54 protein-coding genes (1 of these 54 running past the window's edge) are annotated in these 57671 nt (G+C 45.8%); 32 read left to right on the top strand and 22 right to left on the bottom strand.

Translation table 11 applies throughout. The features are described from left to right. Positions 1 to 1080 carry the 5' portion of a bifunctional aspartate kinase/homoserine dehydrogenase II gene (locus ACQEXR_RS11150; protein ID WP_427020354.1) on the bottom strand. 1332 nt of this gene lie to the left of the window's left edge, so the window shows 1080 of its 2412 coding nt (coding positions 1–1080); it begins with the start codon at positions 1078 to 1080; its stop codon lies off the left edge, out of view. Then, on the bottom strand, positions 1080 to 2246 hold the full coding sequence (locus tag ACQEXR_RS11145) for an O-succinylhomoserine (thiol)-lyase (RefSeq protein ID WP_138973556.1): 1167 nt from the start codon (positions 2244 to 2246) through the stop codon (positions 1080 to 1082). The genes ACQEXR_RS11150 and ACQEXR_RS11145 overlap by 1 nt, the downstream gene beginning before the upstream one ends. Positions 2247 to 2467: 221 nt before the next feature. On the opposite strand from ACQEXR_RS11145, the gene metJ reads away from it, so the two are divergent. Continuing rightward, a complete protein-coding gene (metJ, locus tag ACQEXR_RS11140) occupies positions 2468 to 2788 on the top strand; it encodes a met regulon transcriptional regulator MetJ (protein WP_138973555.1) in 321 nt (106 codons plus the stop codon). 114 nt (positions 2789 to 2902) lie between these two features. On the opposite strand, the gene ACQEXR_RS11135 is transcribed toward metJ, so the two are convergent. Together ACQEXR_RS11135 and rpmE are read right to left on the bottom strand one after the other, a co-directional pair. Continuing rightward, positions 2903 to 4180 (bottom strand): malic enzyme-like NAD(P)-binding protein, encoded by a 1278-nt coding sequence (locus tag ACQEXR_RS11135; RefSeq protein ID WP_138973554.1) that lies wholly within the window; start codon positions 4178 to 4180, stop codon positions 2903 to 2905. A gap of 259 nt (positions 4181 to 4439) precedes the next feature. Continuing rightward, positions 4440 to 4658, bottom strand: a complete 219-nt coding sequence (gene rpmE / locus ACQEXR_RS11130; protein ID WP_138973553.1) for a 50S ribosomal protein L31 — start codon at positions 4656 to 4658, stop codon at positions 4440 to 4442. Between the two features lie 280 nt (positions 4659 to 4938). Between rpmE and priA the strand changes: the two genes are divergently transcribed. From priA to hslU, 5 genes are all read left to right on the top strand, one after another. Continuing rightward, a complete protein-coding gene (gene priA, locus ACQEXR_RS11125; protein ID WP_427020353.1) occupies positions 4939 to 7140 on the top strand; it encodes a primosomal protein N' in 2202 nt (733 codons plus the stop codon). Between the two features lie 368 nt (positions 7141 to 7508). After that, a complete protein-coding gene (gene cytR / locus ACQEXR_RS11120) occupies positions 7509 to 8516 on the top strand; it encodes a DNA-binding transcriptional regulator CytR (protein WP_269378380.1) in 1008 nt (335 codons plus the stop codon). Between the two features lie 114 nt (positions 8517 to 8630). Beyond that, positions 8631 to 9179, top strand: coding sequence for a cell division protein FtsN (gene ftsN, locus ACQEXR_RS11115; RefSeq protein ID WP_426952927.1), 549 nt, complete (start codon positions 8631 to 8633; stop codon positions 9177 to 9179). Between the two features lie 257 nt (positions 9180 to 9436). After that, entirely contained in the window at positions 9437 to 9982 is a 546-nt protein-coding gene (gene hslV / locus ACQEXR_RS11110; protein ID WP_269378378.1) for an ATP-dependent protease subunit HslV, read from the top strand. 36 nt (positions 9983 to 10018) lie between these two features. Continuing rightward, on the top strand, positions 10019 to 11353 hold the full coding sequence (gene hslU, locus ACQEXR_RS11105) for an HslU--HslV peptidase ATPase subunit (RefSeq protein WP_427020352.1): 1335 nt from the start codon (positions 10019 to 10021) through the stop codon (positions 11351 to 11353). 54 nt (positions 11354 to 11407) lie between these two features. Here hslU and frdD read toward each other — a convergent pair whose 3' ends face one another. From frdD to frdA, 4 genes are read right to left on the bottom strand one after another with little or no spacing between them, the layout of a single operon-like run. After that, complete coding sequence (gene frdD, locus ACQEXR_RS11100; RefSeq protein WP_138973547.1) at positions 11408 to 11785, bottom strand: fumarate reductase subunit FrdD; 378 nt, start codon at positions 11783 to 11785, stop codon at positions 11408 to 11410. A gap of 12 nt (positions 11786 to 11797) precedes the next feature. Continuing rightward, a complete protein-coding gene (gene frdC, locus ACQEXR_RS11095; RefSeq protein ID WP_331418545.1) occupies positions 11798 to 12181 on the bottom strand; it encodes a fumarate reductase subunit FrdC in 384 nt (127 codons plus the stop codon). A gap of 2 nt (positions 12182 to 12183) precedes the next feature. Further along, positions 12184 to 12948, bottom strand: coding sequence for a succinate dehydrogenase/fumarate reductase iron-sulfur subunit (locus ACQEXR_RS11090; RefSeq protein WP_138973545.1), 765 nt, complete (start codon positions 12946 to 12948; stop codon positions 12184 to 12186). Beyond that, positions 12948 to 14765 carry a fumarate reductase (quinol) flavoprotein subunit gene (frdA, locus tag ACQEXR_RS11085; protein WP_331427479.1) on the bottom strand — a complete coding sequence of 606 codons (1818 nt, stop codon included), beginning with the start codon at positions 14763 to 14765 and terminating at the stop codon, positions 12948 to 12950. Before frdA ends, ACQEXR_RS11090 begins: the two co-directional genes overlap by 1 nt. Before the next feature lie 422 nt (positions 14766 to 15187). Between frdA and epmA the strand changes: the two genes are divergently transcribed. The 5 genes from epmA to cysE all read left to right on the top strand — a co-directional run bounded on the left by epmA (position 15188) and on the right by cysE (position 19457). Then, positions 15188 to 16159 (top strand): elongation factor P--(R)-beta-lysine ligase, encoded by a 972-nt coding sequence (gene epmA / locus ACQEXR_RS11080; protein WP_427020351.1) that lies wholly within the window; start codon positions 15188 to 15190, stop codon positions 16157 to 16159. Between the two features lie 146 nt (positions 16160 to 16305). After that, entirely contained in the window at positions 16306 to 16740 is a 435-nt protein-coding gene (locus tag ACQEXR_RS11075) for a rhodanese-like domain-containing protein (RefSeq protein WP_138971082.1), read from the top strand. A gap of 158 nt (positions 16741 to 16898) precedes the next feature. Beyond that, positions 16899 to 17366, top strand: a complete 468-nt coding sequence (secB, locus tag ACQEXR_RS11070) for a protein-export chaperone SecB (protein ID WP_138971081.1) — start codon at positions 16899 to 16901, stop codon at positions 17364 to 17366. Between the two features lie 176 nt (positions 17367 to 17542). Then, a complete protein-coding gene (gpsA, locus tag ACQEXR_RS11065) occupies positions 17543 to 18574 on the top strand; it encodes an NAD(P)H-dependent glycerol-3-phosphate dehydrogenase (RefSeq protein WP_138971080.1) in 1032 nt (343 codons plus the stop codon). 61 nt (positions 18575 to 18635) lie between these two features. Then, complete coding sequence (cysE, locus tag ACQEXR_RS11060; RefSeq protein WP_138971079.1) at positions 18636 to 19457, top strand: serine O-acetyltransferase; 822 nt, start codon at positions 18636 to 18638, stop codon at positions 19455 to 19457. A gap of 100 nt (positions 19458 to 19557) precedes the next feature. Here cysE and ACQEXR_RS11055 read toward each other — a convergent pair whose 3' ends face one another. The 3 genes from ACQEXR_RS11055 to argE all read right to left on the bottom strand — a co-directional run bounded on the left by ACQEXR_RS11055 (position 19558) and on the right by argE (position 24514). Further along, on the bottom strand, positions 19558 to 20097 hold the full coding sequence (locus ACQEXR_RS11055) for a PadR family transcriptional regulator (RefSeq protein ID WP_138971078.1): 540 nt from the start codon (positions 20095 to 20097) through the stop codon (positions 19558 to 19560). A gap of 395 nt (positions 20098 to 20492) precedes the next feature. Further along, entirely contained in the window at positions 20493 to 23126 is a 2634-nt protein-coding gene (ppc, locus tag ACQEXR_RS11050; RefSeq protein ID WP_269378369.1) for a phosphoenolpyruvate carboxylase, read from the bottom strand. A 251-nt stretch (positions 23127 to 23377) separates the two neighbouring features. Beyond that, the gene (gene argE / locus ACQEXR_RS11045) at positions 23378 to 24514 is read right to left on the bottom strand and encodes an acetylornithine deacetylase (RefSeq protein ID WP_427020350.1); all 1137 of its coding nucleotides are present in this window, start codon (positions 24512 to 24514) and stop codon (positions 23378 to 23380) included. Positions 24515 to 24667: 153 nt separating this feature from the next. Between argE and argC the strand changes: the two genes are divergently transcribed. The 4 genes from argC to argH all read left to right on the top strand — a co-directional run bounded on the left by argC (position 24668) and on the right by argH (position 29951). Continuing rightward, positions 24668 to 25672: an N-acetyl-gamma-glutamyl-phosphate reductase gene (gene argC / locus ACQEXR_RS11040; protein ID WP_331417691.1), complete on the top strand. Its 1005-nt coding sequence runs from the start codon at positions 24668 to 24670 to the stop codon at positions 25670 to 25672. Between the two features lie 37 nt (positions 25673 to 25709). Next, entirely contained in the window at positions 25710 to 26504 is a 795-nt protein-coding gene (gene argB, locus ACQEXR_RS11035; RefSeq protein WP_426952923.1) for an acetylglutamate kinase, read from the top strand. Positions 26505 to 26616: 112 nt separating this feature from the next. Then, positions 26617 to 27831 carry an argininosuccinate synthase gene (locus ACQEXR_RS11030; protein ID WP_138971075.1) on the top strand — a complete coding sequence of 405 codons (1215 nt, stop codon included), beginning with the start codon at positions 26617 to 26619 and terminating at the stop codon, positions 27829 to 27831. Between the two features lie 245 nt (positions 27832 to 28076). Next, positions 28077 to 29951 carry an argininosuccinate lyase gene (gene argH / locus ACQEXR_RS11025; RefSeq protein ID WP_138971074.1) on the top strand — a complete coding sequence of 625 codons (1875 nt, stop codon included), beginning with the start codon at positions 28077 to 28079 and terminating at the stop codon, positions 29949 to 29951. A gap of 204 nt (positions 29952 to 30155) precedes the next feature. Here the strand turns inward: argH and ACQEXR_RS11020 are convergent, their stop codons facing one another. The 3 genes from ACQEXR_RS11020 to ACQEXR_RS11010 all read right to left on the bottom strand — a co-directional run bounded on the left by ACQEXR_RS11020 (position 30156) and on the right by ACQEXR_RS11010 (position 32895). Continuing rightward, the gene (locus tag ACQEXR_RS11020; RefSeq protein ID WP_426952922.1) at positions 30156 to 30410 is read right to left on the bottom strand and encodes a DUF3624 domain-containing protein; all 255 of its coding nucleotides are present in this window, start codon (positions 30408 to 30410) and stop codon (positions 30156 to 30158) included. Positions 30411 to 30526: 116 nt separating this feature from the next. Further along, on the bottom strand, positions 30527 to 31984 hold the full coding sequence (locus ACQEXR_RS11015) for a dihydrolipoyl dehydrogenase (RefSeq protein ID WP_426952921.1): 1458 nt from the start codon (positions 31982 to 31984) through the stop codon (positions 30527 to 30529). Between the two features lie 182 nt (positions 31985 to 32166). Then, positions 32167 to 32895 carry a redoxin family protein gene (locus ACQEXR_RS11010; protein ID WP_269378362.1) on the bottom strand — a complete coding sequence of 243 codons (729 nt, stop codon included), beginning with the start codon at positions 32893 to 32895 and terminating at the stop codon, positions 32167 to 32169. A 170-nt stretch (positions 32896 to 33065) separates the two neighbouring features. Here ACQEXR_RS11010 and oxyR point away from each other — a divergent pair, with 170 nt between their 5' ends. Next, positions 33066 to 33962 carry a DNA-binding transcriptional regulator OxyR gene (gene oxyR / locus ACQEXR_RS11005; protein ID WP_426952920.1) on the top strand — a complete coding sequence of 299 codons (897 nt, stop codon included), beginning with the start codon at positions 33066 to 33068 and terminating at the stop codon, positions 33960 to 33962. A 55-nt stretch (positions 33963 to 34017) separates the two neighbouring features. Here oxyR and ACQEXR_RS11000 read toward each other — a convergent pair whose 3' ends face one another. Continuing rightward, on the bottom strand, positions 34018 to 36534 hold the full coding sequence (locus ACQEXR_RS11000) for a penicillin-binding protein 1A (RefSeq protein ID WP_427020349.1): 2517 nt from the start codon (positions 36532 to 36534) through the stop codon (positions 34018 to 34020). A 136-nt stretch (positions 36535 to 36670) separates the two neighbouring features. Here ACQEXR_RS11000 and pilM point away from each other — a divergent pair, with 136 nt between their 5' ends. The 12 genes from pilM to trpS all read left to right on the top strand — a co-directional run bounded on the left by pilM (position 36671) and on the right by trpS (position 47627). Beyond that, a complete protein-coding gene (gene pilM, locus ACQEXR_RS10995; RefSeq protein ID WP_427020348.1) occupies positions 36671 to 37651 on the top strand; it encodes a type IV pilus assembly protein PilM in 981 nt (326 codons plus the stop codon). Continuing rightward, positions 37641 to 38207 carry a PilN domain-containing protein gene (locus tag ACQEXR_RS10990; protein ID WP_427020347.1) on the top strand — a complete coding sequence of 189 codons (567 nt, stop codon included), beginning with the start codon at positions 37641 to 37643 and terminating at the stop codon, positions 38205 to 38207. Before pilM ends, ACQEXR_RS10990 begins: the two co-directional genes overlap by 11 nt. Further along, positions 38200 to 38787 carry a type 4a pilus biogenesis protein PilO gene (locus ACQEXR_RS10985; RefSeq protein ID WP_427020346.1) on the top strand — a complete coding sequence of 196 codons (588 nt, stop codon included), beginning with the start codon at positions 38200 to 38202 and terminating at the stop codon, positions 38785 to 38787. Before ACQEXR_RS10990 ends, ACQEXR_RS10985 begins: the two co-directional genes overlap by 8 nt. Beyond that, positions 38777 to 39253, top strand: a complete 477-nt coding sequence (locus tag ACQEXR_RS10980; protein WP_427020345.1) for a hypothetical protein — start codon at positions 38777 to 38779, stop codon at positions 39251 to 39253. Before ACQEXR_RS10985 ends, ACQEXR_RS10980 begins: the two co-directional genes overlap by 11 nt. Before the next feature lie 18 nt (positions 39254 to 39271). Beyond that, entirely contained in the window at positions 39272 to 40699 is a 1428-nt protein-coding gene (locus ACQEXR_RS10975; protein WP_427020344.1) for a type IV pilus secretin PilQ, read from the top strand. Between the two features lie 152 nt (positions 40700 to 40851). Beyond that, the gene (aroK, locus tag ACQEXR_RS10970) at positions 40852 to 41370 is read left to right on the top strand and encodes a shikimate kinase AroK (protein ID WP_138971063.1); all 519 of its coding nucleotides are present in this window, start codon (positions 40852 to 40854) and stop codon (positions 41368 to 41370) included. 25 nt (positions 41371 to 41395) lie between these two features. Beyond that, entirely contained in the window at positions 41396 to 42484 is a 1089-nt protein-coding gene (aroB, locus tag ACQEXR_RS10965) for a 3-dehydroquinate synthase (RefSeq protein ID WP_427020343.1), read from the top strand. Between the two features lie 78 nt (positions 42485 to 42562). Next, complete coding sequence (locus ACQEXR_RS10960) at positions 42563 to 44056, top strand: SPOR domain-containing protein (RefSeq protein ID WP_427020342.1); 1494 nt, start codon at positions 42563 to 42565, stop codon at positions 44054 to 44056. Between the two features lie 90 nt (positions 44057 to 44146). Beyond that, positions 44147 to 44974 carry a Dam family site-specific DNA-(adenine-N6)-methyltransferase gene (locus tag ACQEXR_RS10955; protein WP_138971060.1) on the top strand — a complete coding sequence of 276 codons (828 nt, stop codon included), beginning with the start codon at positions 44147 to 44149 and terminating at the stop codon, positions 44972 to 44974. Positions 44975 to 45098: 124 nt separating this feature from the next. Continuing rightward, on the top strand, positions 45099 to 45770 hold the full coding sequence (rpe, locus tag ACQEXR_RS10950; protein WP_138971059.1) for a ribulose-phosphate 3-epimerase: 672 nt from the start codon (positions 45099 to 45101) through the stop codon (positions 45768 to 45770). A gap of 4 nt (positions 45771 to 45774) precedes the next feature. Then, entirely contained in the window at positions 45775 to 46458 is a 684-nt protein-coding gene (locus ACQEXR_RS10945) for a phosphoglycolate phosphatase (RefSeq protein ID WP_426952911.1), read from the top strand. Positions 46459 to 46589: 131 nt separating this feature from the next. Continuing rightward, on the top strand, positions 46590 to 47627 hold the full coding sequence (trpS, locus tag ACQEXR_RS10940; RefSeq protein ID WP_138971057.1) for a tryptophan--tRNA ligase: 1038 nt from the start codon (positions 46590 to 46592) through the stop codon (positions 47625 to 47627). A gap of 79 nt (positions 47628 to 47706) precedes the next feature. On the opposite strand, the gene trmL is transcribed toward trpS, so the two are convergent. The 3 genes from trmL to ACQEXR_RS10925 form a co-directional block, all read right to left on the bottom strand. Continuing rightward, positions 47707 to 48183: a tRNA (uridine(34)/cytosine(34)/5-carboxymethylaminomethyluridine(34)-2'-O)-methyltransferase TrmL gene (gene trmL, locus ACQEXR_RS10935; RefSeq protein WP_331417669.1), complete on the bottom strand. Its 477-nt coding sequence runs from the start codon at positions 48181 to 48183 to the stop codon at positions 47707 to 47709. A 96-nt stretch (positions 48184 to 48279) separates the two neighbouring features. Continuing rightward, entirely contained in the window at positions 48280 to 49659 is a 1380-nt protein-coding gene (gene cpxA, locus ACQEXR_RS10930; protein WP_427020341.1) for an envelope stress sensor histidine kinase CpxA, read from the bottom strand. Next, positions 49659 to 50354: a response regulator gene (locus tag ACQEXR_RS10925; RefSeq protein ID WP_138971054.1), complete on the bottom strand. Its 696-nt coding sequence runs from the start codon at positions 50352 to 50354 to the stop codon at positions 49659 to 49661. The genes cpxA and ACQEXR_RS10925 overlap by 1 nt, the downstream gene beginning before the upstream one ends. Positions 50355 to 50538: 184 nt before the next feature. Here ACQEXR_RS10925 and ACQEXR_RS10920 point away from each other — a divergent pair, with 184 nt between their 5' ends. From ACQEXR_RS10920 to pfkA, 3 genes are all read left to right on the top strand, one after another. Then, positions 50539 to 51036: a CpxP family protein gene (locus ACQEXR_RS10920; protein WP_427020340.1), complete on the top strand. Its 498-nt coding sequence runs from the start codon at positions 50539 to 50541 to the stop codon at positions 51034 to 51036. A 113-nt stretch (positions 51037 to 51149) separates the two neighbouring features. Then, positions 51150 to 52058 carry a CDF family cation-efflux transporter FieF gene (gene fieF, locus ACQEXR_RS10915; protein ID WP_138971052.1) on the top strand — a complete coding sequence of 303 codons (909 nt, stop codon included), beginning with the start codon at positions 51150 to 51152 and terminating at the stop codon, positions 52056 to 52058. Positions 52059 to 52329: 271 nt separating this feature from the next. Next, the gene (pfkA, locus tag ACQEXR_RS10910) at positions 52330 to 53292 is read left to right on the top strand and encodes a 6-phosphofructokinase (protein ID WP_138971051.1); all 963 of its coding nucleotides are present in this window, start codon (positions 52330 to 52332) and stop codon (positions 53290 to 53292) included. Positions 53293 to 53365: 73 nt separating this feature from the next. Here pfkA and ACQEXR_RS10905 read toward each other — a convergent pair whose 3' ends face one another. The 4 genes from ACQEXR_RS10905 to epmB all read right to left on the bottom strand — a co-directional run bounded on the left by ACQEXR_RS10905 (position 53366) and on the right by epmB (position 56954). Continuing rightward, a complete protein-coding gene (locus tag ACQEXR_RS10905; protein WP_138971050.1) occupies positions 53366 to 54691 on the bottom strand; it encodes an anaerobic C4-dicarboxylate transporter in 1326 nt (441 codons plus the stop codon). 172 nt (positions 54692 to 54863) lie between these two features. Continuing rightward, positions 54864 to 55358 carry an MgtC/SapB family protein gene (locus ACQEXR_RS10900; protein WP_427020339.1) on the bottom strand — a complete coding sequence of 165 codons (495 nt, stop codon included), beginning with the start codon at positions 55356 to 55358 and terminating at the stop codon, positions 54864 to 54866. 79 nt (positions 55359 to 55437) lie between these two features. Continuing rightward, on the bottom strand, positions 55438 to 55929 hold the full coding sequence (locus ACQEXR_RS10895; protein ID WP_138971048.1) for a type II secretion system protein: 492 nt from the start codon (positions 55927 to 55929) through the stop codon (positions 55438 to 55440). A gap of 2 nt (positions 55930 to 55931) precedes the next feature. Continuing rightward, complete coding sequence (gene epmB, locus ACQEXR_RS10890) at positions 55932 to 56954, bottom strand: EF-P beta-lysylation protein EpmB (protein ID WP_427020338.1); 1023 nt, start codon at positions 56952 to 56954, stop codon at positions 55932 to 55934. 32 nt (positions 56955 to 56986) lie between these two features. On the opposite strand from epmB, the gene efp reads away from it, so the two are divergent. Then, a complete protein-coding gene (gene efp / locus ACQEXR_RS10885) occupies positions 56987 to 57553 on the top strand; it encodes an elongation factor P (RefSeq protein ID WP_331427496.1) in 567 nt (188 codons plus the stop codon). The last annotated feature ends 118 nt before the right edge of the window (positions 57554 to 57671 follow it).

Below are 57671 nucleotides of genomic sequence, written 5' to 3'. Positions count from 1 at the left end.
AATTTCGCTGGTATACGCTAAGCGTATAGAGTGTTGGTCTGGTTGAACCTCGTAGGTAAGAGGTTCAAGCTGGGCACGTTTGAGGCTAGCAAGTACCTCATTTTCAATACGTTGGAAATCATGTCGAGAAGAGAAGTAAAGTTCGATCAATAGCACTTCATCGAGAGATGAAATGATTTTAGCCCCTCTTCCTGATGCCAATACACGTTCAATACGAGTTGAACCCGACTCTGGCTGATAGCTACAGCGAAGGTGCAAATCCATCGAGCTTTGAGCGACAGGTTGTAAGGTTCTGCTGTGGAGAACTGGCGCTGCTAGTCGTGCCAACTCGCTTGCTTCGTCTAAGCGTAATAGTGGTAAGAGACAGGCGTCGGAGACCAATCTTGGATCTGCGCTATATACACCCGCAACATCGCTCCAGATAGTGACACGGTTTGCTTCCGCGAGAGCACCAATCACGGTTGCAGAGTAGTCAGAGCCATTTCGTCCTAAGAGAACAGTGTGTCCTTGCTTATCTTGTGCCATGAAGCCTGTAATCACGATACGATGATGGACATGTTGCGCAAGCACTTCTTTAATTAATGGATAAGACGCACCACAATCAACTTCAGGTTGAGTGCCTGCTTCTGCACGAAGGAAGGCGCGGGCATCTTGCGCGACAGCAGGTAAATTGGTTTGGCAGAGCAAGGCAGCAAGCAGGCGAGACGACCAGACCTCTCCATGGCCAAGCACCGCCGCTTTTTGTGCTTCGTTGAGAGGGAAAGTTAATTCTCCCAAGGTACTGAATTCATCCTGAAGAGTAGCGAGTAGTTGCTGTTTAGTTTCGCCTTCAATCAGCTCTTCAACGAGTTCAGTTTGAAATACTCGTAAGGATTGGAGTTCTTCATGAGCAATGCGCCCATCAGTTGCGAGCCCTTCAAGAAACGCGATCAGTCGGTTCGTTGTTTTACCAGCCGCAGAGACAACGATGAGATCATCCGGTCTTGAGTACTCTTTTAGGATACCCACTACGCGGCGATAACATTCAGGATCCGCTAAGCTACTTCCGCCAAATTTATGTAGCTGACGTTCATGAGACATTATTGAGCCTCCGCTGTTTTAGCAAATGCTTGCTTTAAATCTGCAATTAAGTCGTCTGCATCTTCAAGCCCGACAGAGATACGTAGCAGTTGCTGTGACACTCCAGCTTCCGCTAGCGCCTCTTCTCCCATTGCTCGATGGGTCATAGATGCAGGATGGCAAATTAGGCTTTCTACGCCACCTAGAGATTCAGCCAACGAAAATAGCTCTAATTCGCCAACAAAGTATTTAAGCTGTTCGAAAGTACCTGCAAACTCGAAACTGAGCATCGATCCAAATCCGGTTTGTTGCTTCTTAGCAATGTCATGACCAGGATGATCAGGCAGGCTAGGGTGATAGATTTTGCCTACAAGTTGTTGAGTCTGAAGGTAGCTGAGAATTTTGCTAGAACTCTCTTCATGGACTTTCATTCGTGCTCCGAGTGTTCGTATGCCACGTAGTGTCATGTAACTGTCGAAAGGAGTGCCGGTGGCGCCGATACAGTTACCCCACCACGCTAACTCTTCTGCGTGTTGTTCATTTTTGGTAATCACCACGCCGCCAATAACGTCTGAATGACCATTGATGTATTTAGTCGTTGAGTGAATGACAAAATCTGCACCAAGCTCAAGAGGTTTCTGGAATACAGGAGTCAAAAAGGTGTTGTCGACCGCAACCAATGCGCCGACCTTTTTGGCTTTTTGGCAAACACTTGCGATGTCAACGACTCGAACCAATGGATTTGACGGTGTTTCTAAGAGGATCAGTTTAGGCTTTTGCGCCAATGCCTCTTCGAGGGCTTGCTGGTTTGATTGGTCAACAAACAGGACTTTGAAATCCCCTTTGTTGGCACGAGTGTTAAATAGTCGGTAGGTGCCCCCGTAGCAATCGTGAGGTGCGACGATAATATCGCCAGGGCTCAAGAAGGCTGACACCCATAAATTAAGGGCGGATGTACCGCAGTTAGTGACCACTGCCCCTTTGCCTGACTCAAGTTCATATAGGGCGGTTTCTAATAGGCCTCGGTTTGGGTTGCCAGAGCGAGTGTAATCGTACTTAGGCACTTCTCCGAAAGCTGGGAACCCATAGTTGGTCGAAAGGTAAATGGGTGGAACAACTGCGTGATGTTGAGTGTCAGACTCGATACCAGTACGTACCGCGATTGTGGCTGGTTTACGGGTGCTCATAAATGTTTCCTTTCGACCTTAAATGACTTTTTCAATGGAATAGGCTATAAGCTCTTAAGAGCCATATCGTGGCCATCCCAATCCTTTATTCAATTTACTTTACTTGCCATTTTATAGGACGTCAATACTTCTAGACGTCTATATGTCTTTGCTTGTGGCTATAAATACCGCTAAAATTGGGGTTTCTATTTTCAAACATAAAAATTGATAAAAGGTGCGCAATGGCAGATTGGAATGGCGAATACATTAGCCCATATGCTGAGCATGGAAAGAAAAGCGAACAAGTAAAGAAGATTACTGTTTCTATTCCATTGAAAGTATTAAAGGTTTTAACAGATGAGCGTACACGCCGTCAGATTAATAACCTACGCCACGCAACAAATAGTGAGCTATTGTGTGAAGCATTTTTGCATGCTTATACAGGGCAACCGTTGCCTACAGATGAAGATTTACGTAAAGACCGCCCTGACGACATTCCTGCTGAAGTGAAGAAACTGATGACGGAAATGGGTATTGAGTTCGAAGCGTTTGATGACGAATAACAAAAAATATTAGCACCTTTATTTTTCGCTGAAAGCCGATAACATCATCAAAAATAAAAAAACCGCTGAATATGACAGCGGTTTTTTTGTCTTTATCACCTCAGAAACAATGGATTATTGTTCCATGTAGCTTGCTGGCATTTCAATGCGAGCGACACCTGAGTCTACCGCGGCTTGAGCAACTGCTTTTGCAACGCGTGGTAGTAGGCGAGGATCCATTGGTTTAGGAATGATGTAACCCGGGCCAAAAGACAGGGCGTCAACACCTGCTGCAGTGAGTACTTCAGCCGGCACTTCTTCTTTGGCTAGCTGACGAATTGCGTCGACTGCTGCTAACTTCATCTCATCGTTGATTTCACTTGCACGCACGTCGAGTGCACCGCGGAAAATGAATGGGAAGCACAGTACGTTGTTGACCTGGTTAGGGTAGTCACTGCGACCTGTGCCCATAATCAGATCCTGACGTACTTGGTGAGCAAGTTCAGGTTTGATTTCTGGATCTGGGTTAGAACATGCAAATACCACTGGCTTGTTCGCCATTAAAGCAAGCGCTTCAGGAGAAAGTAGGTTTGGACCTGATACACCTAGGAACAGATCAGCACCTTCAATCACGTCTTCTAGAGTGCGCTTGTCAGTATTGTTGGCAAACAGTTGTTTGTATTCGTTCAAATCATCACGGCGAGTGTGGATGACGCCCTTGCGATCAAGCATGTAGATCTTCTCACGCATAGCGCCACATTTAATCAGTAGTTCCATACATGCGACAGCCGCAGCACCTGCACCTAGACAGACAATCGTTGCGTCTTCGAGTTTCTTGCCTTGTAGCTCGATAGCGTTAAGCATGCCAGCTGCAGTAACAATCGCAGTACCGTGCTGGTCATCGTGGAAAACAGGAACATCACAGCGTTCAATCAGCTGCTTTTCAATCTCAAAACAGTCGGGTGCTTTAATGTCTTCTAGGTTGATGCCGCCAAACGTATCAGCAATATTCGCAACCGTATCGACGAACTCTTCGATAGTGCGGTGTTTGACTTCAATATCAATAGAATCTAGACCTGCAAAGCGTTTGAATAGAAGAGCTTTGCCTTCCATTACTGGCTTAGAGGCAAGAGGACCTAAATTACCAAGACCAAGAATCGCGGTGCCGTTAGAGATAACAGCGACCATGTTGCCTTTAGAAGTGTATTTGTAAACGTTGTCTGCATTTTGTGCGATTTCACGTACTGGTTCTGCTACGCCTGGGCTGTATGCCAAAGCAAGGTCTTTAGCGGTTTCTGCTGGCTTTGTAAGTGCGATCTCAATTTTCCCTGGAGTAGGGATTGCGTGGTAATCCAATGCTTGTTGACGAAATTGTTCTTCAGGGGATAGTTCTTGGCGATTGTCGTCTGACATAGGTGTAGGTACTCGTTAATAATTATATGGAAAGGGGGAATCCATTCTAGAGTAACTAAGTCAAGCTGCCTAGGTGAGAATGCGAGCTAAAGCAAGAAAAAGTAGTAAATGACTGGAGATAAGACCAGATGAATAGAGATATAGCTAGCGAATATCGCCAATTGTAATAGATTCGCCTGAAAAATGAGTAGCGAGCAAAGAGCAGAGAACAAAAAAGGACGCCTGGGCGTCCTTTTTTAATTTGGTAACAAGGAAGTTATTACTTCTTGCTTGATAGAGCACCGAAACGCTTGTTGAAGCGATCAACACGGCCGCCTGTATCAACGATACGTTGCTTACCAGTGTAGAATGGGTGACATTTGTCACATACGTCTAGGTGGATAGAATCTTTGTCTAGAGTTGAGTTGAACTCAAAAGAGTTACCACAAGAACAAGTCGCTTTGATTGCTTTGTATTCTGGGTGGATACCAGCTTTCATGGGAGAACCTCTGTAATAGGCCGTGTCGCTATCCGAATCTAAGCCGGACACCACACGTAGTTAATAAAAATAATCTAGGATACCGCTACATATCAGCAAGCCATATCTCTAAGGCGCGATATAGTAATGAATACATCGGTTAGGATCAAGCCGTTTCAACATAAAGTTGCTACTTTTTTAGCCTGATTAGGTTGAATGGTGCTGGTGTTGTTCTCTTTCAACCAATGACCTTTTCCCTTAGACTAATTAACCTCTTCTCTTACTGAACTTTAAAGCCTATATGCGACCAACTATTGCCCGTGTAGCTCTGCCTGTTCCACTGGATAAACAGTTTGATTATCAGATTCCCAGCCATATGTTTCCAATCATAGGCGGGCGTGTCTCGGTGCCATTCGGCCGTCAGACATTAGTGGGCATAGTAACGGCATTGGTTAATGAATCGGAGTTTGGTCTCGATAAGTTGAAACCGATTAAGCAAGTGCTTGATAGTCAGCCTGTTTGGTCGCAAAGCCTCTACTCCTTGCTGGTTTGGTGCAGTCAGTTTTATCAGTATCCGCTTGGCGACACTCTGTTCAATGCTATGCCGAGTGCCTTGCGTAAAGGGAAAGAGGCAGACTTTGCCACCTTAGTAGAGTGGCGGCTCACTGCAAAAGGTCGTGATCAGCTCATGCAGGGGTTTGGTCGTGCAGTAAAACAAGCAAAAGTAATGCGTATGCTCGAACATGGTTCGGTGGCACATCAAAGGTTTTTGGATGAAGAAGTCTCTTCGGCTGTTTTAAAATCCTTAACGGAAAAAGGTTGGATAGAATCCATTGAGAACAAACCTGTGATTCGAGATTGGCGTCAAGATGTTGAGGCCAAGGTCGACAAACCCAAATTGAATTCAGAGCAAGCTATTGCAATCGCGACAGTGAATAGCGGTGAAGGCTTTGGTTGTTATCTACTTGAAGGGGTAACGGGCTCGGGTAAAACCGAAGTGTATCTTAATTTGATCAAGCCAGTGCTAGAGCAAGGTAAACAAGCTCTCGTGTTGGTACCTGAAATAGGCCTGACGCCACAAACCATCAACCGCTTCAAGAAGCGATTTAATGTGCCTGTAGAAGTCATCCACTCAGGTCTCAATGATACTGAACGCCTTAATGCGTGGTTGAGCGCTCGTGATAATGCATCGGGTATTGTGATTGGCACCCGCTCAGCATTATTAACCCCTTTCTCTAACTTGGGCATTATTATTGTTGATGAGGAGCATGATGCCTCATACAAACAGCAGGATAGCTTGCGTTATCACGCTCGTGATGTGGCGGTGATGAGAGCCAATAAGGAGCAAATTCCTATCGTATTGGGGTCGGCAACACCAGCATTAGAGACACTACACAATGCATTGGCGGGTAAATACCATCACTTGATCCTCTCTTCTCGTGCTGGAAATGCGACGCCAACAACGAACAAAGTCCTCGATGTTAAGGGGCTCTATTTAGAAAGTGGATTGTCCGCTCCGCTGATTGCCGAGATGCGCAAACATCTCAAGCAAGGTAATCAAGTAATGCTGTTTCTCAATCGGCGTGGCTTTTCTCCGGCACTGATGTGTCACGAATGTGGTTGGATTGCAGAGTGTAAACGGTGTGATGCGTATTACACATATCACCAATTTAGCAACGAAATTCGCTGTCACCATTGTGGTTCACAGCAACCGATTATCCACCAGTGTCAAGGATGTGGTTCAACGCACTTAGTGACCGTTGGGGTGGGGACAGAGCAGTTAGAACAACAATTGTCAGAACTTTTCCCTGAATACAAAACCATTCGTATCGACCGAGACAGTACACGTCGAAAAGGTAGTTTAGAAAGTGCATTAGGGGCTATTCGCAAAGGAGAATACCAAATTCTAATTGGTACACAGATGCTCGCAAAAGGTCATCACTTTCCTGATGTGACGTTGGTGGGGCTCTTGGACGTAGATGGTTCTCTTTACTCCAGTGACTTTCGTGCCTCTGAACGTTTAGCGCAACTCTTTATACAGGTTGCTGGTCGTGCAGGGCGAGCGAGCAAACCCGGCGAAGTCGTACTGCAAACACACCATCCTGAACACAGTTTGCTGCAAGCGTTACTGACGAAAAGTTACCGCCACTTTGCAGAAACAGCGCTACAAGAACGAAAACTGGCTCAGTTACCGCCTTATTCGTTTTTAACCCTATTTCGAGCCGAAGCCAATCAATCCGAAACAGTTGAAGAGTTTCTGCGTCAGGTTCGCCATACCTTAGAGGCACATCCGCTGTTTGATGATCTGTGCCAAGTCCTTGGCCCTACACCCGCTCCGCTAGCCAAAAGAGCAGGAAAGTATCGTTGGCAACTACTACTGCAAACGCAAAGCCGTCCTGTTATGCAGAAATTGTTGGCCAGTGCTAAGCCGGCCATCGCATTATTGCCATTGGCCAAAAAAGTGCGTTGGAGCCTCGATATTGAACCTCAAGATTTAAGTTAGCCTGCCAGTAGGTTTTATTCTAAATGGACATGTTTTTGCTTAAATAGATCATTGATGAGTCATTGCGAAAATCAATATTCACACCTTTTTCATTTATTTGTGATCGAAATCTCCTCTCAGGCGCCAATTTTGTTAAATCTCCCGTAACTTTGTGTTTTGAAATGAATAAACTAGGTCGTGTGCAATGTGTTGCTCTCAAACTGTTATTTGTGAGTTAATCGTTTGCTCGAGGCATATTAATGAGAAGATAGGTATTTAGCCTACAAATCGACATCATTTTAGCCGTTGAGGCTATGAGATAAATTCCAACTAGAAGCTAAGGTGGCAACCGAGCTACCGTTGAAGGAAACGAAGAGGGTAAATTTTATATGGCGACAATGAAGGATGTTGCCCAGCTTGCAGGAGTATCAACAGCGACTGTATCAAGGGCGTTGATGAATCCGGAAAAAGTATCATCAGCGACGAGAAAAAGAGTTGAAGATGCGGTATTGGAAGCTGGTTATTCACCAAACTCGTTGGCGCGCAATTTGCGCCGCAATGAATCAAAAACAATTATCGCGATCATTCCGGATATCTGTGATCCTTACTATACCGAAATTATTCGAGGTATTGAGGATGCTGCGATGGAGCACGGTTACATTGTGCTACTCGGCGATAGTGGTCAGCAGAAAAAAAGAGAAAGCTCATTTGTGAACCTTGTGTTTACTAAACAAGCTGATGGCATGTTGTTGCTTGGTACCGATCTCCCCTTCGATGTCAGTAAACCTGAACAGAAGAATTTGCCTCCTATGGTGATGGCGTGTGAGTTTGCGCCAGAATTAGAACTCCCAACTGTACATATCGATAACCTGACTTCCGCTTTTGAGGCGGTTAACTATCTCACGCAGATGGGGCATAAGCGCGTCGCTCAGATCTCGGGACCGCAATCGGCGGTGTTGTGTCAATTCCGCCATCAGGGCTATCAACAAGCTCTACGTCGAGCGGGTATTACGATGAATCCTAATTACTGTACGTATGGGAATTTTTCGTTTGAGGATGGTGCCAAGGCAGTGCGTCAGCTGCTGGCGTTGTCTGAGCCTCCAACAGCGGTCTTTTGTCATAATGATGCAATGGCTATCGGTGCGATTCAGGAAGCGAAAAAGCTCGGTATCCGAGTACCACAAGATTTATCCGTGGTTGGTTTCGATGATATCCACTTTGCACAGTACTGCGATCCACCGCTAACTACCATTTCACAGCCTCGCTATGAAATCGGTCGTCAGGCGATGCTAATGATGCTTGAGTTATTGCGTGGCCATGACGTTAGAGCAGGATCGAGACTATTGGAAACGAAACTGGTTGTTCGTGAAAGTGCTGCTCCTCCGCGAGTGCTTTAAAACATACCTCTCAGCGGCACATTTTGATGTGCCGCTTCCATTTATACTCTGTCATCAAGTGGCGATCTGCATTAACATGTCGGCAGTAGTAAACAAAATTATTGATGTTAAGTAGTGGCGAATCGAGATTACGTTAAAAGAGGTCGTGGTGGAAACAGCCGCCAGCCGACCAAAAAAACATCTGCACCACGTCGTAAACCATGGCGCAGTGGCCTGTTAGCTATTTTGCTGGTGGGTGTGTTTGGTTATGGTCTGTATACCCTCAGTAATGATCCTGAGCCACCAGCGCCAGTTGTTGAACCGGTTAAACCAAAATCGAAGCCAGCAACGCAAGCCAAACTGCCACCACCTCCAGAAGAGAAGTGGGATTATGTCGATTCGTTGCCAAGCCGAGAAGTCGAAGTAAAAGCTAAAGAGCAGGTGGTATCTGAGATTCCATATATCATGCAGTGTGGCGCTTATAAGACCGCTCAGCAAGCTGAAGCACGTAAATTGGATATCGCTTTTCAGGGCATCAATAGTAAGATCCGTAAAAAAGAAGACAGCAGTTGGTATCGTGTTGTGCTTGGACCTTATAAGTTCAAGCGGGATGCGGAACGAGACAAGCATAAGCTACAACGCGCTAAAATCGAACCTTGCGCAATCTGGAAAGAAGCGCAGTAGAAGTTTTAAAAACGAACCCAATGGGTTCGTTTTTTTATGCCACGTAAACAGAACGGGCTCCGCCATGCAAGAGTTTAGAACGGACTTCGTCCTTCGAGATGTGGGGGCGGGTAGTGAGTTGATAGAACCAGGTGTTGACAGGATTTGTCCCAGCGAAGAGATAACACTCTCGCCTCTCGCCTGCCCCTTGAATTTCCAATCCCTAAACCTCATATAATCTCTAACATTGAGATTAAAATAACTATGAGGCCCTGCTCGTGACTACCATTGTATCTGTACGTCGTAATAACAAAGTCGTCATCGCTGGTGATGGCCAAGTATCACTAGGTAACACCGTGATGAAAGGCAATGCACGAAAAGTGCGTCGTCTGTACAACAACAAAGTGCTAGCTGGCTTTGCGGGCGGTACTGCAGATGCCTTTACGCTGTTTGAAAAGTTTGAAAGTAAACTGCAAATGCATCAGGGTCATCTAACTAAAGCTGCGGTAGAGTTAGCGAAAGATTGGCGAAGTGACCGTGCCCTACGCAAACTGGAAGCTCTATTGGCTGTTGCTGATGAAACGGCTTCTTTGATCATTACTGGTAACGGTGATGTTGTTCAGCCAGAAAACGATCTGATCGCAATTGGTTCGGGCGGTAACTTTGCTCAGGCTGCGGCTACAGCTCTGCTAGAAAATACAGAATTAGATGCTCGTGAAATCGCAGAAAAGTCACTCAAGATTGCAGGTGATATCTGTGTGTTTACGAACCATTACCACACTATTGAAGAACTAGAAATTCCAGCTCAACAAGCAGCTGAATAACCAAAGATAGTGGCTAACTAATTTAAGGAAAAGATTATGTCTGAAATGACACCTCGCGAAATCGTCCATGAACTTAACCGCCATATCATTGGTCAGGACAAAGCCAAGCGATCGGTAGCGATTGCATTACGTAACCGCTGGCGTCGCATGCAGCTTGATGAAAGCCTGCGTGTAGAAGTGACACCGAAGAACATTCTGATGATTGGTCCAACGGGTGTGGGTAAAACTGAAATTGCCCGCCGTCTTGCGAAGTTGGCGAACGCACCTTTCATTAAAGTTGAAGCGACAAAATTTACCGAAGTAGGTTATGTCGGTAAAGAAGTCGAAACCATCATCCGTGACCTAACGGACGTGGCGATTAAGATGACTCATCAACAGGCAATGGAAAAAGTGAAATTCCGTGCCGAGGAGCAGGCTGAAGAGCGTATTCTTGATGCACTGCTACCGCCAGCGCGTGATGCTTGGGGGCAAAATGAGCAGCGTGACGAAACTTCGTCTAACACGCGTCAGGTTTTCCGTAAAAAACTACGTGAAGGGCAGCTAGACGATAAAGAGATCGAGATCGATGTCGCAGCACCACAAATGGGTGTTGAAATTATGGCACCTCCTGGCATGGAAGAGATGACGAATCAGCTGCAAGGCATGTTCCAGAATCTAGCGGGTGATACGAAGAAAAAGCGTAAGCTCAAAATCAAAGATGCGATGAAAGCTTTAACTGAGGAAGAAGCGGCCAAGCTTGTTAATCAAGAAGAGCTAAAGGAGCAGGCGATTTTCAACGTAGAAAACAACGGTATCGTATTTATCGATGAAATCGACAAGATCTGTAAACGTGGTGAGAGCTCGGGTCCAGATGTTTCTCGTGAAGGTGTTCAACGCGATCTCCTACCACTGATTGAAGGCAGTACGGTTTCAACCAAGCACGGTATGGTTAAGACAGACCACATTCTGTTTGTTGCTTCAGGGGCATTCCAAGTGGCAAGACCTTCAGATTTAATCCCTGAACTTCAAGGTCGTCTGCCTATTCGAGTGGAACTTGAAGCGCTGTCTAGCGATGACTTCAAACGTATCCTAACTGAGCCTAAAGCGTCTCTGACGGAGCAATACATTGCGCTGATGAAGACAGAAGATGTCGACATCGAGTTTACGGAAGAGGGGATCATTCAAATTGCACAAGCAGCATGGACAGTGAATGAAAGAACTGAAAATATCGGTGCGCGTCGTCTACATACTGTGATGGAGCGATTAATGGATGAGATCTCATTCGAAGCGACCGATAAAGCGGGCTCCAAGCTAACGATTGATGCCGAATATGTGAAAGCGAAACTTGGTGAAACAATCGAAGATGAAGATCTAAGCCGCTTTATTCTTTAATTGAGCCACATAAAAAAGCCCGCTAACTGAGCGGGCTTTTACTTTGAGTGCTTGTTAAAGCATAAAGATAAAAATGACAGCTAGAGCAGAAATAAGACCTGCAAACGCGTAGCACGCAACTTTACCAACAATACCTGTATGGAATTTAAGATCGTGCATGCCGTGGTGTACACGGTGCATTGCATGCCACATTGGTAGTGCCAGTGTCGCGATGATAAATAGCGCGCCAATGATACTGGTTGCAAAGTCTACAACACGTTCATAGCTTAGCGCGTCAGCACTGATCACACCGAGCGGTACCAGTACACCTAGCACCAAAATTGTGATTGGTGTGATCATTGCGAACCAAGTACCGCCTGCGCCAAACAGACCCCACCAGATTGGCTCATCAGAACGTTTAGGTGCTCTATCTACAGAGAAATTCGGTTTCATCGTTAAAGCTCCTTAAACCACGATCAAGACAATAAGTGAGATGAAAGCTACCGCCGCCCACTGAGTCAGTACAATGATCTTCTTATCGACAAGTTTACCTTTCAAGCGAATCGGCATTACTTGCGGCATCATACTGAAGAAGGTTTGAGCATGCAGTAGGCTGCCCGCTAGCGCCACGATGTTAATCGCGACGACTACTGGATTCGCCATAAAATCAAGCCAAGTTTGCCAAGCGTCAGGGCCTTTTACCAATGAACCTAAACCGACGGTTAGGAATAGAGTAAACAGGATTAGAGGCAATACAGTTGCTTCACGAAGCATGTAGAAGCGGTAAAAAGGATGATCTTTCCACCAAGTGCGTTTTACTTCACGAACGTAAGGTTTACGGTTACTCATCCTTATGCCTCCTCTGCTGTTTTCGCTGGTGTACCATCAGGCTTCAACATCGCAATAACGAAATCCATCGAAGATTCGACTTTACCTTGGTTCACTGCCGCGGCAGGGTCAACGCTCTTAGGACAAACTTCAGAACAATAACCAACAAAGGTACAGCCCCAAGCGCCGTTTTCGCCATTGATGAGTGCCATACGTTCAGCTTTACCGTTGTCACGGCTATCGAGGTTGTAGCGGTGAGCAAGCGTTAGTGCTGCTGGACCAATGAACTCTGGGTTTAGACCAAATTGAGGACACGCGGCATAACATAGACCACAGTTGATACAACCAGCGAACTGCTTGTACTTCGCCATCTGTTCAGGAGTTTGGATGTTAGTCCCATCTTCTGGCTTGCGGTCGTTACCGATAATGTATGGTTTGATCGCTTCAAGGCGCTCAATGAACGGCGTCATATCAACGATAAGATCTTTCTCAATCGGGAAGTTCGCTAGTGGTTCAATTTTCACACCGTTCGGGTAGTCACGTAAGAAACTCTTACACGCTAGCTTAGGTACACCGTTTACCATGATGCCGCATGAACCACAGATAGCCATACGACAAGACCAGCGGTATGACAGATCTTTGTCTAGGTTATCTTTGATGTAGCCTAGCGCATCAAGCGTAGACATGGTTTCATCAAACGGTACTTCAAAGGTTTGAAAGTGCGGCTCTGCGTCATGCTCAGGGTCATAGCGCAGAATCTCGACTTTTTGGATGCGATTGCCTGACATTATGCTTGCTCCTCTGCATTCTTCTCTGCTGCTTTAGCTGCTTCTTCAGCCGCTGCTTTCTCTGCTGCTTCACCGTATAGACGAGCTTTTGGCTGTGACTTAGTGATTGTCACTGTGCTGTAGTCGATTTCAGGTGCTGCATCTTCTTTGTAGAAGGCCAGAGAGTGCTTGAGGAAGTTCACATCGTCACGCTCCGTACAACCATCATCTAGACGCTGGTGGGCACCACGAGACTCTTTACGTAAGATTGCTGAGTGAACCATAGCTTCTGCTACTTCTAGGCCATAACCCACTTCGATAGCGTATAGAAGGTCAGTGTTAAACACTTTGCCCTTATCTTTGATGCTGATGCGCTTGTAACGCTCTTTTAGTTCAGTGATTTTGTCGATCGTCGCTTGCATCAGATCTTCTTGGCGGTAGATACCACAGCCCGCTTCCATGGTGTGACCCATTTCAGTACGGATTGTTGCCCAGTTCTCATCACCTTCTTGGTTCATCAGAGCGGCAATACGTTCTTCAACCGCTTTAACTTGAGCTGCGATGGACTCTTCGTTCCAGCCTTTGAATTCAGCCGCACGTTTCACTGCTTGCTCACCCGCTACACGACCGAATACCACAAACTCAGCCAGTGAGTTTGAACCTAAACGGTTCGCACCATGCAGACCTACAGACGCACACTCACCGACTGCGAACAGACCTTTAATGCGTGTTTCACATTCGCCGTTAGTCTCAATACCACCCATGGTGTAGTGCACGGTTGGACGAATTGGGATGGGTTCTTTTGCTGGGTCTACGTTTACGTAAGCTTTAGCCAGTTCACAGATGAACGGTAGACGTTCTTGAAGGTACTCTTCACCCAAGTGGCGAAGGTCTAGGTGCACCACGTCACCCAGAGGGTGCTTGATGGTGTTGCCTTTTTGTTGTTCATGCCAGAAAGCTTGAGAAACTTTGTCACGTGGACCCAGTTCCATGTATTTGTTCTTCGGTTGACCAACTGGAGTCTCAGGTCCCATACCGTAATCTTGTAGGTAACGGTAGCCGTTCTTGTTAACGATAATACCGCCTTCACCACGACAGCCTTCCGTCATTAGGATGCCTGTACCTGGTAGACCGGTTGGGTGGTATTGAACGAACTCCATATCACGTAGAGGTACGCCATGGCGGTAAGCCATTGCCATACCATCACCCGTAACGATACCGCCGTTTGTATTACAGTGGTAAACGCGGCCAGCACCACCAGTAGCTAGAACAACCGATTTGGCTTTGATCGTAACCAATTCACCTTCTGACATGTGAATCGCGATAAGACCCTGAACCTCGCCTTCATCGACAAGAAGGTCTACCACAAAATATTCATCAAAACGTTTGATGTTTTGGTACTTCATCGAGGTTTGGAACAAAGTGTGAAGCATATGGAAGCCAGTCTTATCGGCAGCAAACCATGTACGTTCAACCTTCATACCGCCAAAGCGACGAACGTTAACTTCACCGTTCTCTTTACGGCTCCATGGGCAACCCCACTGTTCCATTTGAATCATTTCGCGAGTTGCGTTCTTCACGAAGTACTCAACAACATCCTGTTCACAAAGCCAGTCACCACCACCAACGGTATCGTTGAAATGGTTGTCTAGGCTATCTTCATCCTTGATAACTGCGGCTGAGCCACCTTCTGCAGCGACCGTATGGGAACGCATTGGATAAACTTTAGAAATCAGTGCAACTTCTAAGTCAGGGTTTGCTTCAGCTGCTGCAATAGCAGTGCGAAGACCAGCGCCGCCTGCGCCGATCACTGCGATATCTGTGGTGATAATTTGCACAGTTATCCTCCAGTGTGAAAATGCGGAATAGTCCGCTTGTTATAATTAATTGGGGAATGCCCCAAAAGTGGTAGGGCTAGTGTAGAAGAGCTACATGGCAGAAAAATTGATGTATTTGGTTTTTTGCTCCGGTAATGCATATAAGAGCATAAAATTTATAGGTTATGTGATTGCAATCACGGCAAAGAAGGTTTGCTCTTCTTAGATTGCACCGTGTTTTGTTAAATGACTGTTGCATAACATTTGATTGATTGATAACAGGCTGGTGGCGAATGTTTTCTGTGCTGTAATACGATAAATGCTTGCTTCAAAAATAAGCAGAGTGGTGGGTTGTGCAGAGTACAAATGTCGGCGTTTATTGCTAGGAAAAGTCGGATAAACTTGATACTTTCTCGCCAGATTAACCCAAAGAGAGTTTTCCAATGAACCACGACTGGCAGCCAACTGCTTCAATTGAACAGCTTCGTCAACGTGCTGATCTAGTGAGTCAGATTCGTCAATTCTTTCGTGCCCGAGATGTATTGGAAGTCGATACACCGGCGATGAGTCATGCCACCGTCACCGATATTCATCTGCATACTTTTCAAACAGAGTTTGTCGGCCCTGGTTATGCCGATGGTAGCAAACTCTATTTTATGACCAGCCCAGAATTTCATATGAAGCGCCTGCTGGCAGCGGGTAGTGGCTGTATCTATCAGATTAATAAAGCTTTTCGCAATGAAGAAAATGGTCGTTACCATAATCCGGAGTTTACTATGCTGGAGTGGTATCGCGTGGGTTTTGACCACCATAAATTGATGGATGAGATGGACGATTTGCTACAACTTGTTCTCAAATGTGGCCAAGCTGAGCGCATGACCTACCAGCAAGCCTTCATCAATGTACTTGGAGTGTGCCCTTTAGAAAGTACGATGGGTGAACTGAAGGAGGTTGCAGCCAAGTTGGGTTTAAGGGATATCGCTGAACCAGAACAAGATAGGGATACGCTTCTCCAACTGCTGTTCAGTGTGGGTGTGGAAGCTAAGATTGGCCAAAATGTCCCTGCTTTTGTTTACGATTTTCCAGCGTCACAAGCGGCATTGGCAAAAATCAATGCGGAAGATCCAAGAGTGGCGGATCGTTTCGAGGTTTACTTTAAAGGTATCGAACTGGCGAATGGCTTCCATGAGCTCGACAATCCGAGTGAACAACTAAAACGCTTCGAATCAGACAATGCTAAGCGAATAGAGATGGGGCTCAACCCACAGCCGATCGACTACCATCTTATTGCCGCTCTGAAATCGGGGCTGCCTGAATGTGCTGGAGTCGCCTTAGGCATTGATCGCTTAATTATGCTTGCGATCGGCTGTGATCATATTGATCAGGTGACGGCATTTCCGTTTCCAATTGCGTAGCGAAAAGTGCAACAGATTCTTATTCTGAGTGTAATTGGCTCGCTTAGGCATCTTAACCTCGCTATACTTCCAATCTGAATTTTTAGCCTAGGGCAGTCACACATTGTTGGAAATGTGGGCGGTTCTATCATCAAAGAGCACAGGACATGCAAGAGTACATCGCATTTTTTCAAGAGAACATGATTCTATCTTTGGTATGGGTGGGTCTATTAGTCGCCCTTATCATGAACATTGTTAAATCATCTACTGCCGCTTACAAAGAGATTACAGCTGCACAAACGACACAACTTATGAACCGTGAAAATGGTGTAGTTGTTGATATTCGTAGTAAAGATGAATACCGCAAAGGGCATATTACAGATGCAGTTCACATTTTGCCGTCTGATATCAAGGCTGGTAACTTGGGTAGCCTTGAAAACCACAAATCAGCCCCAATCATTGTAGTATGCAAGACAGGTCAAACGGCTCAAGAGAGTGCTAATCTTCTTGCCAAAGCAGGCTTTGAAAACGTCAACCTGCTTAAAAATGGTTTGATTGCTTGGAGTGAAGCCAACATGCCTTTGGTTAAAGGTAAAAAGTAAATTAACTCGCTAATACCTTAAACGCTGATTGAAAAATCAGCGTTTGTCTTAGAGAGATGTGAACAGTTCCACGAAAATCATTGGAAACCTAGTCATTCCCAACTCTCTCGGTTAACCTCCAAGCAGATATTTTATTGCAGGATTAAAGGATTTTTAAAATGGCTGAAGCAGCACCACAACAAGAAGCACAAAACTTCGCAATCCAACGCATCTTCCTTAAAGATGTTTCTTTTGAAGCTCCAAACTCACCTAGCATGTTCCAAAAAGACTGGAACCCAGATGTTAAACTGGATCTAGATACTCAAAGCCGTGAACTTGGTGAAGGTGTTTATGAAGTGGTTCTTCGTCTAACAGTGACAGTGAAGAACGCAGAAGAAACAGCGTTCCTATGTGAAGTTCAGCAAGGTGGTATTTTCACTGCTGAGAAAATGGAAGCAGGCCAGCTAGCACATTGTTTAGGTGCATTCTGCCCGAACATCCTATTCCCATACGCGCGTGAGACGATCTCAAGCTTAGTCGTTAAAGGTACGTTCCCTCAACTAAACTTAGCACCAGTTAACTTTGACGCTCTGTTTATGAACTACCTACAGCAGCAAGCTCAGCAAGAAGGCCAAGCTGAAGCATAATCAGTGAGACCTCTGATCAGTCAGAGGTATGGTATAAAATGCACAGAGTGTCTTGCACAAGATACGATGTGCATTTTTTGTTTTACGTGCCAGTTACTGGGTTTTTGTTACTAATTTCTAAACGCTAGAGAGTAGTAACAAGATTCTAGTCAACCTAATGACAATCAGGCGGAACAATGAAAGACAACACCAACAATGCTTACGGTAAAGAAATTGCAATGACAGTCCTAGGTGCTGGCTCATACGGCACTTCACTTGCAATCTCACTCGCGCGAAATGGTGCGAACGTAATCATTTGGGGCCACGAACCAGAACATATGGCTCGTCTAGAAGCCGACCGAGCTAATCACGAGTTTTTACCTGGGATTGAATTCCCAGATTCACTGATCGTTGAATCCGATTTAAAAAAAGCGGTTCAAGCGAGTCGCGATCTTTTGGTGGTCGTTCCAAGCCATGTGTTTGGTATTGTGCTGAATAACGTCAAGCCATACCTGCGTGAAGACTCTCGAATTTGCTGGGCGACGAAAGGTTTGGAGCCAGAAACGGGTCGGCTACTTAAAGATGTAGCAAATGAAGCGCTTGGTGAAGGGTACTCGTTAGCAGTCCTTTCAGGTCCTACCTTTGCTAAAGAGTTGGCGATGGGAATGCCGACTGCCATTTCTGTGGCTTCTCCTGATGCTGCTTTTGTTGCCGATCTTCAAGAGAAAATTCATTGCAGTAAGACGTTTCGAGTTTATGCCAACAGTGACTTTATCGGCATGCAATTAGGTGGTGCGGTTAAGAACGTGATTGCGATTGGTGCAGGCATGTCTGATGGCATCGGCTTTGGTGCCAATGCGCGTACAGCACTCATCACCCGTGGTCTTGCTGAAATGACACGTCTTGGTGCTGCGCTAGGTGCTCAACCAGAAACCTTTATGGGTATGGCTGGTCTTGGTGACCTTGTTCTGACCTGTACCGATAACCAGTCGCGCAACCGTCGCTTTGGTTTAGCGTTAGGTCAGGGTAAAGATGTCGATACGGCACAGCAAGAAATTGGTCAAGTAGTGGAAGGTTACCGCAATACCAAAGAGGTCTACCTATTGGCTGAGCGTATGGGTGTAGAGATGCCGATTGTTGACCAAATTTATCAAGTATTGTATCAAGGAAAGGATGCCAACTTGGCGGCCAAAGATTTACTTGCCCGAGATAAGAAAGCGGAAGCATAAGAGAACGACAGCAACACTGGATTTGTATCTAGATACTAGGGATTCAGTTCTAGGAAACGACATGAAACAATGTGAGAAACAGAAGGTATGGCACACCATTGTGAAGGAAGCACGTGAGCTTTCTGAGCAAGAGCCAATGTTAGCCAGCTTTTATCATGCGACCATTATTAAGCATGATAGCCTAAGCGCAGCGCTTAGCTATATTTTGGCAAACAAGCTAAATACGGCTTCTATGCCTGCAATGGCGGTTAGGGAAGTGGTAGAAGAAGCGTTGAATGCTGATCCGAGTATCAGCTCAGCAGCGGCCTGTGATATCTGCGCTACTGTTACTCGAGATCCTGCTGTTGCTATGTACTCAATGCCACTGCTCTATTTAAAAGGCTACCACGCGCTTCAGGGGTATCGAGTTGCCAACTGGCTATGGAAGCAGGGGCGTATCGCTTTAGCAACCTATCTACAAAATCAAATTTCTGTTGCGTGTCAGGTTGATATCCACCCTGCGGCTAAGATTGGCTATGGCATCATGCTTGACCATGCCACTGGGATCGTCATTGGTGAAACAGCGGTTGTTGAGAACGATGTGTCGATTCTTCAGGATGTCACGTTGGGTGGTACAGGTAAAGAGTGTGGCGATCGCCATCCTAAAATCCGTGAAGGTGTCATGATTGGTGCGGGTGCCAAAATACTGGGTAATATTGAAGTGGGCGAAGGGGCGAAGATTGGTTCTTGCTCGGTCGTGCTTCAACCAGTGCCTGCCCATACAACCGTTGCTGGTGTACCTGCTAAAATTGTGGGTCGCCCAACAACCGATAAACCGTCGTTGGATATGGATCAGCAATTTAACGGCAAGTCGCAAAGTTTTATCGGTGGCGATGGGATATAGCGTTAAGAACGCTTCGTTCCGAGTTTGGGCTTTATTAATTGAATTTTAAAGAAAAGGGTTGGCACTAGGTGCCAACCCTTAAATTTTTCTCACTTCTCGATTACGCTAGCGTATCCAATTCAGTCAGTACTTCTTGAGCCCACTCAACCCATGCTTGGCGAATCAGTAGGTTTCTGCGAAGCGTTAGACGTTCTAGACGTTGCTGCTTATCAAGTGTTGATGGCGTTGAGTAGTAAGCGTTTTCAATCTCTTGATAGTGAGCGACGAGCTTACGTGACTCTTCAACAAGTTCACCTAGCTGGGTACGGAATGGCGCAGAAGGTTGCACGGCACAAGCCATCAGCTTTGCAGAGAACTCGTCGCGAACCGTTGGGTGTGCGGTTGGTTGGTCGAACCATTCACCAAGAGCGGCGCGGCCCGAATCAGTAATTGAGTAAACCTTACGGTCTGGTTTTCCTTCTTGGGGTTCAAGAACACAAGTAACAAGATTGTTCTGAGCCATCTTATTAAGCTCACGGTACACTTGCTGGTGGCTCGCCTTCCAGAAGTAACCAATAGTCGCTGAAAATTCTTTAGTGATATCGTATCCAGTAGCGTCGCGCGTGCTTAATACGGTCAAGATAACGTGTGGTAATGACATGTCTTCAATCCAAATGGTCAATAAACTACAAAACTTAACCACTTCTTACTGTCGTGCTTCTAAAGGCACTCATTATCAGTATTTAAAGTGGCACCAACAAAGTTGGTCATGTCACCTAAAAAAGCCGTTTATCACCTAGGATCGATAAAAAGATTATCGAAAGCTGCAGTCTGTAGATTATATATAGTTAACCGCAGCGGTTGAGTAGTATATCTAAATAATAAGCATAAAGTAGAATAGAAGGACAAAATATCCCAAAAAAGTTACAAATAACTGCTTTGGGTTTGTTTTGTGGGATATTTATCTTTGTTGTGGTTGCTAATGTCTCTCGGCTGACATTATTTACTATCAAAGAAAAAGGTTGGTGTGATGACACCAACCTTTAACTGTGAGGGTTAGCCCGTGTTTCGCATACCCGCAGCAATACCCGCTATCGTAACCATCAGCGCTTCTTCCAGCTCTGGAGCGGCTTCTTGATCTTGACGAGTGCGGTAAAGCAGTTCTGCTTGCAGCATGTTCAATGGTTCAACATAGATGTTACGTAAGCGGATGGACTCTTGTCCCCAAGGGTCACTTTGCATCAGGTTCTCGTTGTTCTCTACATTAAGCACTGCTTTGATATCTTTTTGCAGTTGTTCACGTAGACGATCACCCAGTGGCAGTAGTTTAGGGTCTACCAAGCGTTCATCATAGTAACGAGAAATTTCCATATTGCACTTAGTGTAAACCATCTCAAGCATACCAAGACGTGTAGAGAAGAATGGCCATTCGCGACACATTTCCTCTAATAGCGCTTGATGTCCTTTGTCTACGGAGTATTGAATTGCCTCACCTGCACCTAGCCATGCTGGAAGGACAAGACGGTTTTGACTCCAAGAGAAAATCCATGGAATCGCACGTAGGCTTTCTACACCACCGTTAGGATTACGTTTAGCTGGTCGAGAACCAAGCGGTAGCTTACCCAGTTCCAACTCTGGCGTTGCTTGACGGAAGTAAGGCACAAAATCTGGCTCGCCACGAACGATGTTTCGGTATGCTTCACAGCTGACCTCTGACAAGACGTTCATCAAATCACGCCATTCTTGTTTTGGCTCTGGTGGTGGCAGTAGGTTTGCCTCAAGGATTGCACTTGCATAGAGACTAAAGCTATTGACAGCAACTTCTGGAAGCCCAAGCTTGAAGCGAATCATTTCGCCTTGCTCTGTCACACGCAGACCGCCTTTTAGACTCTTTGGTGGCTGAGAAAGTAGTGCTGCATGCGCTGGTGCGCCACCGCGACCAATAGTACCGCCTCGGCCATGGAATAGGGTCAGTTCGACGCCCTCATCTTCAGCCACTTTTACAAGAGATTCCATGGCATGGTATTGAGCCCAGCCAGCAGACATCACGCCTGCGTCTTTAGCCGAATCTGAATAACCGATCATGACCATTTGATGGTTTTGAATAAAGCCACGGTATAGGTCGATGCCCATCAATTGTTTGATGACAGACTCTGCGTTGTTTAAGTCGTCTAACGTTTCAAACAATGGACAAACGTCCATACGATAAGGACAACCCGATTCTTGTAGCAACAGGTGAACGGCGAGTACATCGGAAGCGGTACGAGCCATCGAAATGACATAGGCACCGAAAGCTTCACGAGGTTGAAGGGCGATGATATTACACGTGTCCAAAACCTCTTGAACGGCTTCAGATGGCTGCCAATCGCGTGGTAGTAGTGGACGTTTAGAGGCTAACTCGTTAGTTAGAAAAGCAATCTTATCTTGCTCGCTCCAATGGTTGTAATCACCAATACCTAGGTAGCGAGTCAGCTCAGACAATACATCTGAATGACGGGTACTTTCTTGACGAATATCGAGACGAACTAGATGGACACCAAAAGCTTTGATTCGGCGTAGGGTATCGAGTAATGAACCGTCAGCAATGATACCCATGCCACATTCGTGTAGGGATTGGTAACAGGCGTAGAGAGGTTCCCACAACTGTTCGACACGTTGCAGCGGCGCTTTGACCGCCAGTTTTTGACCATGAATCTTGGCGTCGAGAATCTCTTTGGTTTCGTTTAACAGCTCTCGAAGTTGCTTCAGTACAGCGCGGTAAGGTTCATGTTCATCGTCCCCCGCGAGTGCACGAACCGCGTCGTTACATTTGGTCATCGACAATTCGCTAACCAGTTCGTTGATATCGCCTAGGTAGAGATCGGCCGCTTTCCAACGTGAGAGCAGTAGTACTTCACGAGTAATGGTATGGGTGACAAATGGGTTACCATCTCGGTCACCACCCATCCATGATGAGAAGTGAACTGGTCGTGCATCAATAGGTAGCCCTTCGCCTAGATAGCCTTCCAAACGTTGGTCTAGTTCTCTTAAAAAATCAGGTACCGCTTCCCATAATGAGTTTTCAACCACTGCAAAGCCCCATTTGGCCTCATCAAGTGGTGTTGGGCGCTGTTGACGGATGGTATCCGAGTGCCAACTTTGTGCGATTAACTGCTCAAGACGACGTTCCGTTTTTTGGCGCTCTTTAACAGATAGATCACTCAGTTCCAGTTTAGAAAGGCACTTGTTGATCTTAATCAGCTTGTGAATCATGGTTCGACGAGTGATTTCAGTAGGATGCGCGGTTAGTACCAACTCAATGTTTAGATCGCGTACAGCTTGGGCTGTATCAAGTTTACTGATGTCGTTTTGAGCCAGTTTTGAGAAAAGCGTATTGATAGCGTCTGGTTCGCATACATGAGCATCGCAGTGACGTGAAATCGTATGGTACTGCTCTGCCATGTTCGTTAGGTTTAGAAATTGGTTGAATGCATGAGCAACTGGAGTCAGTTGATCATTTGGCAGGCTTTTTATTTCATCAATCAAGCTTTTTCTATCTTGCTGATTGCCTGCGAGGGCGGACTTGGAAAGTTTACGAATGGTTTCTACTTTCTCTAGAAGTACGTCACCATGTGCGTCCTTGATGGTGTTGCCGAGCAAGTGTCCTAGCATGCTCACATTGCTTCTGAGCGCAGAGTATTTCTCGTTCATTATCTTCCTGCCTTGTAAAAAAATTACATCCAATGTTTCTTTGTTAGGTAGACAATCTAGCGAAAAATATCGCCGCGAGTCAAATACTGTAGGCTAAGTTTGCAAATATTGTGCAAATGAATGTAACGTCCAAAGATGCATGCGATTGACTAATTATGTTGAAAATTTATTACAAAAAAGGTTGGCGTAACACGCCAACCCTTCAATTTATCCGAATCCACTATTCAAGAGCGATTGCTTCTTCTTTGCCTCTAAAAACAATACTTATGCATCGCTTTTGACAAAACATCGATCGTTGGATCAATAAACTCGAACGCGAGGAATTCATCCGGTTGGTGCGCTTGATCGATTGACCCCGGCCCTAGAACGAGAGTCGGGCAGAGTTGTTGCAGGAAAGGCGCTTCTGTGCAGTAGTTGACAGTTTGAGATTCGAGCCCACAGATCTCTTCCACACCACCAATAAATGGGTGGTCATGCTGACATTCATAACCCGGAATGGGTTCATGAAGTGGAGTAATGCTGATTCGGCCAGGCCACTTAGCTTCAACTTCTTTAAGTGCGCCGCGCAACATATTGTCCAAACCGTCTAAACTGATGCCCGGTAAAGGACGTACATCATAATGCAGTTCGCAACAACCACAGATGCGGTTCGCACTGTCGCCACCATGAATATGACCAAGGTTAAGAGTGGGACTAGGGATAGCAAAACCTGGGTGGTGGTACTCTTTGATCAATTTATCGCGTAACTGCATTAGTGCAAATAGAACTTCATGCATGATCTCAATCGCATTCACACCTAATGAAGGATCTGAAGAGTGCCCGGATTTCCCCGTAACTCGCACGGCATTGGCGACATGGCCTTTGTGACCTCGGATAGGCACTAAGCTGGTTGGCTCACCAATAATGCAGTAGTCCGGTTTAAACGGTGCATTCTCAGTAAAGTGGCGTGCACCCAGCATGGTTGTCTCTTCATCGCAGGTAGCCAGTATATAAAGAGGCTTGATCTGTTTACTCCAATCGACTTTTTTTACGGCTTCTATAATAAAGGCGAAAAAGCCCTTCATATCTGCCGTACCTAAACCATAGAAGCGATTGTTTGCTTCAGTTAACGCGTGAGGTTCAAAATTCCATCGCCCTTGATCGAATGGCACGGTATCGCTGTGACCCGCGAGTAGCAGACCACCTTCTCCACTGCCTTTCTTGGCAATTAGATTGAGTTTCCCTTCTTCGACGGTTGTGACTTCGACGCTGAAGCCGACATCCTTTAGCCATCCTGCTAATTTTTCAATGACTTTGGCGTTGCCTTCATCCCAACTTGGGTCTGTCGAGCTAATAGAAGAGGTGGAAATCAGGCCGCTGTAGACCTCAAGAAAACTTGGTAATTTCATATTTAGTTTACATTCCCTGTTGACAGAGTACGGTTAAGAAGGTAAAACACATATTAAATCACTTTTATTGAATAAAAAACCAATAAAAGCGAAATTAATTAAATTTATAGTCACTCATTGAGTGGTGATTTTAGGTCGAATTGGATGTCTCAGATGCTTAAAACCACAATCATAGGCGCAAGCGGTTATACCGGAGCAGAGCTTGCTCTGATGGTGCACAAACACCCTGAACTTACGCTATCAGGTTTGTATGTTTCCGCCAATAGCTTAGATGCGGGGAAATGCATCTCGCAATTACACGGTAAGTTAGCTGGGATTATTAGTCAGTCTGTACTGCCTCTTACTGATGTTGAAGCTGTCGCAATTGAAAGTGATGTGGTGTTTTTAGCGACTGCGCATGAAGTCAGCCACGACCTAGCCCCTCTTTTTCTTGCTCAAGGCTGTCAGGTCTTCGACTTGTCTGGCGCTTTCCGTGTAAAGAAAGAAGGGTTCTATAACCAGTTTTACGGTTTTGAGCATCAGCATGAATCTTGGCTAGATAACTCGGTTTATGGCTTAGCGGAATGGAACGATGACGGAATCAAGCAGTGTCAGCTTATCGCTGTTCCTGGTTGTTACCCAACAGCGTCTCAATTGGCAATTAAACCGTTATTGGAAGCGGGTCTTGTTGATGAAAGTCAGTGGCCAGTGATCAATGCGACTAGCGGTGTCTCTGGAGCGGGCAGAAAGGCAACCATGACCAATAGCTACTGCGAAGTGAGCTTACAGCCTTACGGTGTATTTAATCATCGTCATCAGCCAGAAATTGCTAGCCACTTAGGTCGTGAGGTGATTTTCACACCGCACCTTGGCAACTTTAAACGCGGGATACTTGCCACAATCACGCTCAAACTTGCTCAAAATGTGACAGAGCAGCAGGTCGCTCAAGCATTTCATGCAGCTTATGAAAATAAGCCGGCAGTGCGTCTCACCGTTGACGTGCTACCAAGTATTCAAAATGTAGAAAATACACCTTTCTGCGATATCGGCTGGAAGGTTCAAGGTGAGCACATCATCGTAGTCTCTGCGATTGATAACTTACTAAAAGGTGCATCAAGTCAAGCGATGCAATGTTTAAACATCCACTACGGATTTCCAGAGTTAACTGCCCTTATTTAGGCAAATACGCTTAAGCAAGTAGGTAAAGGGACGAGTAATGACAGATAACAAATCAACTCCATTAGTGATCAAATTAGGCGGTGCTGCACTGTCTTGTACTGAGACTCTTAGCCAGGTATTTGGCGCAATTGCGAATTATCAAAAGCAGGCTCAGCGACGAATTGTGATCGTCCACGGAGGGGGTTATCTGGTGGACGATCTAATGGCTGCCCTACAACTTAAAACAGTGAAAAAGGACGGTCTAAGAGTCACTCCTTACGATCAAATTGGAGTGATTACCGGTGCTTTAGCAGGCACGGCAAACAAGATGCTACAAGGCCAGGCGATTAAAGATGGGCTGAATGCGGTCGGTCTAAGCCTTGCGGATGGCGGGCTATGCCATGTTGAAGAGCTCGATCCTGAGTTGGGTGCGGTTGGCAAAGCAACCCCAGGCGACTCAACCGTGCTTCAAGCTGTTCTTGCCGCTGGCGCTTTGCCAATCATTAGCTCGATCGGCTTAACAGCAAATGGTCAGATGATGAATGTGAATGCCGATCAAGCGGCAGTTGCCGTCGCAGGTGCTCTCGACGCTGAGTTAGTTCTGCTATCAGACGTGAGTGGTGTTCTCGATGGAAAAGGTCATTTGATCAAGAGCCTTGATGAAAAGCAAGCACAGAGCTTAATTCAAGGGCATGTGATCACTGACGGTATGATCGTCAAAGTGAACGCTGCACTTGAAGCTGCGAACGATTTAGGTCGCCCAATTGAAGTTGCGACTTGGCGTTACCCAGACAAGCTGGTTGATCTGTTTGCCGGACAAAGCATCGGAACTCAGTTCTTACCTAAGCAATAAACCAATGAATTAGCTGCAACGCATGTAGCGGTGCAGCCAAAAAAAAACAATCAGGATGTAACCCGTAGCACTGACCGCCAAGCGCAGAGCCGGGATTTTGGAGAAAAGAAAGATGAGCAAAGTTCAAGTAAATAAAGTTGTTGTCGCATACTCTGGCGGTCTGGATACTTCAGTCATTATTCCGTGGCTAAAAGAGAACTATGACTGTGAAGTTATCGCATTTGTCGCAGATGTTGGCCAAGGTGCAGAAGAGCTAGAAGGTATCGAAGCAAAAGCAAAAGCTTCTGGTGCATCTGAGTGTTATATCGCGGATCTGAAAGAAGAGATGGTCGCGGAATACATTTATCCAACGCTTAAAACGGGCGCTTACTACGAAGGTAAGTACTTACTAGGAACCTCAATGGCGCGTCCGATCATTGCTAAGGCTCAGGTAGAAGTAGCACGTAAAGTAGGTGCGGATGCACTGTGTCACGGTTGTACTGGTAAAGGTAATGACCAAGTTCGTTTTGAAGGAGCATTCGCCGCTCTAGCACCGGATTTACACGTTATCGCACCTTGGCGTGAGTGGGATCTTGTTAGCCGTGAAGAGTGTCTTGACTACCTCGCTGAGCGTAATATTCCGTGTACCGCATCATTAACGAAAATTTATTCACGTGATGCAAACGCATGGCATATCTCAACCGAAGGTGGTGTTCTTGAAGAGACTTGGAATGCGCCGAATGAAGATTGCTGGGTTTGGACCGTTGATCCAGAGCAAGCGCCAAACGAAGCGGAATATGTCACGCTAAAAGTTGAAAAAGGCGAAGTGGTTGCTGTTGATGGTGAAACAATGACGCCATACAACGCACTGGTTTACCTAAATGAAAAAGGTGCTAAACACGGTGTAGGGCGTATTGATATCGTCGAGAACCGTTTGGTTGGTATGAAGTCACGTGGTTGTTACGAAACTCCAGGGGGCACTATCATGATGGAAGCACTGCGTGCAGTAGAGCAACTGGTGCTGGATAAAACATCATTTGAGTTCCGTGAAGAGCTAGGCCTAAAAGCATCTCATCTAGTGTACGACGGCCGTTGGTTCACACCGCTATGTAAATCGATTCTCGCTGCATCAGAAGAGCTGGCTCAGGACGTGAACGGTGAAGTAGTGGTTAAACTATACAAAGGTCAAGCGACAGTGACTCAAAAGCGTTCAGACAACAGCCTATATTGTGAGAAGTTTGCGACCTTCGGTGAAGACGAAGTGTACGATCAAAGCCACGCGGAAGGCTTCATTCGTCTCTACTCGCTATCAAGCCGTATTCGTGCGTTGAATAGCCAGAAAAAATAATTGAGATATGCATTAACAGTTAGAGCCCATTTGGTATCCAAATGGGCTTTTTACGTATATGTTCATCGCAGATGAGTGATAGATTTTATCGTGAATAAATATGTAAAAATAATGAATTAATACTTTATTTTTGTTGGGTTTTGCCGTAACTTTGATTCATCATAAAAACTGAATCAGATTCAGAGTCATTTTAAGCAATATAGCTACTAGCACAAATAGTGAGCAAGGTAATCAGGAGAAACGCGATGGCATTATGGGGCGGAAGATTTACCCAAGCGGCAGATACGAGATTCAAAGACTTTAACGACTCATTGCGCTTCGATTACCGACTAGCTGAACAAGATATTGTAGGGTCAATCGCTTGGTCTAAGGCTCTGATGTCTGTTGGCGTGCTGAGTGAAGAAGAGCAGCAGAAGCTCGAACTGGCATTGAATGAACTCAAGCTAGAGGTGATGGAAGACCCACACCAAATCTTGCGCTCAGATGCAGAAGACATCCACTCTTGGGTTGAGCAGCAGTTGATTGGCAAAGTGGGAGACTTAGGTAAAAAGCTCCACACTGGTCGTTCGCGTAACGATCAGGTCGCAACCGACTTAAAGCTATGGTGTCGTCAACAAGGGCAGCAGTTACTTATGGCGCTTGATCGCCTTCAAGCTCAGATGGTATCGGTAGCGAAACAGCATCAGGATACGGTTCTTCCTGGCTATACCCATCTACAACGTGCGCAGCCAGTGACCTTTGCTCATTGGTGTTTGGCGTATGTGGAAATGTTCGAGCGTGACTACTCGCGCTTACATGATGCGATTACCCGCCTTGATACCTGTCCACTAGGTTCAGGTGCGCTAGCAGGCACGGCTTATCCGATCGATCGTGAAGTGTTAGCGCATAATCTGGGTTTCCGCAGAGCAACACGTAACTCTCTTGATTCAGTTTCCGATCGTGACCATGTTATGGAGCTGATGTCTGTCGCCTCTATTTCGATGCTGCATTTGTCTCGCCTTGCTGAAGATATGATCTTTTACAACTCGGGTGAGTCTAACTTTATCGAATTGGCTGATACCGTCACCTCTGGCTCATCACTGATGCCACAGAAGAAAAACCCCGATGCTCTTGAACTGATTCGTGGCAAAACCGGTCGTGTTTACGGTTCATTGGCAGGCATGATGATGACGGTTAAAGCTCTGCCTCTTGCGTACAACAAAGATATGCAGGAAGACAAAGAAGGCTTGTTCGATGCGCTCGATACGTGGAACGATTGTATGGAGATGGCTGCACTTTGCTTTGACGGCATCAAGGTAAATAAAGAACGTACGCTTGAAGCGGCCAAGCAAGGCTATGCGAATGCGACTGAGTTGGCTGACTATTTGGTCGCGAAAGGGATCCCATTCCGTGAAGCTCACCATATTGTTGGTGTGGCTGTCGTGGGTGCGATTGCTAAAGGCAGTGCTCTAGAAGAGCTTTCTATCGCAGAGCTCAAAGAGTTTTCAGACGTTATCGAAGAGGATGTATACAGTATTCTGACCATCGAGTCGTGCTTAGAAAAACGCAGCGCTTTAGGTGGGGTTTCACCTAAGCAGGTTGCCTATGCGGTTGAGCAGGCCGAAGGACGTTTGATTAAACGTGATACCTCCGCGGTGAAGGTGAGACCAGCACGTCTGACGGATATTGAAGCATTGGAAGGTATGGTGGCTTACTGGGCGAATATGGGTGAAAACTTACCGCGTTCACGTAGCGAACTTGTGCGTGATATTGGCTCATTTGCTGTCGCGGAACATCATGGGGAAGTGACTGGTTGTGCATCCCTTTATGTGTATGACTCGGGTTTAGCTGAAATTCGCTCATTAGGTGTTGAAGCTGGCTGGCAAAAACAGGGACAAGGCAGTGCGATTGTTCAGTATTTGGTAGAAAAAGCCCGTTTGATGGCAATCAAAAAAGTGTTTGTTCTAACGAGAACGCCAGAGTTCTTTATGAAGCAGGCCTTCTTGCCGACATCGAAGTCATTATTGCCTGAGAAGGTACTAAAAGATTGCGATCAATGTCCAAGGCAACACGCTTGTGACGAAGTGGCACTTGAAGTCAATCTGGTTGAGCAAGCCATTGCACGCGTCAGCGTCGCGTAAGTGATTGAATCTGAATGTATCAAAAAAGATCAAAAAAGATCGTTCTTTTTTGGAACTAATAAGATTAAGCAGAGTCTATAAAAATACCACTGCTTTTTCTTAGAAGAATCTAAGAAGGCCCCAAACCAGATATTGGTTTTGGGGCTTTTTCTTTTTTAGCGTCTCGCTAAATTTGATTGGCTCGAGCACTTCGCTGTTATGGTGCTACTCTTCGCCATTGCGTTTTCGCCATGGAAGGATCACAAAGCGCATCCAAAGGTGCAGGAAGAGTAGACCGTTGAAAGCAAAACCAGCCAAAATAAGCGCGATCGATTCGATAGTTTTCGGGTTATCTTTAAACGCAAACCACCATACAATCCAACATAAAACAGAAAGCACAGAGAGTTGATCGAGACATCTTTGGCAGCGGCCAAGTTTTTTCCAAAACCATTGGCTGTTTTTACAATACTGGCATGTCATGCTGGTGGCTTATTAGTGAGCGTATTGAGTGGTTTATATCCTAACCCAGAGAGAACGTGCTATTCCACAACCAGATACAAAAAAGCGAGCCATTTAGGCTCGCTTTCGATTTTGGATTAGCAGCCTGGGCCGCAATCTAGACAGTGTTTGATCATCTCTGGACCTAGATGTAGTTTAGCGTTTAGGTCACGTAAGGCTGTGCGTACACCCTCTTCGATCACCGGATGATAGAAAGGCATATCTAACATCTCAGACACAGTCATTTTATTCTGGTGTGCCCAGGCTAGCAGGTGAGCTAGGTGCTCTGCATTCGGTCCCATCATCTCAGCACCGAGGAAGCGACCAGTACCCTGTTCTCCGTATACGTGAAGGATGCCTTTATTGCGTAACATAACGCGAGATCGACCTTGGTTTTCAAATGAAACTTCACCCGTCGCGAAACAGCCACAATTACCTAAACGTGTGGTTAGCTGCTTATAGGTCTCACCAACCATTGCGATTTGCGGGTCAGAGAAGACGGCTGATATTGGTGAACGACGCAGGCCTGCACGAATATCTGGGAAACGACCTGCGTTATCCCCTGCGATACGCGCTTGATCTGCTGCTTCGTGCAGCAATGGAATTTGGTTGCTGGCATCTCCAGCAATAAAGATGCTCTCTACTGACGTTTGCAGCGTGTAATATTCAGCGGTTGGAACGCCGCGCTCATCCAGCTCTAGAGTGGTATTCTCCAAGCCTAGTTTATCAACGTTTGGTCGACGTCCAGTGGCTGCCAATACATAGTCAACGATAAAGCTTTCCAATTCACCATCTTGATTAATAAAGAGAATTTCAACTTTGTCTGTGCCGTCAATACGCTTCATGCTTTCGATTTTAACGTCCGCATCCAAGTAAAACTCTTGCTTGAAAGCTTTATCTGCGTAAGCCATGACTTCAGGGTCTGTGATTGGGCCTACTTGACCACCAAGACCAAACAGCTTCACGTTGACACCTAAACGATGCAGCGCTTGTCCAAGTTCAAGACCAATAACACCAGGGCCAAATACAGCAACAGCTTGAGGAAGATCATCCCAGTCAAACACATCGTCATTAATGATGAGACGATCCCCGAGTTCGTTCCAAACCGCAGGGTATGCTGGACGTGAGCCCGTCGCGATAACAATACGTTTCGCGTGGATCTGAGTATGGTCATCCACCATCAAGGTGTTGTTGTCGATAAATTTTGCGTAACCAGCAATCTTGTCTTCTGCTGGGATCTCATCGACACCTTCCAGTACAAAGCCTACAAAACGGTCACGTTCACGTTTTACACGATCCATTACTTCGCGGCCGTTAATCACGATTTCGCCTTGAGGATGAACACCAAAACCTGGTGCTTTTTCGATTTGGTGAACGCTTTCAGCCGCAGCAATCAATAGCTTCGAAGGCATACAACCTACGCGAGCACAAGTGGTGCCGTATGGGCCGCCTTCAATCATCACAACGCTGTTTGTATGTGCTTTTGCTGCGCGGTATGCGCCTAAACCTGCTGTACCACCACCAATAACGGCAACATCGACATTTAACTGTTTCATAATTGGGTCTCGCTGTTTACTCCAAGCGTTTTCGAGTGAGAAAGCTTGAGGATTTGAATCTATGTTTGTATCAATCTGGATAAGTCGTGGGACTGCCCTGAGACAACGACTTATCAAGACTGGGGAGGAGTAGAATTTAGGTGTCCCCCGCACCGCAGTGGCACGGGAGACTGAGGGTTTTATTAGCCTAGGTAAGCTTCTAGCTCTTCGCTGCCACCGATGTGTTTACCACCGATGAAAACTTGAGGAACTGTAGAGCGGCCAGTGACTGCTCGTAGACTTACTGTTGTCGCATCTTTACCCAAAACCACTTCTTCATACTGAAGACCGTGGTCAATCAGGTTTTGTTTCGCTTTCGCACAGAATGGGCAGCCTGGTTTAGTAAACACAGTGATAGATTCTTGTGTTTTGTAGTCAGGAGCGATGTACGCAAGCATTGTGTCAGCGTCAGAGACTTTGAACGGGTCACCTGGTTCGTTTGGTTCGATGAACATTTTTTCTACTACGCCATCTTTAACCAGCATGCTGTAGCGCCATGAACGTTTGCCGAAGCCAAGGTCGTTTTTGTCAACTAGCATACCCATACCGTCTGTGAACTCACCGTTACCGTCAGGAATGAAGGTAATATTTTCTGCTTCCTGATCCTGTTTCCATGCGTTCATAACGAATGTGTCATTGACCGATACACATAGGATTTCATCAACACCATGCTCTTTGAATACAGGGAACAACTCATTGTAACGAGGTAGGTGGCTTGATGAACAAGTCGGAGTAAACGCACCAGGTAGGCTGAATACTAATACAGTCTTACCTTTAAATAGCTCATCAGTGGTTACGTTAACCCATGCATCACCTTGACGGGTTGGGAAAGTAACTTGTGGTACGTTTTGACCTTCTTTAGATGCAAACATATTTGTTTCCTTTTGATTTTATGTAATTTGGTGGTAAGTCTTATCAGTGCTTTCACTGTGCTCCGTTTCGATGAAGCTATTATTAAAAAAATCCTTTGATAGCTCTAATCGTTTAATGCTATGGTTTTGATAGATAATTTCTATCTACTAGGGTGGAGAAACAACCAATTATGAATATTCGAGATTTTGAGTATTTAGTCGCGCTCGCTGAGCACAAACATTTTCGTAAAGCTGCTGAGGCGTGTTTCGTCAGTCAACCTACGTTGAGTGGTCAGATCCGCAAACTAGAAGATGAATTAGGAGCGGCACTACTGGAAAGGAGTAGCCGCAGGGTACTGTTTACCGACGCGGGGTTGCAATTGGTTGACCAAGCAAAGCGAATTCTCGCAGAGGTGAAAACCTTTAGAGATATGGCCAGTGGTCAAGCTGGTGAGATGGTCGGGCCAATGCATATCGGTTTTATTCCGACAGTCGGACCTTATCTGCTGCCTAAAATCGTCCCTATGCTAAAAGAGCGTTTTCCGGATTTAGAACTGTTTCTCCATGAGGCTCAAACGCATCAATTGGTGCGCCAGCTAGAGGATGGCAAACTTGACTGTCTTGTTCTGGCGGCTGTGACAGAAACGGCGCCTTTCAAGGAGATTGAGATCTACAATGAGCCACTGAGTGTCGCTGTTCCTTGTGGCCATGAATGGGCTGATCTTGATGAACTTGATATGTTGGAACTCAATGGCAAAACTGTGCTGGCATTGGGTGATGGCCACTGTCTACGTGATCAGGCCTTGGGCTTTTGTTTTGCCGCAGGTGCGAAAGATGACGAGCGCTTTAAAGCAACCAGTTTGGAAACTCTGAGAAACATGGTTGCCGCAGGCGCGGGAATTACACTCTTGCCTGAGCTGTCATTGCCAAAAGAGAAGCAGAAGGATGGCGTTTGCTACGTTAAGGCGATCAATCCTGTGCCTTCGCGTAGTATCGTGTTGGCTTACCGCCCAGGGTCTCCCTTAAGAGCTCGTTTCGAGCAGCTTGCTGAAGCCATCGCCCATCAGTTAGCGCAATCGCAGGCGTAGAATACTGAGATAAAAAAAGAGGTTGATGTCTGCACATCAACCTCTTTTTTATTGGTTAGAACAGCTCTTCACCACCATTTTCTGAGGTATAGATGCTGTTTGAGAGCTCATTGGTGACAAACTCAGTTGGTTCTGTTCCTTCAAGGAAATATTCGAACATGGAGCTTGAATCAAACTTATTGGTAAGTAGACCTGAGTCTCTGTCGATGCGAACACGGACAATGTTTTCAGGGATGATTTTCGCTTGTTCAGGTACCCCAACTAAAGCGGTGTGCATAAAGTCTACCCACGCTGGTTGAGCGGTTTTGGCTCCCGCTTCTGCACCTGAAATCTGATTTTTATCCAAGTTGCTGTTTGGCTTGGTTGTCCCTAGATTACGATTGTGGTCATCAAATCCAACCCAAGCGATTGCAACCATACCTGGGCCATAGCCGTTGTACCAAGCATCTTTAGAGTCGTTTGTGGTACCGGTTTTACCCCCTATATCACGACGTTCTAACGATTGAGCTCGCCAGCCTGTGCCGTTCCAGCCAGTACCGTCACGCCAGTTACCGCCACCCCAAATATTGCTGTACATCATTTCGCGCATTAAGAATGCAGTCTGCTCAGAAATAACTTGAGGTGCATACTGGGGTGGCTGTTGTTCAGTCACGTCTTGCTCAGCAAATTGGCCGCTAATGCTTTGCGCTGACTCACAGCCCTGACGGCAGATGGTTTTAGGTGTGGCTTCAAATTCTAGGTCTCCGAATGGTCCTTCTACGCGACTAATATAGAAAGGTTCCACATAGTAACCACCGTTGGCGAAAACAGAATAGCCTTGCGCCATTTTGATTGGCGTTAAGCTGCCTGCGCCGAGTGCAATTGTTTCTGATCGTGGTAACTGATCAAGTTCAAAACCAAAACGCGTTAGGTACTCACGGGTCTCATCAAGGCCGACTTCACGCAGCACGCGCACTGCCATCACGTTTTTCGATTGAGCTAAACCAATACGCAGACGAGTTGGGCCAATGTAGGTTGGTGGTGAGTTCTTAGGACGCCACGCTGTTCCCTGACTTTGATCCCATTGGTTAATCGGTGCGTCATTGACCAGTGATGCTAGGGTCATTCCTTTATCGATCGCGGCAGAGTAGATAAATGGTTTAATACTTGAACCTACCTGACGTACCGATTGTGTCGCACGGTTAAATTTGTTGTGGACAAAGTTGAAGCCACCCACCAGAGAAAGTACAGCGCCATTTTCAGGATTCATAGCAACGAAAGCCGTGTTGGCATTTGGAACCTGACTGAGATGCCATGCAAATGTTGCTTCGTCGTTATCTGAGGTGATCTTGACTTGGCGTACCCAGATTTGTTCACCAGCTTTGAGCACTTCTTTTGCATTTGATGGTGACTGACCTTGGCGGTCATCCGTTAGGAACTTACGTGCCCATTTGATGTTATCCCAAGTTAAGGTTTGAATGCCTTGTCCTTTTACTGAGATGGTTGCTTGTTTGTTTTCAACCTTAGTGACAACAGCAGGGATGAGTTCACCGTAGCTTGGTACATCGTTGAGAGTTTTATCTATTTGGGCTTGTTCAAACGCGGCTTGGTCTTCTTTCCACAATACTTTCTCAGCACCGCGGTAGCCGTGACGCTCATCGTAAGCGAGTAGGTTGTTAATCGCAGAGTCGTTTGCTGCGGCTTGCAGTTTAGAATCGACCGTGGTGTAGATCTTCATACCAGAGGTGTATGCCTCGTCTTCACCGTAACGTGCAACCATCCAAGCACGAGCAAGTTCAGCTACATAAGGTGCACTTAGTTCAATTTCAGCGCCATGGTATTGAGACATGATCGGTTCTTCACGAGCTTGGTCGTACTCATCTTGCGTGATGTATTTTTCATCGAGCATACGAAGTAAAACAACATTGCGTCGATGAGTGGCACGTTCTAATGAGTAAATTGGGTTCATTGTCGACGGAGCTTTAGGCATGCCCGCTAAAATGGCAATCTCACTTAGGCTTAAATCTTTAAGCTCTTTGCCAAAATAGGTTTGTGCAGCGGCACCAAAGCCATATGAACGGTAGCCTAAGAAAATCTTGTTGACGTACAGCTCCATGATCTCTTCTTTGCTTAGAAGCTGTTCAATATGGATGGCAATGAATATCTCTTTGATTTTACGCATTATCTTCTTCTCGTTGGAGAGGAAGAAGTTACGCGCTAGCTGCTGCGTAATGGTACTCGCACCTTGTTTCGCTGAGCCAGAAAGTGCCACCACAACCGCCGCTCGAGTAATACCAATTGGGTCAATACCTGGGTGGTCATAGAAACGGCTATCTTCGGTTGCGATAAGCGCTTCAATAAGATGTTGGGGAATGTCGTCATAGGCGACAGGTATGCGACGTTTTTCGCCGAACTGAGAGATCAGTTTGCCATCTTGACTAAATACCTGCATCGGAGTTTGCAGTTTAACGTCTTTTAGGGTGGCTACATCTGGTAGCTCGGGTTTGACATATAAATAGAAACCGAAAATAGTTCCGATTCCAAGAAATATGCAAATCAGTGTGAAAATAAACAAACGCTTTATGAACTTCACCGGAGATTCCCTGAATAATTGGGTTCACTATATGCAAACCCTTGTATTTTAAGCTAACAGTTAGCTCAATCATTTATGTGCTTATTGAACCATTCACTTACGCATAAGAGCTTAGCAACTATAAGGCATTAGCAGCATGGGTAAATCAGTAGTTTCAGGTATTGATATCGGCCACCACAGTATAAAAGTGGTCGTACTTAAACCATACAAGGGCAGATACGCACTGGTAGGTTACCAAGAGTTACCGATTGAAGCTGGCATTTTCTCTGATAACCACATGTTAAATTATCAGAAAATTGTAAAGAAACTCAAAGAACTAAGGAAGACTTTACCAAGAATTAGTCGCAAAGTAGCACTTACTCTCGCTGATAATTCAGTAATAAGTAAAGTATTACAGATAGATAGTGCCACTAGTCGGCATGAAATAGAATTTGCTCTTCTCGATGCTTTTTCGTCTCAGTCCCCCTTTCCTGTAGAGGAGTTGTGCTTGGATTACGTTGAGCTGGAGGAGCAAAACACCGATCAATTTCGATTGTTTCAAGTTTTTGCGACCAAAAAGGGTGTCGTGAATAATCGAATTGAAGTGCTGCGAGCCGCAGGAATGTCCCCGCTGCTGATAGACCTTCGTTCACACAGCCTAGCCCGAGTTTGGCAACTGGCGGCGAGTCAGTTAGGTCGCAATGACTGGATGCTCATCAATATTGATCGGCATCTATCGACAGTGTGTATTGATTTTCCTCTTCATGCTCCTTATTGCAAGGATATTCATGTCGGCAATGAAGATGAGCAGAAGCCGACCTTATCACAGTGCCAGTTCAAGGCATTCGCGCAAGGATTAGTCGAGAAGCTAAAGCGACAAATTCAGCTCATTGCATCCATCTACAATGTCAACATTCAGGGAATTTGGTTATGCGGAGAGGCAGGGCAGCTGTCAAAACTCTCTAAATGGCTACACATTTACTTAAAGCTAGAATGTCAGGTACTTGATCCCTTTGAACTACTAGAGTGGTCGTCTTGTCGCGTGCAAAGAAGTGAGTTAGAGGGAGGGGCATTTGCGATCGCCACCGGAGCGGCCTTGCGAGGTGTTAGCTGGTTGGAGTCGAAGAGTGCTGTATAACGTTAATTTACTTCCTTGGAGAGAATGGCGCAGGCACCAACAAAAGCAGCGCTTGAAGTGGTTAGTTAACTCAGGTGTTATGGTGGCTCTTGCTATTCAAGGTTGGGCGGGTATCTATATTGATCACCAAATTGATATCAAGCTATCTCACTTGGCATTATTGAACTCAGAGTTAGCACAGACAAAACAGCAACAAGGAGAGTTGGACAATGTGCGGCGAGAGCTGAATAACGTCCGTGGGCATCATGAAGAATTAGCTGAGCTGAAGCAACGAACCGACACCGTCGTTCAGTTTATTGAATCACTTCCTGTCTATATCCCGTTACGTGTGTATCTCGTTAGCCTTCAGATGGTGGGGAATAAGATTGAAATGGTGGCGATCAGCAGAGAGATCGCCAATATCAGAGCACTACTAGACTCACTCGAAAATTGCCTACGGTGCCAACAGATCCGAATTCATTCGATAACCAATGACAGTTACTTTTCTGGCCTTCTTTACCACAAAGCGGAGCTCTCATTTTCGCTAGATGGCAGTGAGGGACTCCCAAATGGCTAAGCAAACTTTCAACATTGAACAATGGTCACAATGGCCATTGCGTTACCAACTACTCATCACTCTACTCTTTTTCGTGTTTATACAGGGTATTGGTTATCAATGGTATCTAACCCCAAAACTAGCCCAAGTCGTCGTCACTGAAAAACAGCAACAACAACTGCAATTGCTGATTGATAAGAGTTTGGTGAAACTTGCTGAATTGGCAGACATTAAAGCGAACTACCGTCTGGCACTGGAACAAAAGAGGCAGATCTCGGCCCCCTTCTTGTCTCAACCCGATATCACCGATGTGGTGGTTGAAATGAACCGGCTTGGTGTAGAGCGAAACCTGACATTCACTCGTATCGAAGTGCAAGAGCAAGACATGGACCGGTTATTCTATCGCCAGCTTATCAATATTGAGCTGAGTGGGCGCTATTTTGATATCGGAGCATTTATCCGCGCTCTCGCTCAACTCCCTCAAGTGATCGTCGTTGAAGAGGTTCATTGGCAAAATAGCGCAGAGGCAAATTCGCCATTGAAACTCCGACTGCGGGTCTATCTTTATCAGTTGTTGATTGGAGAGAACAATGAAGACTAAGGTTCTCTCTGCCTTAGTGGTTGGCTTGGTGGCAAAAGGATGCCTAGCCAAGCAAGAACTCGTGGCATCTAAGATGGATTATCTTACTGAGGCATCGGCATCTGTATTATTGGCTAGGGATGCACAAGGTCTTAGTGCTAAACGGGCGGTTCGAGATCCGTTTGAGCTGCCAGTCATCGAGATTCAGACTCAAAATAATAGCGTCGAGAACCAGTTATCAACGTGCCAGGCCACGATTGATTGTCCGCTCAACAACTGGTTACTCAAAGGCACCATCATTGGTGCGAAAGCAGCCTCTGCGTTTCTCCAAACACCTCAAGGAGAGATAAAACGTGCGACGACAGAGCAATCTCTCGATTCGGGAGCAATGGTTGTTGAGCAGATAACGACTGACTCAGTCGTGATGCGAGAAGTGCTTTCTGAACCAGAACGGCGGTCAGTTCGACATTCTCTCAAACTGCGTTGAGTAAATAGAAGGTATCTTATGAGTGAGTCTTGGCCGAGGAAAATGAGTAGCAACATCCACTCTCTATCACTGTGGTTGCTTGTCACGATGCTATGTATATGGACAAGTGATAGCACTGCTAATGCGCTGGAGTCTACAGGTCGCGACGAATACAGCGACCAGCAAAGGAATCAGGTAGAGGTGGATGGAGACCAACTGTCGATTAACTTCCAAGATATTCCAGTGAGAATTGTATTGCAGTTGTTGGCGGAACACAGCGATTTTAACATTGTGGTGTCAGATTCGGTTAGTGGGAATCTGACTTTACGACTCACTAAGGTCTCTTGGCAGCAGGTGTTTAATACCATTCTCAAGTCAAAACAACTGGGGAAATGGGTCGAAGATGGGGTGATCATTGTTGCGCCATTATCTGAAGTTGAAGAGCGGGAAAAACAGATTCTAAATAGCACTCGATCGGAGAGGGAACGACAACAGGCGATCTCGGAGGTTATTTGGGTCAAATACGCTAAGGCTGCCGATTTGTTACTGATGCTCAGTAACAATGAAAGTGGCCGTAACCCGTATCTATCAGAGAGAGGCACCCTGAGTGTTGATGAGCGAACCAACGCTCTACTTATTTATGATTTAGAACCTAATGTGATAGGCGTTAGAAACATCGTACGTTCACTGGATATTCCCCTCAAGCAGGTGCAGATAGAGGCTCGTATTGTCACAGTGGATGAAGGGCAATTGGACGAATTGGGCGTCCGATGGGGATTAGATCGCACAAACCGAAACACGGTGATAGGGGGCAGTATTGAGGAAAATACACTTGAAGAATTTACCCTCGACCAAATGCTGAATGTCAACCTCGGTTCGACTTCAGTTAATGCCGCCAATATCGCTTTTCAGCTTGCGACTTTAGGCTCGGATGTATTACTCGATCTTGAGTTGTCAGCAATGCAATCAGAAGCGAAGGCGGAGGTCATATCAAGACCGAGACTCATGACCACAAATAAACAGGCAGCCTACATAGAGCAAGGGACAGAAATTCCCTATTTTGAAACATCGGATAAAGGTGTGGTTAGTGTTGAATTCAAAAAGGCGGTACTGAGCTTAGAGGTCACACCGCAGATTTTGTCTGAAGATAAATTGATACTCGATTTGAACGTGACTCAAGACCGGCCAGGTAATGTGGTCAAAGCGGGGAAAAATGAAGCGCTGGCGATCAATACTCAGAGACTCGAGACGCAAGTTTTGGTTAACGATGGTCAAACCGTCGTCCTGGGAGGGATCTATCAATACAGTGTGACTGATTCTATAGATAAGGTTCCTATGCTTGGTGATATTCCCATTCTGGGAACGCTGTTTCGTCGTACTTACCAAAATATCGCTAAAAGCGAGTTGCTGATTTTCGTCACTCCAACCATAGTCACTGAGTCAGATTTCTCTGAGGTGCGAAAATAAATTTGCATTAATGGCACCTTATCTAGATAATTTCGGGTCTTATCACGAATTATCTGTGAGGAATCGGTGCCACAAGCTTTTCCATCGCTAGTACTATACTGGCTTTTCTTGTGGCGATGTCATTGAATTAACGTTGTAAATTACTGCTAAACATGGCTGAGAAACGCAATATTTTCCTTGTTGGCCCTATGGGTGCCGGCAAAAGCACAATTGGTAGACATCTAGCTCAACAGCTTCATATGGAGTTTGTTGACTCAGATACTGTCATCGAAGAACGCACAGGCGCAGATATCGCTTGGGTATTTGACGTAGAAGGTGAAGAAGGCTTCCGCGTTCGCGAGGAAAAAGTGATTAATGACCTCACTGAAGAGCAAGGTATCGTACTTGCAACAGGTGGTGGTTCAATCAAGAGCAAAGAAAACCGCAATCGCCTTTCTGCTCGCGGTATTGTTGTTTACCTAGAGACAACAATTGAGAAGCAACTTGCGCGTACTAACCGCGACAAGAAGCGCCCATTATTACAAACTGATAGTCCACGTGAAGTGTTGGAATCCCTAGCGGGTGAACGTAACCCTCTTTACGAAGAAATTGCGGACTACACAGTACGTACAGACGATCAAAGTGCAAAAGTGGTAGCCAACCAGATCGTAAAAATGCTAGAAGAAAGTTAAGACTTTTAGCAACTGGAGAATACCCATGGAACGGATTACGGTCAGCTTAGGTGAACGTAGCTATCCAATCTCAATTGGCGCCGGATTATTTAATGATCCGGCCCACCTTTCTTTCTTATCTGCAAAACAAAAAGTTGTCGTCATCACCAATGTGACGGTGGCTCCTTTATACGCGGATAAAATCCTCTCTCTTATAGAACAGCTTGGCTGTCAAGCCTCTGTGTTAGAGCTACCAGATGGAGAGCAATACAAATCACTCGATACCTTTAACACTGTCATGAGTTACTTGCTTGAAGGCAACTATGCCCGTGATGTTGTGGTTATTGCGCTAGGCGGTGGAGTGATTGGTGATTTGGTCGGTTTCTCTGCGGCTTGTTATCAGCGTGGTGTCGATTTTATTCAGATCCCAACAACGCTACTCTCTCAGGTTGATTCCTCGGTGGGAGGAAAAACAGCAGTAAACCATAAGCTTGGCAAGAACATGATTGGGGCTTTTTATCAGCCTAAAGCGGTCGTGATTGATACTGATTGTTTGAAAACCTTGCCGAGTCGTGAGTTTGCGGCGGGGATGGCTGAAGTCATCAAGTATGGCATCATCTACGATCCTGAATTTTTTGTTTGGCTAGAAGAGAACCTCGACAGATTATATCAACTGGATGAGCAAGCACTGACTTACGCGATTGCACGTTGTTGTGAAATCAAAGCGGAAGTGGTTGCACAGGATGAGAAAGAGTCGGGAATTCGCGCATTGCTGAACCTAGGTCATACATTTGGTCATGCGATTGAAGCCGAGTTAGGTTATGGTAATTGGCTACACGGAGAAGCCGTTTCGTCAGGTACCGTGATGGCAGCAAAAACCGCACAGCTTCAAGGGCTTATCACTGAGCAGCAAGTTGAGCGAATTATTTCTATACTGAAGAGAGCACAACTACCAGTCCATACACCGGAGCAGATGTCATTTGCTGATTTTATCAAGCACATGATGCGCGATAAGAAAGTATTGTCTGGTGAACTTCGACTGGTTTTGCCTACCAGTATAGGAACAGCCGAAGTAGTAAAAGGTGTTCCTGAGTCGGTACTTGAGAAAGCGATCGACTTCGCACGCACCGTATAATTCTTCTAGTCTGTAATACCAAACTGGCATCAATGATGTTGGTTTGGTACTACTCATATTGTCATTAGGATAACGCAAATGAGCTTGGCGCATGATCCACGTGTGTTGGAATTAGACTCTCAGACAGAACTGTTGGAACGATTGCAGCTGTTAACTAATTTTGGCTCAAACTTGGTGACATTAGGAGGAGCTCCGGGAGCTGGAAAAACTTGGCTAGCGCAATGCTATCTCGAAGCGTGGGCTCAAGATAAAAACCAGTCTCTACTCATGTGTCATGCCAACCAAGGTGATGACCAGCGTCGCTCGACAATCTTAACTCAGCTCGTGTCCGAGCCGCTATTTAACCCATCCGACTCTCTTGTGGAATCTTTTACGCGCTTAATGGAAGGTGAAAGCTGTGATGTGGTTATCGCAGTGGATGATGCTCATCTGCTGAGTGAGTCTTTTGTGTCTGAGCTTTGGATGTTAGTGCTTGAAGCGCAAACCAACCCGAGCTGGACTGTTAATGTGCTGTTGTTTGCAGAGTCTAACAGTATGGATGCGCTCCTGACTCGTTTAAGTTATGGTCAGGAACACAAACCAATTGATCTTGAAATTGAACCACTTAGCCAGCAGGAAGCGGATCGTTTTTTTGAACATTTGGTGATTCGATTTGTCGAAGATGACATGGAAAAACGGGTACGCAACGCGTATCGGACGGTCGCTCGCCGCCCTGGCGAGATCATGGCTTTAGGGGATTATAAAGTGGAAAAAAGGATTATTATCCGCTCGATAGTGGGTTCTCCGGTGAATATTGCATTACTGGTTATTACTTTGCTGTTATTAATCGGTGGCGGGTACTGGTGGATGATGATGCAACCATCTGCGGACGACAAAGCACAGCAAATTACCCAGTCGATGGAGCAGACGGTGATTCCTACTCTCCCTGAAAGTGAATCTGAAACAGAAGCTAGCGCAGTTATCATTGAATCAGAGCCCGTTATAGATCAGACCTTGGTGAATGCGGTTGATGACTCTATGGCTTTGCCGCCCGATGTCACCGAGCAGGTAACAAGTGTCGGTACTGCCGATGATGCCCAACAGCGTGTAGTGATCACATCAGACGTTGTCGATGCGCTGATGGAAGGGAAACCTGAACAAGTGGATACCAGCGTGAACGATGAGGTGGTTGAACAATCTATGGTCGAAGAACCGACTCCGGTTGAAGAAGCGGTATCGCCTCAAGAACAGACGCCATCAACAACAGAAACGGTCATTAAGTTCTCCTTTACTAAAGATGAACTTAAGAGTTTTTCTTCACGCAGCTACACTTTGCAGCTTGCTGCCGTTAGCTCACTTCAAGAAGTTCAGAAATTTATCGATCAGCATCAACTTGCTAACCAAGTGTTTATTTATCCAACGGAACGCAATGGTGTTGAATGGTACATTATCACCTATCAAAACTACCCAACGATTCAGGTTGCACGTGATGCAGTGGCTGGATTATCGAGTGAGTTACAAAAACTGGATCCGTGGGCAAAGTCGTTGAATCAAGTTCAACGCGAGATAGATCGTGGCAGCCAAGAGAACTAGATTGTTTTTCACCGCAAAATAGCCTGAGATTAATTACAAAATATGTTACATTCCGCAGCCTTAATTTGTGGTTGATAGATAGAGCAGTAGATGAAGAAGCAGCGAGCCTTCCTGAAATGGGCAGGGGGTAAATACGGACTTGTCGAAGATATCCAGCGTCACTTGCCTGAAGCTCGTAAACTGGTAGAGCCGTTCGTAGGTGCTGGTTCTGTTTTCCTCAATACGGACTACGAGCAATACCTGCTGGCAGACATTAATCCGGATCTGATCAACCTGTATAACCTTCTTAAAGTAAATCCACAAGAGTACATCTCGGAAGCGAAGCGTTGGTTCTGTGCTGAGAATAATCGTAAGGAAGCTTATCTCGATATTCGTCAGCAGTTTAATGCCACTGACGATGTCATGTATCGCTCCTTAGCATTTCTTTATATGAACCGTTTTGGTTTTAATGGCTTATGCCGTTACAACAAGAAGGGTGGGTTTAATGTCCCTTTCGGTTCGTATAAGAAGCCGTACTTCCCTGAAGCAGAGCTAGAGTTCTTTGCGGAAAAATCAAAGAAGGCGACTTTCGTATGTGAAGGCTACCATGAGACCTTCAAGCGTGCGCGAAAGGGCAGTGTGGTTTATTGTGATCCTCCTTATGCACCGTTATCTAACACAGCGAACTTTACCTCATACGCAGGCAATGGGTTCAGCTTAGATGATCAGGCCGCTTTGGCGGATGTTGCCGAGCGAGCTGCGGTAGAACGTGGAATCTCAGTTCTTATCTCTAACCACGATACAACACTCACTCGTCGCTTATATCATGGCGCAGAGCTTAACGTGGTTAAGGTGAAGCGTACTATAAGCCGCAATGGTGCAGGGCGAAATAAAGTCGATGAACTGCTAGCGCTATTTAAGCCAACAGACAGTGAATAATCACATTTCATCAAGCTTTCCTATCTTCTGACCTTTAGCTTAGGTAGAATTGCGCGCAAAATGCTCTGTAATTCAGAGAATCTGTTTTGAATGCAATGATGCCAATTACTACTAGAGGTCAGGTATGAAAGATTTCCTTATCGCTCCATCGATTTTGTCTGCAGACTTTGCTCGCTTGGGTGAAGACGTTGAAAAAGTGCTCGCAGCAGGCGCTGACGTGGTTCACTTCGACGTAATGGATAACCACTACGTACCAAACCTGACTTTTGGCGCACCTATCTGTAAAGCATTGCGTGATTACGGTATCACCGCGCCGATTGATGTTCACCTTATGGTTAAGCCGGTTGATAGCATCGTTCCAGATTTCGCCAAAGCTGGCGCATCGATGATCACATTCCATATCGAAGCATCAGAGCATGTTGATCGTACGTTGCAACTGATTAAAGAGCACGGCTGTAAAGCGGGCGTTGTACTCAACCCTGCGACCCCTCTGTCACACCTTGAGTACATCATGGACAAAGTGGATATGATTCTACTGATGTCAGTGAACCCAGGCTTTGGCGGTCAGTCTTTCATTCCAAATACCCTTGATAAGTTACGTGCAGTGCGCAAGATGATTGACGAATCGGGTCGCGATATCCGTTTGGAAATCGATGGTGGTGTGAAAGTGGATAACATCAAAGAGATCGCGGAAGCTGGCGCGGATATGTTCGTAGCCGGTTCTGCAATCTTTAACGAGCCAGATTACAAACAAGTGATCGACCAAATGCGCGCAGAATTGGCTCAGGTGAAGTAATTCGATGAATAAGCGTATTAAACTGATTGCCTTCGATTTGGATGGTACTTTGCTTGATAGTGTACCTGATCTCGCGGTAGCGGCTGATCAAGCCGTTCAAGCATTGGGCTTTCCCTCTGTTACTGAAGAGCAAGTTCGAGACTATGTGGGTAACGGTGCTGATATTCTTATCGGGCGTTCACTTAGCCGTAGTTTGACCGTGTCACCTGATCTTGACCCACAATTGCATGCCAAGGCTCGTGTGTTATTTGATGATTATTACCAACAAGGCGGGCACAAGTTAAGTCATTTATACCCAGCGGTAAAAGAGACTTTGGCTGAACTACACCGTGCTGGCTTTACGATGGCGCTGGTGACCAACAAACCTTCCAAGTTTGTTCCTGAAGTGTTGGCTCAGCATAACATTGGCCAATACTTTGTAGATGTGATTGGTGGTGATACGTTCCCTGAAAGAAAACCTAACCCCATCGCACTTAACTGGCTGCTTGAGAAGCACAACTGCCAGCCTGAAGAAATGTTGATGGTTGGCGATTCAAGCAATGACATCAAAGCGGCCAAGAATGCAGGTTGTTACTCATTTGGTCTTACTTATGGCTACAACCACGGTGAGCCAATCTCTGACTCTGAGCCAGATTACGTCGCGGACACCATCGCAGATTTAGTCGATGTTGTAACGGTTTGCGCGTAAGTGCAATAAAATATCTTCCAAAATACTCGTTAATGAGTACACTGAGTAAACCGTGTCACTAGGTGATTGAGAACCTGAATCGACACGGTTTTTTCATATATTTAGATTAAGAAGTCAAAGGAATCATTCCCATGAGCAAACCCATTGTATTGAGTGGTGTTCAACCATCAGGTGAACTAAGTATCGGTAACTACTTGGGTGCTCTACGTCAATGGCAACAAATGCAGGACGATTATGATTGCCAATACTGTGTAGTAGACCTTCATGCAATTACTGTCCGTCAAGATCCAAAGGCACTGCATGAAGCGACGCTTGACGCATTAGCAATCTGTCTTGCCGTTGGTGTTGATCCGAAAAAGAGCACGCTATTTGTTCAGTCTCATGTACCAGAGCATGCTCAACTTGGTTGGCTTCTTAACTGCTATACCCAGATGGGTGAACTTGGTCGTATGACTCAGTTTAAAGATAAGTCTGCTCGTTATTCAAAAGATACCTCTAGCCAGTTCGGTGATGTGAATGTGGGTTTGTTTGACTACCCTGTATTGATGGCAGCTGACATCCTGCTTTACGGTGCTCACCAAGTGCCAGTAGGTAGCGATCAGAAGCAGCACTTGGAGTTAGCACGCGATATTGCTAACCGTTTTAACAACATCTATTCGCCAGAGCAGCCTATCTTCCAAGTACCAGAACCGTATATTCCAACAGTGAATGCACGCGTGATGAGCCTTCAAGATGCGACTAAGAAGATGTCAAAGTCAGACGATAACCGTAAAAACGTGATTACTCTGTTGGAAGAGCCTAAGTCAATCATTAAGAAGATTAACAAAGCTCAGACAGACGCAGAGACACCACCACGTATCGCGCATGACTGGGATAACAAAGCCGGTATTTCTAACTTGATGGGTCTTTACTCGGCAGCGACGGGTTTAAGCTTTGAAGAGATTGAAGCTAAGTACCAAGGCGTTGAAATGTATGGTCCGTTCAAGAAAGATGTCGGCGAAGCCCTTGTCGCAATGCTTGAGCCTATCCAAGCTGAATACCATCGTATCCGCGCTGATCGTGCTTACATGGATCAAGTGATGAGACAGGGTGCGGAAAAAGCGTCAGCTCGTGCTGCTGAAACATTGAAGAAAGCATACCAAGCAGTAGGTTTCGTTACACGCCCGTAGTGACCTAAAGAGCTTTTCGCTGCTGGATAACTAGATAGCGAGTATTATAAGAGCCGATGTGAATGCATCGGCTTTTTTGCTACTGCGCCCCTTCAAAGCCCATTTGACGCCACGCTTCAAAAGCAATGATCGCCACCGCATTGGAGAGGTTGAGACTGCGTGCATCAGGCATCATTGGAATGCGGATGCGCTGTTCCATAGGCATACTTTCAATCAAATCAGCGGGTAGGCCGCGAGTTTCTGGGCCGAATAACAGCACGTCACCTTTATGGAATTGAGCGTCGACGTGATGACCTGTGGTTTTTGTTGTGCAGGCAAAGATGCGATAGTCACCGCGCTCTTTCTCTAAGTATTCCACAAATGCCTGATAGTTTTTGTGTCGAATAACGCGAGCAAGATCATGATAGTCGAGCCCTGCGCGACGTACTTTCTTCTCTTCCAAATCAAACCCTAGTGGCTCAATCAAATGTAAGTTGGCACCACAGTTGGCACATAGACGAATAATGTTACCAGTATTAGGTGCGATCTCAGGCTCATATAGGGCGATATCAAACATATTGTGATTCTTTAATTACTGACAGGATTGAGGCCTGAAAGTATAAGGCGGCTTGCCACAGCCGCCAAGTCTGATGTAGTGATTTTGTAGGGATACTTAGTGATGGAGAGGGAGTGTGATCGTTACGCACAGTCCACCTAGCTTGCTGCGCGTTGCACTCACGGTTCCGCTGTGCTGCCTTACTGCACTTTCGGTGATGGTTAATCCTAGTCCGGTACCACCACTGTGCCTATCACGAGCCGTTGACACGCGATAGAAAGGGCGGAAGATCGCATCGAGTTCATGGTCAGGTACTCCATCACCGTTGTCATCAACAGTGATCGTAATGTACTGGTTGGACTCTACCACTTGAACTTCGATACGATCCTTTCCGTAGTAGATGGCGTTGCGGACGATATTGTCTACCGCACTCATCAGCAACTTGGGATTACCTGATATTGCACAACTTGGCAAGGTAGTGAAAACCAGTTCTTTATCCATTTGTTCTGCTTCAAATTGAGCATCAGAAAGGATGGCTTCCCATAGACTACTGACGGGCTGTAGCTCTCGATTTAAGTGGCTGTCGACTTGCATTCGTGACAGCTCAAGAAGTTCAGCAATCATCTGCTCTAAGCGTTGCGCTTCGGTATCTATGCGAGTTAATTCCGCGCTCTCCCCTTGTTTTCTGGTGGCAAGCGCGTTTGCCATGCGCAGACGAGTGAGAGGAGAACGAAGTTCATGGGATATGTCGGACAGCAATCTCTGTTGACCTGAGATCATCTGGTTCACGGCCTCAACCATTTGGTTGAAGCTAGCTCCTGCTTGGCGGAATTCACTGGTGCCTTTCTCCAAGCTAGGGTCGACAACAAACTCACCTTTCGCGACACGCTTTGCCGCTCGTTCAAGCTTACGAGCGGGTTGACTTAGTGCCCACGCTAACCAAAGCAGTAAGGGCGTACTTACGATCATTACCGCAAATAGTAACTGGAACGGTCGGTCAAACATTCGTAGCAAGAAAGGAGGTGGCTGGTTCCACTTTACACCAACAAACAGTAATAGTTCCTGTTTTGCTAATGTCACAGGTAGGGGGCCGGCAAACATGTAGTGACCGTATAGTTTTTGTTTTGGCTTTCCTGAAAGCTCGACACTCGTGATGAAGTTTTGTAGCGCTTTCGATCTATGTTCTCTTGAATCTTGTGTGGTGAGCAGGCTACCGTCGAGGTCGGTAACAAAAAAGCGCGGCCGTGTATCACGAGGCGAGCGAGAAGGACCTTCCAGTTTGAATAGAATATTGGCAAGGTTTTCCTCGTTGGCGAACTGCTTCTCAATCGTCATTTTGAGTTCGATCAGACGATCATACTGATCGGCGGGAATATCACGAGCTTTTCTTGGATCAAGGTGAGGCAGAGACAGTACCGCCATCAGCACCAGAAACATGGTAAACCAAAAGATCGCAAAGATACGACCGTACAGACTGGTGATTTTTGGAAGTCGCATTAGTCCTCCTCAACCAGTAGATAGCCACGACCACGAAGCGTTTTGATACGTGATTTACCATCTTCTCTATCCGGAAGTTTTTTCCGCAAGTTAGATACATGCATATCGATAGCGCGATCAAAAGCGGCTAGACGTTTGCCCAGTACATCGAGGCTAAGGGTCTCTTTGGTTAGTGTCTGTCCCGGATTTTGAACAAAGTGGCTCAACAATGCGAACTCAGTGGTGGTCAGATCAAGCAGTTGGCCCTGACAGTAAGCCTCCTGCTTGCCGGGATAGATTTGAATATCTTGGTATTCGACACAGTCTGAGTTTTTACTTTGCTTGCCATTGGCTGAGCTTTGAGTACGACGTAAGATTGCTCGGATTCGCGCGAGTAATTCACGATCGCTGAACGGTTTAGGTAGGTAGTCATCAGCACCCAGTTCAAGACCAATAACACGGTCAATCTCTTCACCTTTGGCGGTGAGCATCAATACTGGGGTTTGCCAATCTTCTCGGAGACGTTTGAGAGTTTCCATCCCATTGAGTTTAGGCATCATGACATCAAGCAGAATTAAATCAATATCATCGCTAAGTCGTGCTAGTCCTTCTTCACCATTGTTTGCTTCCGATACGTCGAACCCCTCAAAAGAGAGAACTTCTTTCAACAGGCTTGTGAGTTCTGTATCGTCATCAATTAACAGTATATGTGGCATAGCAAGGTCTCAACTTAGTTTGGTTACCGTTAGTTTACTGGGAAAACGTCCATTGATTTAGTGTCATTATTGTTCTTTACGATTCTTTACGCTCTATAGACGTTGCTTTACGCTGCAAGTCGTATTCTACACTTAACCGCTGTGAAGACAGCTCATTCAACAGATTAACGTGAAGGGTACGATTATGAAATTAGCAAAAAAAGTAGTATTGGCAGCCGCTGTTCTTCCTCTAGCATTGGGTACAGCAAGTGCATATGCATTTGGTGGTAAAGATCACAAGAAGGGTGGCCATGGCGAATGTGGCGGTGGTTTTGACCGCGGTATTATGCGCCAACTGGATCTCACTGACGCACAGAAAGACCAGCTTCAAGAGATGCGTGAAACTGGTAAAAAAGATATGAAAGCGGCATTCAAAGATAACTTCGAAACGCGCCATGCTGAAAATCAAGTACAGCGTGCGAAAATGCAGCAGTTAGTATTGGCGGACAATTTTGACCAAGCGGCTGCGAATGAATTAGCGAAAGCTATGGTTGTTCAACAAACAGAGCACAAAGTTAAGATGCTGGAGAGACAGCACAAGATGCTAAGCATTTTGACTCCTGAGCAGAAAGCGAAGTTTGTTGAACTGCAACAAGAGCGCGCTACTGAGTGTGCTGAAAAAATGCAAAAGCGTTTTGACTAACCTTGTTCAGTAACGCATTCGAAGGCGGCCGAAAGGTCGCCTTTTTTATGTCATTTTTATTCAACTTGTGAAGCGTTATACTTAGGGGATGTTTGCTTACTAATCAAAGTACTATGAAACAGGAATACGCTCGCCTTGTCACCATGGCGGCTTGGACAGCTACGATAGTGGCTACGGTTTTACTTATTGTTAAAGTCGCAGCTTGGTGGGTCACGGGATCGGTCAGTCTTCTTGCGTCACTAATTGACTCGATGCTTGATATTGCCGCCTCACTGGTCAATTTGGTTGTCGTGCGGTACTCATTACAACCGGCAGACCGAGAGCACACCTTTGGTCATGGTAAAGCAGAATCTTTAGCTGCCTTAGCTCAAGCGATGTTCATTTCAGGTTCGGCGGTCTTTCTTATTCTTAACGGTATAGAACGTTTCTTCAGGCCTCATGCTCTCCAGTCACCAGAGTATGGCGTATATGTCAGTTTGTTTGCCATTGCGGTGACATTGGGTTTGGTTACCTTCCAAAAACAAGTTGTCAAAAAAACGGGCAGCCAAGCGATCGCAGCCGATTCACTTCACTATCAGTCTGATCTCTATATGAACGCGGCTATTATGCTGGCGCTGGGTTTAAGTTGGTTTGGTATCACACAGGCAGATGCGGTGTTTGCTGTCGGGATCGGTGTGTTTATCTTATACAGCGCATTCAAGATGGTTCAGGAAGCCATTCAAACGCTACTGGACAGAAAGCTTCCGGATGATGAACTTAAAGCCATTCGACAATGTTGTTTGAATGTGAAGGGGGTACTGGGCGTTCATCAACTAAGAACACGGATGTCTGGCCCGACACGTTTTATTCAGCTTCATTTGGAATTGGAAGATAATATGCCATTGCTTGAGGCGCATCGAATCTCTGATCAAGTCGAGGATAAATTGCTTGAGCTTTTTCCTCAATCGGATGTACTAATTCATCAGGATCCCTATTCTGTGGTATTGGGAGCGGAGAAAGTCCAGAAATCTCAAGATTGGTAAGAGTAATAACGCAGACAAACCGTCAACTATTGACTATCTTTTCAGCGATACCATTTTTAACTGTGATCCTGATGTGTATCAAGTAAGTCAATGTGCAAAGCTGTAATACTCTTACATAAGTAGAAAACTTACATAATTTGATGCAAATAAAAGTAGTATTCCTTTCTAGGAAAGGTAACATATTGCACAGTTAAAGGAATTTTGTTGGTGGCTTGTTTGAAAGCGGCTGACGTAAAAATTGAAATAAGATTCCCAAAAATCGAGGGTGAGCATGATTAAGAAGATCGGTGTCTTAACAAGTGGCGGTGACGCACCTGGTATGAACGCAGCAGTCCGTGGTGTAGTTCGTACTGCACTATCTGAAGGGTTAGAGGTTTACGGTGTATTCGATGGCTACTTAGGCCTATATGAAGATCGTATCAAACAACTGGATCGTTCAAGCGTTTCTGACGTGATCAACAAGGGCGGTACGTTCCTAGGTTCTGCACGTTTCCCTGAGTTCAAAGAAGTCGAAGTTCGCCAAAAAGCGATCGAAAACTTACAGAAACACGGCATTGAAGCTCTTGTTGTTATCGGCGGTGACGGCTCTTACATGGGTGCGAAGAAGCTGACTGAAATGGGTTACCCATGTATTGGTCTTCCTGGCACAATCGACAACGACATCGCAGGTACAGATTACACAATCGGTTACCTAACTGCTCTTAATACAGTTATCGATGCGATCGACCGTCTACGTGATACTTCATCTTCTCACCAACGTATTTCTATCGTAGAGATCATGGGTCGCCACTGTGGTGATCTTACGCTTATGTCTGCGATCGCTGGTGGCTGTGAGTACATCATCACACCAGAAACGGGTCTAGATAAAGAGAAGCTAATTGGTAATATCCAAGATGGCATCGCTAAAGGTAAGAAGCATGCGATCATTGCTCTAACAGAGCTAATGATGGATGCGAACGAGCTAGCTAAAGAGATCGAAGCGGCAACAGGTCGTGAGACTCGTGCTACGGTTCTGGGCCACATTCAACGTGGTGGTCGTCCAACTGCGTTTGACCGTGTACTCGCTTCACGTATGGGTAACTACGCTGTACATCTTCTAATGGAAGGTCAAGGTGGTCGCTGTGTTGGTATTCAGAAAGAGCAACTTGTTCACCACGATATTATCGATGCAATCGAGAACATGAAGCGTCCTGTACGCACTGACCTGTTCAAGGTAGCGGAAGAGTTGTTCTAAGCACATCGCTAAAATGATTCAAATAAAAAGCCAGTTGGGAAACCAACTGGCTTTTTTACTATTTGTCGTTTGGTTAGTTCACAATCATGGTTGAGATAACGTAACCGACAGTCGTAGCGGTAACCACGCCAATGAAACCTGGTAGCAAGAAGCTGTGGTTGAGAATGTACTTCCCGATTTGGGTTGTCCCTGAGCGGTCGAAGGTAATCGCGGCTAGGTCACTTGGATAGAACGGGAAGAAGAAGTAAGCATAACATGCGGGTAGTACACCAATCAGAACAGGGGCTGGAATGCCCATCGCAAATCCAAGTGGCAGCATGATGGTAAGAACCGCAGCCTGACTCTTGAGGAATACTGACACCACAAACATCGCGATGGCGAAAGTCCATGGATGCGCGGCCACAATGTCACTCACCAAACTGATTAAGTAGGGTTTGTGGAAGCCGATAATCGTGTCACTCATCCAAGCAATACCAAAGATGATGATCACCGCCGTCATACCTGCGATAAACACGTTACTGTGGACGATTTTTTTCGGCTCTACTTTAGTGGTGAGTAGAATCAACGCACCGACAGATAGCATCAGGAACTGAATCGCTACCGACATCTTAACTCCGCTTGGTAGCAGACCCAAATCTTTACCAAACATCGCGACAAATATGACGGTGGCAATACCCGCGAGGAAGATGGTTAAACCTTTCTTCGCAACGCCTTCGTGGCTAGGGGTTTGATCGTCTTCATCGCTAGCATCAATTAGCTGTGCTTTGAATTCAGGATCTTGGCAACGTTCAATGAATGCTGGATCTTGATCGAGATCTTTACCGCGTTTCAAACTCCATAAACAGCCAACAAGTACACCAATCAGAGTTGCTGGAATGGTGACAAGCAGTACGTCAACTAGGCTGATATCGAGACTGTTGTCTGCGGCAGTCGCCATGACAACAGCCGCTGCTGCTGCAATCGGACTTGCCGTGATCCCCATTTGTGAAGCGACCGTAGACATTGCCATTGGTCTTTCAGGGCGAATACCTTTCTTATATGCCACATCATAAATAACAGGAAGAAGTGGGTAAACCGAGTGGCCAGTCCCGACCAACACAGTAAGAGAGTAAGTACAAAGTGGGCCTAAGAAGACGATTTGACTAGGGTGTTTGCGTAGCAGGCGCTCTGCGAACTTAACCAGTAGCTTGAGGCCACCCGTTGCTTCGAGTGTGGCTGATGCTGCGACCACCGCGAGAATGATCAGCATTACGCTGATAGGAGGTGATCCCGGTGCGACACCAAAAACGAAGGCCAGAACAGAAACGCCCAGGCCACCGAGTAAACCAAACGCAATGCCTCCATGGCGGATACCGATAAAAATGACCGTCAGAAGCAGGAGCATATGTACGTAAAACATAATCTAACCCTACAGTAAGTTGAAAGTTGTGATTATGCTAACCCGAAAGGGGTAGGCGAAATGTGAGGTCTTTTGCTTATCTCGCGCATGACTTTCACTATTCGCCTCTTCTTTGTTTGTTATCAAATAACGAAGCTTAAATGGAGGAAATAGGTCGACTTATATCTAAGGCTTATGTACCAGAACGTAATCTCTTACGTTTCTGGAATGTTTGGTGTACGCCTCGACGTAACGCCTTAACTCTGTTTTCTGCTTTATCTACGCCAAGCAGAACCGTGAGTGCGAGCAAGGTGATAACAACGGACTGTTGTAAGTATCCTAACCCTATCATCAAGCCTAGAGCGGCAAGCATCCAGATAACTGCTGCGGATGTCACACCGTGGATCTTGCCATCTTGCGTCATCATTACACCGGCACCAAGAAAACCAACACCGGTAATGATTTGCCCAAGCACGCGAGCTTGGTCAAGGGTGTTTGGCGAGAGTGATACGGCCATCGACATAAATAGATAGGTACCAGAAATGATCAGAATTGAAGTACGAATACCGACAGGTTTGCCACGAGTCTGACGTTCGACACCAATTAAAATACCATTGATAGCGCAGCAAAGTAGCGCTAGCCAACTAAACGGTCCTAAGTCTAATAGTTGATCTAAAGTTGGTTGCATTATGACCTCCAAAACGCTCGAGTATGCATAGATTACAGGTGTCGATCGAACAAAAGATTTCTATCTTTAAGAAAAAAAACTAGCAGCCATCTGTGGTAAGAATGAAATTCGGAGGATCAGTTTCCGTCGCCTCGGTGTACTGTAAGAAGCAGTTTAGTCCAACTTGTCTTCGACTCGCCGGCATATAGAGAATGATGCCATCGTCACCATTGGTATTGCTAAAGTACCAGTCAGCATTGTCGCTGCCCCAAGTGGTGTTTTCTATGTTGGCATCAATAAGATGAGCCCATGCGTTTGCATTGTCTGCTCTCGCATAGCCGTAGACGAGCAAGACATTCTCACCTTCAATTTCAATCGAAGCGTTCTCCTCGGTGTCGAGACCTCGAACCGATGACAAACCAATTAACTGATCGTTTGCTCCTTGCATGGCACTACGTAACCCTTGTAGGGCTGAAATGCGTGCGTCCGATTGGATATTTAACATACGTGGCAACGCTGTGACCGCTAGGATACCGAGCACAACAATGACGATAATGAGTTCAATCAGGGTAAATCCACGTACGTTTTTCATTACTACTCTAAATGTAGGTCGAGAGGGGTTTTACTGGCGCGGCCGCCAATTTCTCTAGTCAGTTTCGGTACCAAGTAACCAGAGACTTGTTCCAGCACGCCGGCCATGATTCTTTTGGCTTCCTGATCGGAAATAAAGAAATGCGCAGCGCCTTGCACCTTGTCTAGTACATGGATGTAATACGGCAGAATGCCTGCATCAAACAGTGCGTTACTCAGCGCAACTTGGCTAGCAACACTGTCATTCACACCTTTAAGCATCACGCCTTGGTTGAGTAGAGTAACACCAACTTGTTTGAGTCGAGACAATGCGTTGGTCAGAGTTTGATCTATCTCCTGTGCATGATTGATATGCGTAACTAAGATCACTTGTAGACGAGTTTGAGCCAATGTGTCCGTCAGAGTCTGGGTGATGCGATCTGGGATGACGACAGGTAAGCGAGAGTGAATACGTAAGCGCTTAATATGGCCAATATCTGCAATATGCTTGATGAGCCAATTTAACTCCTCATCCTTGGCCATGAGAGGATCGCCACCGGATAAAATGATCTCATCGATCTCAGGGTGCTGCTGAATGTAGTCGAGGCTGGTTTGCCAAACTTGCTTAGATCCTTTGTTTTCGTCGTACGGGAAATGACGACGGAAACAGTAGCGGCAATTGATGGCACAGCCGCCTTTTACAATCATTAATGCGCGATTACGATATTTGTGCAGTAATCCTGGGATGGCATTGCTCTGCTCTTCGAGCGGATCGTTGGAATATCCTTGATGAATTTCAAACTCCTCACTCAAGGGCAGCACCTGACGTAAAAGCGGGTCATAAGGGTTGCCTTTTTCCATTCTATCGACAAAACTTTGCGGCACACGTTGCGCAAAAAGCTTTCGAGCTTCAAACCCGTTCTGCCAAGGGGGCGGATCAATTTCAAGTTGTTCGAGCAGTTTTGCAGGATCCGAGATCCCATTCGCTAGCTGTTTAAGCCAGTTTTGCTCAACAGATTCAACTTTTCGGGTTATGATGTGCGGCATTGAATTTAGCTCTAAGAATGTAAGAGGAAAAAATGGCTACTGTTAGCACCAATGAATTTAAAGGCGGTCTAAAACTAATGCTTGATAACGAGCCTTGCGTTATCTTGGAAAACGAATACGTTAAACCTGGTAAAGGCCAAGCGTTCAACCGCGTAAAAATTCGTAAACTTCTTTCTGGTAAAGTGCTAGAGAAAACCTTCAAGTCTGGTGATACTTGTGAAGTTGCAGACGTAATGGATATCGACCTAGATTATCTATATAACGACGGCGAATTCTACCACTTTATGAACAACGAAACATTCGAGCAGATTGCTGCTGATGTTAAAGCGGTAGGTGACAACGCTAAGTGGTTGGTTGAAAACAACACTTGTATGTTAACTCTTTGGAACGGCAACCCAATCGTGGTAACGCCACCAAACTTCGTTGAGCTAGAAGTAACCGATACAGATCCAGGTCTAAAAGGCGATACTCAAGGTACGGGTGGTAAACCTGCAACACTGTCTACAGGTGCAGTAGTACGCGTTCCTCTGTTTATCTCTATCGGCGAAGTGATCAAAGTAGATACTCGCTCTGGCGAATACGTTAGTCGTGTAAAATAAGCATTGCTTAGGTTAAGTTTTAGAAAAAGGTCACTTCGGTGGCCTTTTTTATTTTCAGCCCTAAACCACCTACTTCAGTAGGTGGTTATCATTCAGTGAGGCTTTGCCTGTAGTTCTA

The sequence above is a fragment of the Vibrio sp. TRT 2004 genome (assembly GCF_050113735.1).
In the GTDB taxonomy this organism is placed as follows: Bacteria; Pseudomonadota; Gammaproteobacteria; order Enterobacterales; family Vibrionaceae; genus Vibrio.
This window is presented reverse-complemented; position numbering and strand designations above follow the sequence as displayed.

What these genes read in the sequence shown, in the direction of transcription:
- trmL (WP_331417669.1), bottom strand. Translation starts at nt 48,183, where the DNA reads ATGTTTGATATCGCCCTATATGAGCCTGAGATCGCACCTAATACTGGT.
- trpS (WP_138971057.1), top strand. Translation starts at nt 46,590, where the DNA reads ATGAGCAAACCCATTGTATTGAGTGGTGTTCAACCATCAGGTGAACTA.
- ACQEXR_RS10895 (WP_138971048.1), bottom strand. Translation starts at nt 55,929, where the DNA reads ATGAAAAACGTACGTGGATTTACCCTGATTGAACTCATTATCGTCATT.
- epmB (WP_427020338.1), bottom strand. Translation starts at nt 56,954, where the DNA reads ATGCCGCACATCATAACCCGAAAAGTTGAATCTGTTGAGCAAAACTGG.
- fieF (WP_138971052.1), top strand. Translation starts at nt 51,150, where the DNA reads ATGAAACAGGAATACGCTCGCCTTGTCACCATGGCGGCTTGGACAGCT.
- ACQEXR_RS11075 (WP_138971082.1), top strand. Translation starts at nt 16,306, where the DNA reads ATGCAAGAGTACATCGCATTTTTTCAAGAGAACATGATTCTATCTTTG.
- argE (WP_427020350.1), bottom strand. Translation starts at nt 24,514, where the DNA reads ATGAAATTACCAAGTTTTCTTGAGGTCTACAGCGGCCTGATTTCCACC.
- ACQEXR_RS10905 (WP_138971050.1), bottom strand. Translation starts at nt 54,691, where the DNA reads ATGTTTTACGTACATATGCTCCTGCTTCTGACGGTCATTTTTATCGGT.
- ACQEXR_RS11030 (WP_138971075.1), top strand. Translation starts at nt 26,617, where the DNA reads ATGAGCAAAGTTCAAGTAAATAAAGTTGTTGTCGCATACTCTGGCGGT.
- ACQEXR_RS11055 (WP_138971078.1), bottom strand. Translation starts at nt 20,097, where the DNA reads ATGTCATTACCACACGTTATCTTGACCGTATTAAGCACGCGCGACGCT.
- ACQEXR_RS10975 (WP_427020344.1), top strand. Translation starts at nt 39,272, where the DNA reads ATGAGTGAGTCTTGGCCGAGGAAAATGAGTAGCAACATCCACTCTCTA.
- frdD (WP_138973547.1), bottom strand. Translation starts at nt 11,785, where the DNA reads ATGAAACCGAATTTCTCTGTAGATAGAGCACCTAAACGTTCTGATGAG.
- efp (WP_331427496.1), top strand. Translation starts at nt 56,987, where the DNA reads ATGGCTACTGTTAGCACCAATGAATTTAAAGGCGGTCTAAAACTAATG.
- rpe (WP_138971059.1), top strand. Translation starts at nt 45,099, where the DNA reads ATGAAAGATTTCCTTATCGCTCCATCGATTTTGTCTGCAGACTTTGCT.
- ACQEXR_RS10920 (WP_427020340.1), top strand. Translation starts at nt 50,539, where the DNA reads ATGAAATTAGCAAAAAAAGTAGTATTGGCAGCCGCTGTTCTTCCTCTA.
- epmA (WP_427020351.1), top strand. Translation starts at nt 15,188, where the DNA reads ATGAACCACGACTGGCAGCCAACTGCTTCAATTGAACAGCTTCGTCAA.
- priA (WP_427020353.1), top strand. Translation starts at nt 4,939, where the DNA reads ATGCGACCAACTATTGCCCGTGTAGCTCTGCCTGTTCCACTGGATAAA.
- secB (WP_138971081.1), top strand. Translation starts at nt 16,899, where the DNA reads ATGGCTGAAGCAGCACCACAACAAGAAGCACAAAACTTCGCAATCCAA.
- oxyR (WP_426952920.1), top strand. Translation starts at nt 33,066, where the DNA reads ATGAATATTCGAGATTTTGAGTATTTAGTCGCGCTCGCTGAGCACAAA.
- ACQEXR_RS10985 (WP_427020346.1), top strand. Translation starts at nt 38,200, where the DNA reads ATGGCTAAGCAAACTTTCAACATTGAACAATGGTCACAATGGCCATTG.
- argH (WP_138971074.1), top strand. Translation starts at nt 28,077, where the DNA reads ATGGCATTATGGGGCGGAAGATTTACCCAAGCGGCAGATACGAGATTC.
- ACQEXR_RS10960 (WP_427020342.1), top strand. Translation starts at nt 42,563, where the DNA reads ATGAGCTTGGCGCATGATCCACGTGTGTTGGAATTAGACTCTCAGACA.
- ACQEXR_RS11015 (WP_426952921.1), bottom strand. Translation starts at nt 31,984, where the DNA reads ATGAAACAGTTAAATGTCGATGTTGCCGTTATTGGTGGTGGTACAGCA.
- argB (WP_426952923.1), top strand. Translation starts at nt 25,710, where the DNA reads ATGACAGATAACAAATCAACTCCATTAGTGATCAAATTAGGCGGTGCT.
- gpsA (WP_138971080.1), top strand. Translation starts at nt 17,543, where the DNA reads ATGAAAGACAACACCAACAATGCTTACGGTAAAGAAATTGCAATGACA.
- aroB (WP_427020343.1), top strand. Translation starts at nt 41,396, where the DNA reads ATGGAACGGATTACGGTCAGCTTAGGTGAACGTAGCTATCCAATCTCA.
- ACQEXR_RS10945 (WP_426952911.1), top strand. Translation starts at nt 45,775, where the DNA reads ATGAATAAGCGTATTAAACTGATTGCCTTCGATTTGGATGGTACTTTG.
- ppc (WP_269378369.1), bottom strand. Translation starts at nt 23,126, where the DNA reads ATGAACGAGAAATACTCTGCGCTCAGAAGCAATGTGAGCATGCTAGGA.
- rpmE (WP_138973553.1), bottom strand. Translation starts at nt 4,658, where the DNA reads ATGAAAGCTGGTATCCACCCAGAATACAAAGCAATCAAAGCGACTTGT.
- argC (WP_331417691.1), top strand. Translation starts at nt 24,668, where the DNA reads ATGCTTAAAACCACAATCATAGGCGCAAGCGGTTATACCGGAGCAGAG.
- ACQEXR_RS10955 (WP_138971060.1), top strand. Translation starts at nt 44,147, where the DNA reads ATGAAGAAGCAGCGAGCCTTCCTGAAATGGGCAGGGGGTAAATACGGA.
- metJ (WP_138973555.1), top strand. Translation starts at nt 2,468, where the DNA reads ATGGCAGATTGGAATGGCGAATACATTAGCCCATATGCTGAGCATGGA.
- aroK (WP_138971063.1), top strand. Translation starts at nt 40,852, where the DNA reads ATGGCTGAGAAACGCAATATTTTCCTTGTTGGCCCTATGGGTGCCGGC.
- ACQEXR_RS11090 (WP_138973545.1), bottom strand. Translation starts at nt 12,948, where the DNA reads ATGTCAGGCAATCGCATCCAAAAAGTCGAGATTCTGCGCTATGACCCT.
- pilM (WP_427020348.1), top strand. Translation starts at nt 36,671, where the DNA reads ATGGGTAAATCAGTAGTTTCAGGTATTGATATCGGCCACCACAGTATA.
- ACQEXR_RS11145 (WP_138973556.1), bottom strand. Translation starts at nt 2,246, where the DNA reads ATGAGCACCCGTAAACCAGCCACAATCGCGGTACGTACTGGTATCGAG.
- frdC (WP_331418545.1), bottom strand. Translation starts at nt 12,181, where the DNA reads ATGAGTAACCGTAAACCTTACGTTCGTGAAGTAAAACGCACTTGGTGG.
- cysE (WP_138971079.1), top strand. Translation starts at nt 18,636, where the DNA reads ATGAAACAATGTGAGAAACAGAAGGTATGGCACACCATTGTGAAGGAA.
- ACQEXR_RS10900 (WP_427020339.1), bottom strand. Translation starts at nt 55,358, where the DNA reads ATGCAACCAACTTTAGATCAACTATTAGACTTAGGACCGTTTAGTTGG.
- ACQEXR_RS11020 (WP_426952922.1), bottom strand. Translation starts at nt 30,410, where the DNA reads ATGACATGCCAGTATTGTAAAAACAGCCAATGGTTTTGGAAAAAACTT.
- pfkA (WP_138971051.1), top strand. Translation starts at nt 52,330, where the DNA reads ATGATTAAGAAGATCGGTGTCTTAACAAGTGGCGGTGACGCACCTGGT.
- hslU (WP_427020352.1), top strand. Translation starts at nt 10,019, where the DNA reads ATGTCTGAAATGACACCTCGCGAAATCGTCCATGAACTTAACCGCCAT.
- ACQEXR_RS11135 (WP_138973554.1), bottom strand. Translation starts at nt 4,180, where the DNA reads ATGTCAGACGACAATCGCCAAGAACTATCCCCTGAAGAACAATTTCGT.
- ACQEXR_RS10980 (WP_427020345.1), top strand. Translation starts at nt 38,777, where the DNA reads ATGAAGACTAAGGTTCTCTCTGCCTTAGTGGTTGGCTTGGTGGCAAAA.
- cytR (WP_269378380.1), top strand. Translation starts at nt 7,509, where the DNA reads ATGGCGACAATGAAGGATGTTGCCCAGCTTGCAGGAGTATCAACAGCG.
- cpxA (WP_427020341.1), bottom strand. Translation starts at nt 49,659, where the DNA reads ATGCGACTTCCAAAAATCACCAGTCTGTACGGTCGTATCTTTGCGATC.
- ACQEXR_RS11010 (WP_269378362.1), bottom strand. Translation starts at nt 32,895, where the DNA reads ATGTTTGCATCTAAAGAAGGTCAAAACGTACCACAAGTTACTTTCCCA.
- ACQEXR_RS10925 (WP_138971054.1), bottom strand. Translation starts at nt 50,354, where the DNA reads ATGCCACATATACTGTTAATTGATGACGATACAGAACTCACAAGCCTG.